Here is a 42,975-nt window from a genome sequence, read left to right on the forward strand (position 1 = left end):
ATGTCGAGGTCGTCCTCGAGCCGCAGGGTGACCGACATCGGGGCGAAGGCCTGCTCCACCGGACCGTCGGCGGTGTCGATGGCGGCGATCCGCGTCCGTAGGCCGGAGGGCAGCACCATCACCTCGTCACCGGGCTTCAGGACGCCTCCGGCGACCTGCCCGGCGTAACCGCGGTAGTCGTGGAACTCGGCGGACTTGGGCCGGATGACGTACTGGACGGGGAAGCGGACGTCGACGAGGTTGCGGTCGGAGGCGACGTGCACGTTCTCCAGGTGGTGCAGCAGGGACGGGCCGTCGTACCACGGCATGTTCTCCGACCGGCTGACGATGTTGTCGCCCTCGAGTGCGCAGATCGGGATCACCGTGAGGTCGCCGACGTCGAGCTTGGCGGCGAAGGCCGTGAACTCCTGGCGGACCTTCTCGAAGACGTTCATGTCGTAGTCGACGAGGTCCATCTTGTTGACGCACAGCACGAGGTGCGGCACGCGCAAAAGCGTGGTGAGGAATGCGTGCCGCCGGCTCTGCTCGAGCAGGCCCTTGCGTGCATCCACCAGGATGATCGCGAGGTCGGCCGTCGACGCACCGGTGACCATGTTGCGGGTGTACTGGATGTGGCCAGGGGTGTCGGCGATGATGAACTTGCGTCGTGGGGTGGCGAAGTATCGGTAGGCGACGTCGATCGTGATGCCCTGCTCACGTTCGGCCCGCAGGCCGTCGGTGAGCAGCGCGAGGTCGGTGTATTCGTCGCCGCGGTCGCGACTGGTGCGTTCCACCGAGACCAGTTGATCCTCGAAGATCGCCTTCGAGTCGTAGAGGAGCCGCCCAATGAGCGTGCTCTTGCCGTCGTCGACGGATCCCGCCGTGGCGAACCGGAGCATGTCCATGGTCAGAAGTATCCTTCTTTCTTACGGTCTTCCATCGCGGCTTCGCTCGTGCGGTCGTCGGCGCGGGTCGCGCCTCGTTCGGTGATCCGGGTGGCGGCAATCTCCGCGATGATCGCATCGACCGTGCCGGCGTCGGACTCGACGGCGCCCGTACAGGTCATGTCCCCCACTGTTCGGTAGCGGACGGTCGTTTCGTAGCGGACCTCGTCGTCCTCCGCCGGGAGGTACGGGTTGTCGGAGAGCAGCATGCCGTCGCGCTCGAAGACGGTGCGCTTGTGGGCGAAGTAGATGGAGGGGATGTCGAGGCCCTCCTTGGCGATGTAGTCCCAGACGTCGAGCTCGGTCCAGTTGGAGAGCGGGAAGACCCGGATGCTCTCCCCTGCATGGACCCGGGTGTTGTAGAGGTTCCACAGCTCCGGCCGCTGGTTCTTCGGATCCCACTGACCGAACTCGTCGCGGAAGGAGAACATCCGCTCCTTGGCCCGGGCCTTCTCCTCGTCGCGTCGGGCCCCGCCGAAGAGCGCGTCGAAGCGGTGCTTTTCCGCCGCGTCGAGCAGCGCCGTCGTCTGGAGCCGGTTGCGGCTGGCCCGCCGGCCGGTTCCTTCGACGACCCGTCCCGAGTCGATCGCCTCCTGCACCGACGCCACCACGAGCCGTACGCCGAGCTGCGCGACCCGCCGGTCCCGGAACTCGATGGTCTCGGGGAAGTTGTGGCCGGTGTCGACGTGCATCACCGGGAACGGGATGGGCGCCGGCGCGAACGCCTTCTCCGCCAGGCGCAGCATCACGATCGAGTCCTTGCCGCCCGAGAAGAGCAGCACAGGCCGCTCGAATTCGGCTGCGACCTCGCGGAACACGTGGATCGACTCGGATTCGAGGGTGTCGACCTGGGAGAGGCGGTAGTCGGTCGCGGTCTCCGTCATACGGTCATTCTCTCCTCATCGGGCGGCCAGCGCGGCCGCTATGGCATCTAGCAGCTCCGAGGCCAACTCGGCTCGGCAGACCACGAGGTCGGGAAGAAGCGGATCGGGAAGATTGTAGGCGAGCGCGGTGCCGTCGATTCGCGAGGCATACAGCCCCGCGGCATGAGCCACGGCGACCGGTGCGGCCGAGTCCCATTCGTACTGTCCGCCGGCGTGCAGATAGGCGTCGACCTCGCCGGATACCACGGCGGCGACCTTGGCGCCGGCCGATCCCATCGGCACCAGTTCGGCTCCACGCGCCGCCGCCACGGACTCGGCGACGGCCGGGGCGCGGGTGCGGCTCACCGCTATCCGCATCGGTCGATCGGGGCGCGGGGGCACCACCGGCGGCGTATCGGTGGCGAACGTCACTCCCTGCGCGGGCAGGGCCACGGCCCCGGCCGCGAGATCGCCGCCGGCCCATAGCGCGACGTGCACCGCCCAGTCGACCCGCCCGGCCTCACCGAACTCGCGGGTCCCGTCCAGCGGGTCGATGATCCACACCCGCGACGCGGACAGCCGGCGGGCGTCGTCCGCGGCCTCCTCGGACAGGACGGCGTCATCAGGACGGGCGTCGCCCAGTTGCCGGGCCAGGAGCTCGTGCGACTGCCTGTCACCCGCCGAGCCGAGGGCCCGGCCGTCCCCGAACCCGATCCGGTCCCGTACGGAGAGCAGGAGGTTCCCGGCCTCGTCGGCAAGCCGACGGGCCAGGAGGGAGTCGCTCATTCAGTAGGCTCCAGAAGATTTGACGACGGCGAAAGCGGTCCGCCACAGGATCAGCAGATCCATGGCCAATGACCAGTTCTCGACGTAACGCAGGTCGAGCCGTACCGACTCGTCCCACGACAGATCTGACCGGCCGCTGACCTGCCACAGCCCGGTGAGCCCGGGCTTGACGACGAGCCTGCGATGGACGTCATCAGCGTACTGGTCGACCTCGGAACGCAGCGGCGGTCGGGGACCGACGAGCGACATCTGGCCGCGCACGATGTTCAACAGCTGGGGCAGCTCGTCCAGTGAGTAGCGCCGCAGATGCTTGCCCAGCCGGGTGACGCGGGGGTCGTCGCGGATCTTGAACAGGACGCCGTCGTGCTCGTTGAGTCGACGCAGCTCGGCCAGCCGCGCCTCGGCGTCGGCGTACATCGACCGGAACTTGTAGACCCCGAACGTCGTGCCGTCCTTACCCACCCGCGCCTGCCGGAACAGGGCCGGGCCGGGGCTGGTGAAGCGGATGGCGAGTCCGATCGCGAGCAGCAGCGGGGAGAGCAGGATCAGCGCGGTGCCGGCGACCAGGCGGTCGAAGAGCTCCTTGACCAACCGGCGTCCACCGGAGAGCTTCGGGTGTTCGACGTGCAGTAGCGGGAGGCCGTCGACCGGCCGGATCGTCGTCCGCGGGCCGGCCACGTCCATCAGGGCGGGGGCCACGAGCAGGTCGACCTGGGTCTTCTCCAGCTGCCAGGCGAGCCGGCGCAGCGCCTCGGCGTCGAACTCGGGACAGGCGAGCACCGCCACCATGTCCGCGCCGGCCCGATCGACCGCATCGGCCACGTCGAGGAAGGTGCCATAGACGTCGATACCGACGTCGTCGATCCGGTCGTGGTAGGGACGGTGCGGCGGCAGGCACGCCCCGACGACCTGCATGCCGTGGTAGTGCTGGCGATTGAGCTGCCGGGTCATTCCGGCGATCGCGCGCTCGTACCCCACCAGCATCACCTTGCTCATGAACCGCTGCTGGGTGTGGCGGTTGTGGTGCACCCATTTGCGGGCGGCGTAACGGACAGCGAGATCGGCGACCGTCGCCGCGGGCAGGGCGACGAGGACGTAGCCGCGGGCGAGGTCGATGTGGAAGGCGTAGGAGACGACGGCCACCAACGAGGTCAACGCAAGTCCCGCGAGCAGAACCCGGTGGTATTCGTCGGATCCGACGAAGAGGAATCTGGCTTCGTACGCCCGCGCCAGACCGACGGCGGCAACCCACGCGATCGGAAGAAGCACGCTCATCAGCAGGTAGGACTGCGTCGAGTCGTCGACCGTCCCGAAACGCACGGCGAACGCGACTCCGCCGGCGACCAGCGCGACGACGGCGTCCAGCGCGACGAGCATCTGACGGTAACGCCGCTGCCATCGGCGCTCGGTGCCACGTTGCTGCGATTGTCGCCCCGACGGCGCCTCGAGCTCGAGCTCCTGTACACCATCGACGTCTAGCGCAGTCACGCGAAGTCCCCCCACCTCACCAGCAAGACCTGTGTGCCCTCTGTGTGGCTACCCGATCAGGTCCGCGGAAACATCGGCCAAACTCTATGGCTTCCCGCAGATCGGCTGCGGCCGTTTCCGGAATTGCCGGTCGATTCTCAAGTTTCACAGCCCATCGACGACGAACCGCAGTCATACCACTACTGTGTGTTTTTTACTACGCGAAGGACTACGTTACGCCGCGATTCACTCGCGAGGTACGGGTCGCGCCCGGATGGGGAGGAATAACGCTATACGCGTTATGAGCCCAATTCGAAGCGGGCTTTCGCTCTCCCTGTCACCGCGCCCCCCGCGGATCCCCCATCGACCAGGTGCGAACCGAAAGCCCCGCCCCGAATGGTGGCAACGGTGCTGTCACGCTCATTCCGTCACGCTCTGTGCACCAAGGAATCTACGGACGTCACTCGTCTGGCGCAACAACCTCGGGAGAAGTTCACCCAGTGTGGTGACGGCGGGGCCACCTCGGTGGCGGTCCGACTAGGGGTTGATCCTCTCCTGGGCGATATCGGTGCCATGGAGCAGCACCGCTTCCACCGCGTCGGCGGCCTGTTCCACATGCAGGTCGAGGTCGCGGCGCTCGGCGACCGAGAAGTCCCGCAGCACATAGTCGGCCGGGTCCTGTCTCCCGGGCGGCCGCCCGATCCCGAACCGGACCCTGGTGTAGTCCGGGCCCCCGAGCGAACGGGTGAGCGACCGGAGTCCGTTGTGTCCGTTGCTGCCGCCGCCCTGCTTGACCCGGATCGCGCCGTAGGGCAGGTCGAGCTCGTCATGGACCACCACGACCTGCTCGAGCGGAACCGAGAAGAACGTCCGGACACCGGCCACCGGGCCACCGGACTCGTTCATCGCGGCCTGCGGCTTGATCAAGACCGCCCGGACCCCGCCCAGGCGGCCGTCGAGCACCTCGGCCCGGCCGGGCGAACGATGCGCCTTCTGGGTGCGGAACCGGCCACCGATCCGCTCGGCCAGCCGGTCGGCGACCAGGTAGCCGGCGTTGTGCCGGTTACCGGCGTAGGGCCGACCCGGATTGCCGAGGCCGACGACGAGGAAGACCTCGGACATCGGGTGCGGTGGCGAAGGGACTCAGGACTCGTCCGACGCGGCGTCGCCGCCCGCGGCCTCGTCGGCCCCCGCCTCGGCAGCCTCGGCGGGCTCCTCCTCGGTCGCCTGCTCGCGCTCGACACCGGCCTCGGCCTCGGCCTCGGTGAGCTCGGCCTCCAGCGCCTCGGCGGTCGGCTGGGCGAGGATCGAAACGACGACGTGCTCGGCGTCGGTGACCAGGGTCGACCCGCTCGGGAGCGGGACGTCGCCGGCCGAGATGTGGTCGCCGACGTCGAGACCATCGATGTTGATCTCGAGGCCGGTGGGGATGTGGGTCGCCTCGGCCTCGACGGTCAGCGTGGTCAACTCGTGGTTGACCATGGTGTCCGGGGCCGCCTCTCCGTGGACGGCGACGCCGATCTCGACGGTGACCTTCTCGCCGCGACGGACGGTCAGCAGGTCGATGTGCTCGAGGAAGCCCTTGATCGGGTCGCGCTGCACGGCCTTCGGGATGGCGAGGTGGTCGCCGTCGTCGGTCACGATCGTCAGCAGGGCGTTGGGGTTCTTCAGCGCGAGCATCAGGTCGTGCCCGGGCATCGACAGATGCACCGGCGGCTCGCCGTGACCGTAGAGCACGGCCGGCACCAGGTTGGCGCGGCGGATCCGGCGCGCGGCACCCTTACCGAACTCGGAACGCTTTTCGGCGGGAATGCGAAGCTCAGGCACGGCGGGCTCTCCTCGTACGGCGGTGGGCGGTCTTGTCGGCGCGCCCGCGAAGAATTCCGCACTACCGCCGTCGATCACGGAGCCGTCGTGGACTCCCTCGCCGGGCAACCGATCAAGAGTACCCGGCGCCGCTCTTGGACGGGGCGCGGGTGCAGGGCAGGACGACCGTCAGCCGGCGGCGCCGTCGAACAGGCTGGTGACCGAGCCGTCCTCGAAGACCTCACGGATCGCGCGGGCGATCATCGGGGCGATCGACAGCACCGTCAGCTTGTCGATGCAGCGCTCCGGTGGGATCGGCAGGGTGTTGGTGATCACCACTTCGCTGATCCGGCTGTTCTTGAGGCGGTCGACCGCCGGCCCGGAGAGCACCCCGTGCGTGGATGCGGCGATCACGTCGGCGGCACCGGCGTCGAGCAGGGCGTCGGCCGCGGCGGTCGTGGTGCCGCCGGTGTCGATCATGTCGTCGACGATGATGCAGGTGCGGCCGGCGACTTCGCCGACCACCCGGTTGGCCTTCACCTCGTTGGGCACCAGCGGGTTGCGCGTCTTGTGGATGAAGGCCAGCGGGCAGCCGCCGAGCCGGTCGGTCCACCGCTCGGCGACCCGCACCCGTCCGGAGTCCGGAGCGACCACGGACAGGTCGACGCCGGCGTAGCGCCGCTGGATGTGGTCGGCGAGCAGCGGCAGCGCGAACAGGTGATCGACCGGGCCGTCGAAGAAGCCCTGGATCTGCGAGGTGTGCAGGTCGACGGTGAGGATCCGGTCGGCTCCGGCCGTCTTGTAGAGATCGGCGACCATCCGCGCGGAGATCGGCTCACGCCCGCGGTGCTTCTTGTCCTGTCGCGAGTAGGGGTAGAAGGGGACCACCACCGTGATCCGCTTGGCCGACCCGCGTTTGAGCGCGTCCACCATCACCAGCGACTCGACCAGCCACTGGTTGATCGGCGTCGTCATGCTCTGGACCACGAAGGCGTCGCAGCCGCGGACCGACTCCTCGAAGCGGACGTAGATCTCGCCGTTGGCGAAGTCGTACGCCGACGCCGGCGTGCAGGTGATACCGAGCTCACTGCCGATCTCGTCCGCCAGCTCGGGGAAGGCGCGACCGGAGAAGAGCATGAGGCTCTTGCGGCTCTGGCTCTGGATGCTGCTCATCGATCCGCCCCATCATCGGTGGAACTGCCGTCGGTGTCCGGCCGCTCCTGCTCATTGTCCCCCGTTTCGGCCCCGGCCTGGCGCGCCGCCTCGGCCGGTGGGGTGTCCGGGCGTTTGCGCTCGGTCCACCCGCTGATCGTGCGTTGCGGGCCGGCGGAAACCGCGAGCGCGCCCGGCGGGACGTCCTCGCGGATCACGGCGCCGGCCCCGGTGTAGGCGCCCGCGCCGATCCGGACCGGCGCGACGAACGTGTTGTCCGCCCCGGTCCGGGCCTGGTCGCCGACCTCCGAGCGCCGCTTGGTGACGCCGTCGTAGTTGACGAAGACCGATGAGGCGCCGATGTTGACGCCGCGGCCGATGGTGGCGTCGCCGACGTAGGTCAGGTGGGGCACCTTGCTGCCCTCGCCGACGTCGGCGTTCTTGATCTCGACGTAGGTGCCCACGTGGACGCCGCCGGCCAGTCGCGCTCCGGGGCGGAGGTAGGCGAACGGGCCGACCGTGGCGAGCTCCCCGATCTCCGCCCGGTCGCTGTGGGTGCGCACGACCGACGCGCCGGCCCCGACGATGGTGTCGCGCAGGGTGCAGTCGGGGCCGATCTCGGCGCCCTCCGCCACCTGGGTGGCACCGTGCAGCTGGACACCCGGGTGCAGCACCACGTCGCGGCTCAGCACGACGTCCACGTCGACCCAGGTGCTCGCCGGGTCGATCACGGTGACCCCGGCGCGCATCCAGGCCACGAGGGTCCGGTCGCGCAGTTCCCGTCCCGCGTCCGCGAGCTGGACCCGGTCGTTCACGCCGGCTGTCTCCGCCGCGTCGGCGAGCACCCCGGCGACACGGCGACCCTCGGCCAGCAGCGCGGGGATCACGTCCGGGAGGTACTCCTCACCCTGGGCGTTGTCGCTCGACAGCCCTGCCAGTGCGGCGCGCAGCGGCGCGGCCTCGAACGCCCAGACGCTGGTGTTGATCTCGTCGACGGCGAGCTCGGCCTCGGTCGCGTCGCGGTGCTCGACCACGCGTCGTACGGCGCCGGTGTCGTCGCGCAGCACCCGGCCGTAGCCGGTCGGGTCGGGCACCCGCGCGGTCAGCATCGTCGCGGCGGCGCCGGCCTGCTGGTGACCTTCGACCAGGCGGCGCAGCGTGTCGGTCGTGAGCAGGGGGGTGTCACCCGGCAGCACCACCACGGTGCCGTCGATGTCGCCCAGCTCCTCGAGGGCGAGCCGCACCGCGTGCCCCGTACCCCGTTGTTCGTCCTGGACGACCGGCACGGCACCCGAACCGGTCAATGCTTCGGTGACGTCGTCGCGTCGGTGACCGACCACGACCGCGAGGTGCTCGGCGGACAGCGGCGCGGCGGCGGCCAGCAGGTGGGCCAGCAGACTGCGGCCCCCGACGGTGTGCAGCACCTTGGGGACCGACGATTTCATCCGGGTCCCCTCGCCTGCCGCGAGGACGACGACCGCGGCAACGCGGGCGTCGGACACCAGCACTCCCCCTCGTCGACGGTCGGGACGTCTCATGTTACCGACAGACCAATACCAGGTGACGACGGTTGCGCCGAGTCCTCCGACGGGTGTGGCGCACCCGTCGTACCGGTGCCTGGATGTCGCTGGGGGACTCGGACTCGAACCGAGATTGCACGGCTCCAAAGGCCGGCGGGCTGCCGATTACCCCACCCCCCATCGGGGCGTGCTGCTCAGCGCTCAGCCTAAGCGACCGAAACGGCGCGTTCCCACGCGCACTCGCCGCTCCGCTCGCCGCTCCCCCGACCCGCTGACCAAAACGCACTCCGAGTGCGTTTTGGGGGCGCCGTACGGCGTGTCGCGGACCACAACGCACTCCGAGTGCGTTTTGGTCATGCAGCCGCGTCGGGGTTCACGCCGCCCGCCCTCGCGCCCCGCGTGGACAAAACCCACTACTAGTGGGTTGTGGTCCACGACACGCCGCTGGCGCCGTACAAAACCCACTAGTAGTGGGTTTTGTCCAGCAGGGGGTCCGGTCCGCGGCGCGCGTTGTTTGTCGGGTGGCGCGGTCGGGTAGCGATTACCGGGACGGGTGGAACGGGCAACGCACTTCAGGGCCCGTCCGATCTGCGGAAGAAACCGACCGTGGCGACTTGCCAAACCTACGCTTCCGTAGGTTACGGTGGCGTAGCGTCGTGACCTCAAGGCTAGGGAGATGCCGATGACCCGAGCGCAGCCCTCTGCTTTGGACTCTGCGGCCGACGTCCTCGTCACCACCCCGAAGGCAGCACAGTTCGACGGTATGGATGAGGGCTCGTCGCCGGGCACCCTTCGCACCCGGGCGAAGCAGCGATCGGGACCCAAGCCGGTCGTCACCGGTCGCCGTGGCTCGGCCGAGCAAGCGGCGCTGTACTTCTTCGTCGGTGCGCCGTTCGTGGCCCTCGTCGCCGCCATCCCCGTGCTCTGGGGCTGGGGGCTGACCTGGCCGGACCTGGTGATCTTCCTGGCGTTCTACGTCGTGTCCGGGTTCGGCATCACGATGGGCTACCACCGGCTGTTCACCCACACCTCCTTCAAGGCGAACCGGGGCCTGACGATCGCGCTCGCCGCCGGCGGCAGCCTCGCGGTCCAGGGTGAGTTGATCCGCTGGGTCGCCGACCACCGCCGCCATCACGCCTACTCCGACAAAGAGGGCGACCCGCACTCGCCGTGGCGCTACGGGCCCACCACCGGCGCGCTGCTCAAGGGCCTCTACCACGCGCACACCGGATGGCTGTTCGACCGCGAGCGCACCAACAAGGAGCGCTTCGTTCCGGACCTGATGCGCAACCGGGATCTGGCCCGCATCAACAAGCTCTTCCCGCTCTTCCTCGTATTCAGCCTGTTCGGGCCGGCGCTCATCGGCGGGCTCTGGACGATGTCGTGGGCCGGCGCGCTGACGGCATTCTTCTGGGCGGGACTGGTCCGGATCAGCGTGCTGCACCACGTCACGTGGTCGATCAACTCGATCTGCCACACGATCGGCGAACGGCCGTTCGCCTCGCGCGACAAGTCGTCGAACTTCTGGCCGCTGGCGATCCTGTCCCTGGGCGAGTCGTGGCACAACTCCCACCACGCCGACCCGACGGCGGCCCGCCACGGACTGCTCCGCGGCCAGCTCGACGCCACCGCCCGGGTGATCTGGTTCACCGAGAAGCTCGGCTGGGCGACCGACGTCCGCTGGCCGTCGAAGGAACGGATCGCCGGCAAGCTCGCCAAGCCGCCCGCACCCGCGACGGAGACGGAAACGGAGCTCGCGGCCTGATCCCGCAACCCCGTCGTACGCCGGACGGACCGGGCGGGAGGACGGGAGAACGATGAGCGAACCCAGGCGGGTCCGGGTCCGGATGACCGGCAAGGAACGCCGCCAGCAGCTCCTCGACGTCGGCCGTACCCTCTTCGCCGAACGCGGTTTCGAAGCCACCTCCATCGAGGAGGTCGCCGCCCGCGCGGGCGTGAGCAAGCCCGTGGTCTACGAACACTTCGGCGGCAAGGAAGGGCTCTACGCGGTCGTCGTGGACCGCGAGATGGGCCGGCTGCTCGACCGGTTCACCGAGTCGCTGTCCGCCGGTCCGCCGCGGGAGCTGCTGGAACAGGCGGCCCTGACCCTGCTCGGCTACATCGAGGAGGAGACCGACGGTTTCCGGATCCTCGTCCGCGATTCACCGGTCGCCAGCAGCACCGGGACCTTCTCCAGCCTGATCAGCGACATCGCGAGCCAGGTGGAATACATTCTCGCCCGCGAGTTCAAGTCACGCGGTTTCGACCCGAAGCTCGCCGGTCTCTACTCGCAGGCGCTCGTCGGCAGCGTCGCGTTGACCGGCCAGTGGTGGCTCGAAGCGCGCTCACCGAAGAAGGACCAGGTGGCGGCCCACCTGGTCAACCTGGCCTGGAACGGGCTGTCCCACCTGGAGCAGAAGCCACGCCTGCGGGTCCGAACGGGTCGCTGAGCCCGGCTAGCCGGCCGAGTCGTCGGAGAGCTCGAGCCACTCCGTCTCGGTCGTGTCGCGTTCGGTGTGGATCTCGCGCAGCTCGGCGTCGAGTTCGGCGACCCGGTCGTAGTCGGTCGCGTGCGCGGCCAGTTCCCGATGTAGCCGGGCCTCCGACCGTTCGAGGGTGGCGAGCCGGCGCTCGAGCCGGGCCAGCTCCTTGCGGGTCCCGCGTGAGTCACCGCGCCGGGTCCGGGTCCCGCCGACGGTGGCCTTCGCGACGGTACGGCGCCGGGCCAGGTAGTCCTCGACGCCGCCGGGCAGGGCCGCCAGCGATCCGTCGCCGAGCAGAGCGACCACGGTGTCGCAGACCCGCTCGACCAGATATCTGTCGTGACTCACGACGACGACCGAGCCGGGCCACGAGTCGAGCAGGTCCTCGAGCGCGGTCAGCGTGTCGATGTCGAGATCGTTGGTGGGCTCGTCGAGAAGCAGCACGTTGGGTCCGGCCATCAGCAGCCGGAGCAGCTGCAGCCGCCGCCGTTCACCGCCCGAGAGGTCGGCGACCGGGGTCCACTGCCGGTCCGCACCGAAGCCGAACCGCTCGGCCAGCTGCGAGGCGGACAGCTCGACCCCGGCCACCGTCACCGAGCGGGCCACCTCCTCCACCGCTTCCAGCAGGCGCAGCCTGGCGGGCAGCTCGGCGACCTCCTGGGAGAGGTACGCCGGATGCACCGTCTTGCCGACCACGACCCGGCCGGACTGCGGCGCGAGGTCTCCGGTGAGCAACCGCAGGAGTGTCGTCTTGCCGGACCCGTTGACCCCGACCACGCCGATCCGGTCACCGGGTCCGACCTGCCATGACACGTCGTCGAGCAGCACCCGGTCGCCGAGCCGGACCGTCACGTCCTCGAGGTCGTAGACCGTGCGGCCGAGCCGCCGCGTCGCGAAGGTCTGCAGCGCCACGGCGTCGCGGGCCGGCGGCTCGTCGGCGATCAGTTCCTGCGCGGCGGCGATCCGGAACCGCGGCTTGCTGGTCCGCGCCGGCGGCCCGCGACGCAGCCAGGCCAGTTCCTTGCGCAGCAGATTGGATCGCCGGGCCTCCGACGCCGCCTCCTGCCGGTCCCGCTCGGCGCGGGCGAGCACGTATGCCGCGTAGCCGCCGTCGTACGGGTGGACGGCGCCATCGGCGACCTCCCACGTGGCGGTGCACACCTCGTCCAGGAACCAGCGGTCGTGCGTGACGACGAGCAGCGCGCCGGGCCGGGACTTCAGGTGCCCGGCGAGCCACGACACGCCTTCCACGTCGAGGTGGTTGGTCGGCTCATCGAGCACGAGCAGGTCGCTGTCGTGCACCAGCCGGGCGGCCAGGGCGACCCGGCGCCGCTCACCACCCGACATCGCCGATACGTCCGAGTCGAGGCCCAGGCCGGGCAGCCCCAGCCCGTCGAGCACCGCACGGACGCCCGCGTCGCCGGCCCACTCGTGCTCGGCGGCGAACGCGTCGGCGTGCAGCACGACCTCGCGCACCGTGCCGCTCTCCGGCAGGGCCGGGCCCTGCGGCAGTACGCCGAGCCGCAGGCCACGGGCGTGGGTCACCCGGCCGCGGTCCGGCGACTCGCGTCGGGTGATCACCTCGAGCAGGGTGGTCTTGCCGCCACCGTTGCGGCCGACGACTCCGATCCGCTCGCCCGTCGCGACGCCGAGGGAGACGTCGGTGAGCACCGGCGCTGCACCGAACGCCTTGCCGACCGATTCGAGATTGACCAGGTTGGCCGGCACCGGCTAGCCGCCCTCGCCGACCAGCCGGGCACCGGAGACCGGGCCGTGCGCGGTCCGCACGGTGCGGCACACCCCGGTCCCGGACAGGGCCGCGGCCAGCCGGATCGCCGCATCCGCCGACCGCACCAGGAAGGCGCAGGTCGGCCCGGACCCACAGACGACCCCGCCGAGCGCGCCGAGCTCATCGCCGGCCCGCAGCGTACGAGCCAGCGAAGGCCGCAGCGAGCGGGCCGCGGCCGCCATGTCGTTGGCCAGCAGCTGCCCGAGGCGGGCCGGGTCGCGGGTGCGCAGCGCGTTGATGAGTCCGTCCGGTGCGCCGATCCGTTCGGCGTTCCGCTTCTCGCGGAGCCGATCGAGCTCGGCGTAGACCGCGGGGGTGGACAGGCCGCCGTCGGCGATCCCGAGCACCCAGTGCCAGCGACCGGCGGCCAATACCGGGGTCAGCTGGTCACCCCGGCCGGTGCCCAGGGCGGTCCCGCCGGTCAGGGCGAACGCGACATCGCTGCCCAGCTCCGCGGCGAGCTCGAGCAGCTCCGCGCGGGCCAGCCCGGTCCCCCAGAGCGCGTCGCAGGCGACGAGGGTCGCCGCCGCGTCGGCGCTCCCCCCGGCCAGCCCGCCGGCGACCGGGATCCCCTTCGACAGCTCGAGACGCACGGCCGGATCGACGCCGGTACGCCGGGCCAGCAGCGCGGCCGCCCTCCACGCGAGGTTGTCCGCGTCGTCGGGCAGCTCGGCGGCGCCCTCGCCGTGCACGGTCAGGGTGAGGTCGTGGGCCGGGGTCGCGGTCACCTCGTCGTAGAGCGAGATGGCGTGGAAGACGGTGACCAGGTCGTGGTAGCCGTCGGGCCGCGGCTCGCCCACGGCGAGGTGGAGATTGACCTTGGCGGGGACCCGGACGGTGACCGGCTCGGGCACACCGACCAGACGCGTCACGATCTGCGAGTCCTCCTTGCACGGATACCGGTCGGCTGAGCGCCTGCGCCCGATGCTAGCTCCCGGACGGGGGCGGCCCTACGGCGGCAATGCGGGCGAAGGCCGCGATGTCGAGCGCTTCGCCGCGCAGACCCGGATCGATCCCGGCGCTGTGTAGCGCCGCCTCGGCGCGGGCGGGCGACCCGGCCCAACCGGCCAGGGCCGAGCGAAGGGTCTTGCGCCGCTGGGCGAACGCCGCGTCGATCACCGCGAACGTCGCCACCCGGTCCGCATCGGCGGGCGGATCACGGCGGAGGAAGGACACCAGGCCGGAGTCGACGTTGGGGGCGGGCCAGAAGACGGTGCGCGGCACCGCTCCGGCGCGGGCGACCTCGGCGTACCAAGCCGTCTTTGCCGACGGCACGCCGTAGGTGCGCGATCCCGGCGACGCTGCGAGCCGTGCGGCGACCTCGGCCTGCACCATCACCAGGCCCCGGCGCAGTGACGGCATCAGTTCCAGCAGATGCAGCAGCACCGGTACGGCGACGTTGTAGGGCAGGTTGGCGACCAGCGCCGTCGGCTCGTCCGGCACGGACTGCAGCGTCAACGCATCGGCGGTGATCACGGTGAGCCGGTCGCCGTACGCCGGAAGCCGTTCGTCCACAGTGGACTGCAGCGCGCCGGCGAGGACCGGGTCGATCTCCACACCGATCACCGCTGCGGCGGCGGGCAGCAGCCCCAGCGTGAGCGATCCGAGACCCGGACCGATCTCGAGGACGACGTCGTCGGGGCGCAGTGCGGCGGTGCGCACGATCCGGCGCACGGTGTTGGCGTCGTGCACGAAGTTCTGGCCCAGCACCTTGGTCGGCGAGCGGCCGAGGCCCGCGGCCAGGCGCCGGACGTCCGTCGGCCCCAGCAACCCGTCATCCACCCGTCTAGGTCTACAGGTCGGCCGCGCCCCGACGTCAGGTCGGTACGCTGCCGCCACATGAATGCCGCGAGTTCGCCGCTGGTCGTCGGGATCGATGCCTCGACGACCGCGGTCAAGGCGGTGGTCTACACCGCCACCGGTCGGTCCGTCGCGGTCGGCCGGCGCAGCCTGCCGATGGCGATGCCCCACCCCGGCTGGCACGAGCAGGATCCGCGGGACTGGTGGAGCGCCACCCTGGCCGCACTCGGCGACGCCGTCGAGCAGGTCGACCGCACCCGGATCGGGGCGATCGGCGTCACCCACCAGCGGGAATCCTTCGCCTGCCTCGACGACGCCGGCGACCCGATCAGGCCCGCCCTGTTGTGGGTCGACGGCCGGGCGGGTGCGGAGATCGCCGACTACGGCACGGAGGCGGTGCACGCCCTGTCCGGGAAGCCGCCGGACGTGACGCCCGCCCTCTACAAGCTCGCCTGGCTGCGCCGGCACGAACCCGAGACGCTGCCCCGCAGCCACCGCGTCGTCGACACCGGTGGTTATCTGCTGTGGCGATTCACCGACCGCTACGCGACCAGCGTCGCGTCCGCCGACCCGCTGGGGCTGCTCGACATGCGCACCCGCCGGTGGGCACCCGAACTGCTGGAGATCGCCGGTGTCGACGCCGGCCAGCTCCCCGCGCTGGTGGCTCCCGGCGACATCGTCGGGACACTGCACCCACGGCTCGCCGACGAGCTCTCCCTGCCGGCGAGGATCCCCGTCGTCGCCGGTGCCGGGGACGGGCAGTGCGCCGGGCTCGGTGCCGCCGTCACCGGACCCGGGCCGGCATACCTCAACCTCGGTACGGCGATGGCCACCGGAATCCACCTGGCCGACTACGGGTGGGGCCGCCAGTTCCGCACCCTGATCAACCCGCTCCCGACGGCGTACACCGGCGAGATGCTGCTGTCGTCGTGCACCTATCTCGTGCGGTGGCTCGAGGAGAAGTTCGGCGGCGGCTCCGACGACGGGGTCCCGGACGCCGAAACGGCGCGGGCCGCGGCCGACGTACCGCCCGGGTCGGACGGTCTGCTGACCCTGCCCTACTGGAACAGCGCCCAGACGCCGTACTGGGATCCGCTGGCGCGCGGGGCGGTGGTGGGATGGCGCGGCAGTCACGGCCGCCCGCATCTCTACCGGTCGATCCTCGAGTCGACAGCGCTCGAGCTGCGGCTGCAGATCGACGGTCTCGAGTCGTGGCACGACGGCGAGGCAGGACCGATCACCGAGTTCCGCGCAATGGGCGGGGGGAGCCGGAGCGACCTGTGGCTGCAGATCGTCGCCGACGTCACACGGCGACCCGTGCAGGTCTGCGCGGAGGAGGAGGTGAGCGCGTTGGGCGCCGCGATGCTCGCCGCCGCCGCGATCGGGCTGCACGGGGAGGCGGACATCGGCGCCGCGGCTGCGGCCATGGCGTCGTTCACCGGAGTCGTCGAACCGGCCGACGCCGAGGAAGCCTACGAGCCGCTGTATGCGGCCTACCGCCGCCTGTATCCGCAACTCGCGGAGATCTTCCCGCTGCTGGAGAAGGCGACGTCGACCGCGAAGGGAACCGCATGAGTCACACCGTCACGATCCTCGGGGCCGGGGCCATGGGCACCGCTCTCACCACCCCCGCCCTCGCGGGTGGCCACCGGGTCCGGCTCTGGGGGACCTCGCTGGACACCGACATCCTGGCCGTCATCAGGCGGGATGAGCAGCATCCGCGGCTCGGCCTGCGGGTGGATCGCGCGGTCGCCACCTACTCCGCCGAGGACCTGCCGGACGCGCTCGAGGGCGCCGACCTCGTCGTACTGGCGATCTCCTCCGACGGTGCGTTGGACATCGCCGGGCAGGCCGCCGACCACCTGCGCGCCGGCACGCCCGTGCTCGTGACGACGAAGGGCTTCGGCCGTGACGGCGACGGCGCCGTGGCGCTCTTCCCCCCGCTGCTGCGGGAGGTCATCGGAGCCGACATCCCGTTGATCGTCGCCGGCGGACCCTGCAAGGCCAACGAGGTCGCGGCCGGTGACCCGACCGCGACCACCTATGCGAGCGACGAATCCGCCGCGCTACGGCGGGTCGCCTCGATGCTGGCCACCGACAGCTATCGCATCGAACCCTCCTCCGACGTCGTCGGTGTCGAGATCACCGCGGCGATGAAGAACGTCTACGCGATCGCCCTCGGCATCTGCGACGGGCTCGGCGACGCGGCCGGATCGCCGCGGCACAACCTCAAGTCCGCCGTGTTCGCCCGGGCACTCCGCGAGATGCGGTCCTTGAGCGACGCGCTCGGCGGCGACCCGGCGACCGTCTACGGCCTGCCCGGCGCGGGAGACCTCGAGGTGACCGGGCTGTCCGGCCGCAACAAGGTGTACGGCGCCCGCATCGGCGCCGGAGAACGGCCGCGCGCCGCGCTCACCGTCATGCACCGCGCGGGCCAGACCGTCGAGGGAGCGGCGGCCCTCCCCCTCGCCGCCGAACTGGGCACCGCACTGCAGGCCACGGACCGGCTTGCCCCCGACGCGCTGCCGCTGCTGGCGGCGCTGGGCCGGATCCTCGACGACGGAGTGGATCCGCAGCACACACTCGCCGAGGCGAGCCTGCCCGGCCGGTCACAGGTGTCCGCGCCGGCGTAGCGAACGCAGCGACGCCCAGCCGATCGGCAGCGGCAGCCACACCGTCACCAGCCGGAACAGCAGGACCGCCGGTACGGCGATCGCCGAGGCCAGCCCGGCCGCGGTGAGCCCGGCGATCAGCGACGATTCGACGGCGCCGATCCCGCCGGGGGTCGGGACGATCGAGCCGACCGCGGACCCGGTCAGGAACACCACGGCGACCGTGAGCAGGCTGACGTTCCCGCCGAACGAGTGGACGCTCGCCTCCAGCGCGCCGACGAGAGCGACCGTGAGCAGGAGCGAGCCGCCCAGCCCGATCGCGACCATCAGCGGCCGCCGCCGGGCGTGCTCGACCAGCATCGCTAGGCTGGCCCGAGGTCCGTCGAGCAGCGCGCCGACCCGCGGCACCCGCCGGCCCACCACGACGAGCGCGCCGGCGAGCAGCACGAGCCCGCCGAGGACCGCGGCCACGACCGGAACATGGCTGCCGAGGCCGGTGCCCGAGCCGGTGGCCAGCCCGATCAGCGCGACCAGCACGATCGTCATCGCGAACTGGCCCAGCTGCGCGATCGCCACGCACGCCACGGCCAGCGGGGTCGGGGTGCCGTGGCGCCGCAGGTACTGCGCATTGACCACGTTGCCGCCCATGCCCGACGGGGTGAGCACCCGGGTGAACGACGCCGCCGTCTGGACCGCCACGGTCCGGCGGACCGGGAGTCTGGTCGGGGTGAAGCCGATGAGGTTGTACGCGGCGCCCAGCAGGGACAGCACCATCGCGGCCACCACGAGCGCGACCCACCCGGCACGCATCGACCCGAGCGTCGAGAGGTCGACGGTGTGCAACTGCCAGCCGAGGAGCCCGCAGGTCGCGGCGCCGCCGACCCACAGGAGCGCCGTACGGATCTGCTTGCCACCCGATCGCGATGGTGGTGCAGAGACGGCGTCCCGGACCGGGTCCGGGACGCCGCCCCGCTCGCAGGTGATGGTCATCGTGTTGCCCCCACCGGAACGACGGCGCGCCGCGCCGGCTCGGGCTGGGCTGCGGGCACCGCCGGGAAGGTGTGCCGCGCGAGGGTGATCACGCCGGTCACCACCATTGCGGCGGCCAGCGCGGTGATCGCGGGCATCGTGAACCGGACGGGCTGGCCGAGCGCGCCGGCGCCGATCCCGATCGCCACCAGGGGGTCGATCACCGTCATCACCGCGACGGTGACCGCGAGTCGCCCGGACTTGTACGCCGTCTGCTCCAGCGAGGTTCCGGCGATCGCGCAGCCGGCGAGCAGCGGCGTACCCCACGCGACGATCGTCGCCCACGACAGGTCGGAGGCCAGCAGCGTGCGGGCCAGCGCCGAGCCGAGACCCAACAGCGCCGCGGCCGCACCGGCGAGGAGAACGGTGCGCGCAGAGCCGGAGACCCGTGCGGCCACCAGCAGGATCAAGGTGACGCAGGTGGCGACGACGACGGCGGCAAGTGCGACCGAACCCCCCGCCGGCCGGGGAACCTCCGCAGTCGTCCGTACCGTCGTCACGACGATCGCAAGCCCCGCCGCCACGGCGATCGCGGCGACCATCTCGGTCTTGGTCGGTCGGCGGCGGCGCAGGGCCGCACCCAGCGGTACGGCGAACACCACCGTCAGGACGACGATCGGCTGGACGAGTGCGAGCGGCGCGAGGGCGACGGCCAGCAGGTGCAGCCCGGCGCCGAGACCGCCGATGCCGAATCCGAGCAGCCAGCGGCGCTGGTGCATCAGTCGCCAGAGCAGGAATGAGCGGACGACGTCGCGGCCCCGGTCGGCCTCGGCCTGGATCTGCTCGAGAGCCGCAGCGACCGCGTAACAGAGCGCCGCCGCGACCGCCGCGACGAGAGCAAGTGCGGTCATCGCGCACCCGCCCGTCCTGCGCCGTACTCCGCCATCGCCGCCGCCCTCTCTCGATCGCCTGACCACTTCAGGCTTCCGGTCAAGGCGGCCGATGACGATGGGGCTGATATCCGGAACCGGGGTGGGGAAAACCCCACCTCCTGCGCTACATGCATGGCCGCCTCCCTTCCTCGTTGATGCTCTCGACGAGGAAGGGGGCGGCACATCGGGGATCGCCCCGAACGCAACCCTGAGATCCGGCCGGAGTCCGCCTAGGCCCTTCCATTCGGCTTGAACGTCACGTTCAAGCGCTCTAGCCGCATCAACGTCACGTTCACGCGGAATGAGATTGGTGCGGACGCAACTACGCCGTACGCCGCGTACGTCGCAGGTGCCGGTCGACATCGTGCGTCCTACTCGCCGATCTGCCCCGTGGATGCGAGTACGGCGCACGATGTCGCCGCTCACCAACCGGCGGCCGCCTCAGCTCCGGCTGACGCCGGCCCCCATTCGGAGAGCCGCCCCGGCGCCCATTCCGCTTGAACGTCACGTTCAAGCGCTCTAGCCGCATCAACGTCACGTCGACGCGGAATGGGACGCGGGAATGAGTTCGGTGCGGACCCAACGACGAGTGCGGGGCGTCAGGACGAGGACTGCGCCGCCTCGGGCAACGTCGGTTCGAACAGCTCGACGGGGTTGCCGGACGGGTCGTCGAGCAGGATCTGGTTACCGCCGACGCCGGTCACGATGTCGTTGCGGAAGTGCACCCCGGCCCGGCGCAGTGCGTCGACCTGCGCCGCGAGGTCGGACACCTCGAGCGAGATCCGGTTCCACCCACCCGGCTCCGGACGCGTCCCGTCGGGCATCGCCTGGGACCCACCGCCGGGCCCACCCGGAACACCCGGCGAACTGAGCAGGAGACGCAGGTCACCCCGCACGAGCATGGCGAAGGCCGGAGCTGGGTGCATCACCTCGCGGAAACCGAGCCGCTCGCAGTAGAACGCGATCGCGGCATCGATGTCGTGAACGATGTAGCGGACGCTGACGGCGGCCACGAGATTCCTCCTCGTCCTGCGCTCCCAAGCTACCTCAGAAGGGGCCGAAAAGAGCCTCGGCCGTACGGATCATCGTCGCGCAGAGCTCGGCCAGCGGCCTGCCTGTCACTTCGGCGAGCACGCCGATCGTGAGCGGCAGAAGATACGGAGCATTGGGCCGTCCGCGGTAGGGCATCGGGGTGAGAAACGGTGCGTCGGTCTCCGCGAGCAGCTGCCCCGGCGGGACCACCGCCGCCGCCTCCCGCAGCGCGGGTGCGTTCTTGAACGTCACCGTGCCGGCGAAGCTGAGCACGTAACCGGCGTCGACACAACGTTGCGCCAGCGCGCGGTCCCCGGAGAAACAGTGCATGACCGTCGCGCGCGGTGCGCCCTCTTCGTCGAGGATCGCCAGTACGTCGTCGTGCGCGTCGCGGTCGTGGATCACCAGCGGCTTGCCGACGTCCTTCGCCAGCGCGATGTGCCGCCGGAAGGCCGCCTTCTGCTCCGCGGGGTCGACTCGTCCCCAGTAGTAGTCGAGCCCGGTTTCCCCCACGGCGCGAACCTGCGGAAGCGCTGCCAGCCGGGCCAACTCGGCGTAGCCGTCCTCGGTCAGCTCCCCGACCTCATTGGGGTGCACGGCGACCGCGGCGTGGACGTCGGGATGACCGGCCGCCGTTTCCGCGCACCAGCGTGAGCTGGCTATGGTGTCGCCGACGGTCACCACCCGTCGAATCCCCACCGCCTGCGCCGCCGCGACCACGCGGGCCACGTCGGCGTCGTCCCGGCAGCCCATCGCGTCGAGGTGGCAGTGCGAGTCGACCGCGTCGGCGGGCAACGGCTGCGGCGCCGGCGGCGGCACCCCCCGCTCCCGCGAACCACTCACCGGTGATCAGGCACGGTCGGTGAGCCGGGCGAGCTCCTCGTCGACGATCGACGGATCGAGCTTGGTGAAGACAGGTGTCGGCGGCCGCAACGGCGTTCCCGGACGGATCGGTGTCGACTCCCATCGCGCCTCGGTGTCGTAGTCACCGGTGAGGATGCTGTAACGCCGGCCGCCCTCCTCGTCGACCTCACGCAGCTCCGGACTGCTCGTCCACCGGCCGGTGTTGCCGAGCAGCTCGTGCACCCGCTGCGCCGAGTGTGGGAGAAACGGCGTGAGCATCACCTTGCAGTCGTCGACGAGTTGCAGCGCGACGTGCAGCACCGACTCCATCCGGGCCGGGTCGGACGTGCGCAGCTTCCAGGGCGCCTGGTCCGAGAGGTACTTGTTGGCGTCGCCGACCACCCGCATCACCTCGGTGATGGCCGCCTTCTGCCGCGACTTCGCGAGCAGACCACCGACGGTGTCGAAGGAGTGCCGCGACGCAGCGAGGATTTCTCTGTCCACATCGGACAGTTCGCCGGGCTCCGGCACACTGCCGATGTTCTTGGCCGCCATCGACACCGAGCGGTTGACGAGGTTGCCCCACCCGGCGACGAGTTCGTCGTTGTTGCGACGCAGGAATTCCGACCAGGTGAAGTCCGTGTCATGCGTCTCGGGTCCCGCGACCGCGAGGTAATAGCGCAACGCGTCGGGGTCGTAGCGGGAGAGGAAGTCGCGCACCAGGATGCCCACGCCGCGCGACGACGAGAACTTCCTGGCCTCCATGGTGAGGAACTCGCTCGAGATGATTTCGTCGGGCAGGCTGAGGCGGCCGAGGGATCCCGGCGTACCGCCCCGGGCGCCTTCACCGTCGTAGCCGAGCAGCTGCGCCGGCCAGATCTCGGCGTGGAAGACGATGTTGTCCTTGCCCATGAAGTAGTAGGACCGCGCGTCGGGGTTTTGCCACCAGGCCCGCCAGGCATCGGGATCGCCGCTGCGCCGGGCCCATTCGATCGACGCCGACAGGTAGCCGACCACGGCGTCGAACCAGACGTAGATGCGCTTGTCCGGGCGGTCCCGCCAGCCGTCCAGCGGCACCCGCACGCCCCAGTCCAGGTCGCGGGTGTAGGCGCGGGGCTTGAGGTCGGCGAGCAGATTGAGCGAGAACTTCAGCACGTTGGGCCGCCAGCCCTGCCGCGACCGCAGCCACTCCTCGAGAGCGTCGGCGAACGCCGGCAGATCGAGGAAGAAATGCTCGGTCTCGACGAAAGTCGGCTCCTCGCCGTTGATCCGCGATCTCGGGTTGATGAGGTCGATCGGATCGAGCTGGTTGCCGCAGTTGTCGCACTGGTCGCCGCGGGCGTCGGGGTAGCCGCAGATCGGGCAGGTCCCCTCGATGTAACGGTCCGGCAGGGTGCGCCCCGTCGACGGGGAGATCGCGCCCATCGTGGTCTTCGGGAAGACGTAGCCGTTCTTGTAGAGGCCGAGGAAGATCTCCTGCGCCACCGCCTCGTGATTACGAGTCGTCGTGCGGGTGAACAGGTCGTAGGACAGCCCGAGCGACTGCAGATCTTCGGCGATGAGCCGGTTGTAGCGGTCGGCGAGCTCCTGCGGCGGCACGCCCTCCTTGTCGGCGGCGACGAGGATCGGCGTTCCGTGCTCATCGGTCCCGCTGACCATGAGGACGCGGTTGCCGGCCATCCGCTGGTAGCGGCTGAAGACGTCGGACGGGACCCCGAAGCCCGCGACGTGCCCGATGTGGCGCGGTCCGCTGGCGTAGGGCCAGGCGACGGCCGTGAGAATGTGCCTCCCGCTGGTCATGCGACCCAGCGTAGTGATCGGCCGCGTACGCTCTCCGCTCGCCGTACGCCGCCGGACGCAAACACCCGACAAAGGGTGCTTTGGCCCGATCAAGATCACCGGCCGCCAATGCCCGCGACGTCATCACGTGTAGGATTCGGAAGGTTCACGGGCGGAACGAGCGCGAGGAGGTGGTGGCACGTGAGTACCGGTGACCATCCGAGTCCCGTGCGCACCCCGTCCCCTCGCCGCACCGTCTGAGAGCCCCGCTCCCAGAGCAGTCCGTCGGCGTAGCTTCGCAAATTTGCCGGGAACGGCGTGCGCGTTCGCCCTTTGTCGAGCGGAGGCGTCCCATGAGCAGCCCCCTGAAGATCACCCGGCGGCCGATCGGCCGTCGGCATCCCACCTCGCGCGGCACCGTGGTCGCGGCCGCCGACGTCCGTGAGTGCGTCGTCGACTGCGGCCTCTACGTCGACGGGCAGCGGGCGCCGCTCACCGGCGGCTACGCCGAAGCCGCCCGGACCGCGCGGGAGAAGGACGGTTTCGTCTGGCTCGGCCTGCACGAGCCGACCGCGGAGCAGTTCGCCGGCATCGCCGCCGAGTTCGACCTGCACCCGCTCGCCGTCGAGGACGCCGTCAACGCCCATCAGCGGCCGAAGCTCGAGCGCTACGACGACACGTTGTTCGTCGTCTTCGTCACGGTCGAGTACGTCGAGCACGAGGCCCTGACCGCCACCAGCGAGATCGTCAACACCGGCCAGGTCATGGTCTTCACCGGACCGAACTTCGCGATCACCGTGCGGCACGGGCAGCACAGCGCCCTCGGCGCGGTCCGGCACCGCCTCGACACCGATCCGGGTCTGCTCGAGCACGGTCCGACGGCCGTGCTCTACGCCGTCGCCGACCACGTCGTGGACGACTACCTCGCGGTCGCCGCCGACGTCGAGGTCGACGTGGACGAGATCGAGACGTCGGTCTTCTCACCGCAGCGGTCGCAGGACGTCGAGCGGATCTACCAGCTCAAGCGCGAGGTGCTCGAACTCCGGCGCGCCGTGCTTCCGCTGACCGGGCCGCTGCGGATGCTCGCCGAGCGCCACCTGTCCGGCGTACCGGACGACATCCGTGAGTACTTCCGGGACGTCGAGGACCACCTCACCCGGGTGCGCGACCAGATCAGCGGTTTCGACGAGCTGCTTTCCTCGATTCTGCAGGCCTGCCTCGCCCGGGTCACGATGGCCGAGAACGAGGACATGCGGCGGATCTCGGCGTGGGTGGCGATTGCCGCCGTCCCGACCGCGATCTGCGCCATCTACGGGATGAACTTCCGGTACATGCCGGAGTTGCACTGGAGATTCGGCTATCCGATGGTTCTCGTCCTGATCGCGGCGATCTGCCTGCTGCTCTACCGCGGCTTCCGCCGCAACGGCTGGCTGTAACCGGCCGTCAGTCCGGCGCCGGCCCGCGATCCTCGGTGAGCAGGGCGTCGTAGACGACCCGGCGGGGTACGCCGGCCGAGCGGGCGACCGCTGACATCGCGTCGCGGCGGGGTACGCCGTCGGCGATCTGGTCGCGCACCAGTGCGGCGAGCACCGCCGGGTCGTCCTGCGGCGGCGGAGCCGGCGCCCCGCCGATCACGACGGTGACTTCGCCGCGGACCCCTGCCTGTGCCCACCCGGCGAGTTCGACGAGTCCGCCGCGGCGCACCTCCTCGTGAGTCTTGGTGAGCTCCCGGCACACCGCGGCGGGACGGTCGCCGAACGCCTCGGCCGCGTCCGCCAGCATCGCCGCCAGGCGGTGCGGCGCCTCGAAGACGACCAACGTCCGCCGCTCGGCGCTTAGCCCCTGCAGGGCCTGCCGCCGCCGACCGGGGCGGCGGGGCAGGAAGCCCTCGAAGCAGAACCGGTCGCTCGGCAGCCCGGACACCGCCAGCGCCGTCGTCACCGCCGACGGGCCGGGCAGGCAGGTCACCCGCGCGCCGGCGTCGGTCGCGGCGCTCACCAACCGGTATCCCGGGTCGGAGACCGAGGGCATTCCCGCATCGGTGATCAGCAGCACGTCCCGGCCGGCGCGCAGTTGATCGACGAGCTCCGGGGTACGGGACTCTTCGTTCCCGTCGAAGTAGGAGACGACCCGGGCGGGCCGCGCGATGCCGAGGTCGGCGACCAGCCGCATCAACCGGCGGGTGTCCTCGGCCGCGACCAGATCGGCCCCGTCCAGTGCGTCCCGCAGCCGTGGGCTGACGTCGCGGACGTCCCCGAGCGGTGCGCCGGCCAGTATCAACGTGCCCGGGTCCACGCGGTCAGAGTACGGGTGCCGGCTGCCGGCCGCGCCGGGCGAGGATTGCACCGGGCCTGGCACCTACCATCTCCCCATGGCGGTCACGGCATCCGACGCGGAGATCGACTCCGCCGCAGATCCCGGTGCCCCGCCGGTCGCGCCGTTGTCCGCGCCCGACCGCCTGCGCCCGCCGCCGCTCCCCCGGTCCGGCCTCGGCTGGGCCGTGACGCTGGCGGTGGGGGCCGTCGCGGCCGTTCTGCGGCTGTGGTCGGTCGGCTTCCCCGGCATGAAGGTCTTCGACGAGATCTACTACACGACCAACGCCGTCGAACTGCTGCGGCAAGGCTATGAGAACAATCCGGCGCGGCTCTTCGTCGTCCATCCGCCGCTGGGGAAGTGGTGCATCGCGGTCGGTGTCGCGATCTTCGGCAACAATGCCTACGGCTGGCGTATCCCGTCCGCGGTCGCCGGAACCGTCGCCGTCGTGATCCTGATCCGGGTCGTCCGTCGGATGACCCGGTCGACCCTGCTCGCCGGCGCCGCCGGGCTGCTCCTCACGCTCGACGGCTTGTCGCTCGTCCAGAGCCGTACCGCGCTGCTCGACATCTACCTGCAGGTCTTCATCCTCGCCGGGTTCGCCTGCCTGGTCATCGACCGGGACCAGGTGCGCGAACGACTCGCCGCGGCCGTGCCCGCCGGCGGCGTCGCCGGATTCGGGCCGTGGCTCGGCCCGCGGCCGTGGCGGCTGGCCGGCGGGGTGCTCCTCGGCGCGTCGTGCGGCGTGAAGTGGAGCGGGGTCTGGTTCCTCGCCGGTTTCGCGGTGCTCTCGGTGTTCTGGGATCGCGGCGCGCGTAAGTCGGCGGGGGCGCGTCACCCGAACGCGGCGACGGCGATGCGCGACCTGCCCGGCGCGGTCCTCTCCCTCGTTGTGGCCCCGGTGGTCACCTACCTGCTGACCTGGACCGGCTGGTTCCTGGGCGAGAACGGCTACGACCGGCACTGGGCGGACGGGCGGGCGACGCATTGGGGCTTCGTGCCCGGCGTAGTGCGGTCGTTGTGGCACTACCACTCCGAGATGCTCAACTTCCACGAAGGGCTCTCGAGCTTCCACCCGTACCGCTCGCTGCCCTACAGCTGGCTCGTCGACGGCCGGCCGGTCGACTACTACTACCCGCAGCACGTCACCGGGTGCGGGTCGAAGAGTTGCGTCCGCGAGGTCCTGTCGATCGGTACGCCGGCCCTGTGGTGGGCTTTTCTGCCCGCGCTGGTGTGGATGGTGTGGCTGCTGGTCGCCCGTCGCGACTGGCGGGCGGGCGCCGTACTGATGGCGTTCGCCGCGGGCTGGGGTTCGTGGCTGGAGAACACCGAGCGCACGATGTTCCTGTTCTACATGACGCCGCTCGTGCCGTTCCTGATCATCGGGATCACCTTGATGCTCGGCGCGGCACTCGGCCCGCCCGACGCCGGTCCGACGCGGCGCAAGGTGGGGCTGCTCGTGCTGTGCGCCTATCTCGCGGTGGTGGTGGTCAACTTCGCCTGGCTCTGGCCGATCCTCACCGGCCAGAAGATCACCTACGCCGACTGGCAGGCCAGGATGTGGTTCTCCTCCTGGATCTGACCGGCGGCTCACTCAGGTGTGGGGCGGTCGCCTTCTGCGAGTGAGGCGAGGTAGCGGTTGTAGGCGTCGAGTTCCTCGTCCGGCTCCTCGTCGGCCGACGGGGGCGGCGCCGGCGGAGCGGGCGGGCGGCGGGCCTTCTTCGGTGCCGGCTCGCGGCGCCGCCGAGCCTCCTCCGGCATCGGCGGGCGCCGCTCGAAGTGCAGCATCTTCCACCACATGAACATGACGAACAGCGCGAAGAGCGGCCACTCGAAGGTATAGCCGTAGCTGAGCACATTGCCCGATTCAGCGCGGGTCCACTGCCACCAACCGAGCCGCAGGAAGGTGATGACCAACGCCACGGCGATGACGTGGCGCACCAACCAGCGAGGAGTCAGCAACAGGCGCCGCACCCGGTCAGGCTACCTCCGGCCCACGGCCCGGCCCGCGTCCGGCGCCGGGAACGCCCCGTCGGAACGCCATAGCGCGGGTAGGGTCGCCAACGTGGCCAGTCTGACGGTCCGCCGAGCGAGGCAGCCCCGGGGACCCCATCGTGCGTGAGGTCCTGGCCGACGTACTCAACTGGTGCCGCAGCGGTCGCGGCTGTGCGACCGCGACCGTCGTCGCCACGTTCCGCAGCGCGCCGCGGCTGCCCGGCGCCGCGATGGCCGTGTCGGCAGACGGTGTGGCGGTCGGCAGCGTGTCCGGCGGCTGCGTCGAGGGTGCGGTCTACGAACTTGCCCAGGAGGTCATCGGCAGCGGCGTTCCGGTGCTCGAGCGCTACGGCGTGAGTGACGATGACGCCTTCGCAGTGGGGCTGACCTGCGGCGGGATCATCGACGTCCTCGTCGAACCGGTCCCCGCCGGCCGGCTCGCCGAACTCGAGGCGATCAACGAGGCGGTCGCCGGCCAGCGGCCGGTCGCCAGCGCCACGATCATCTCCGGGCCGCGGCCGATCGGCACGCGGATCCTGATCGGACCGGACACGGTCACCGGATCGCTGGGCTCGATCGGTCTCGACGTGGCCGTCATCGATGACGCGCGGGGCATGCTCGAGCAAGGCATGACCGACGTACGACGATACGGGGCCGACGGCGAGCGTCGCCGCGACGACCTGGCCGTCTTCGTACAGTCCTTCGCGCCCCCGCCCAGGCTGCTCGTCTTCGGCGCCATCGACTTCGCCGCCGCCGTCGCCTCGATCGGAACCTTTCTCGGCTACCAGGTCACCGTCTGCGACGCGCGTCCCGTATTCGCCACCAGCAAACGCCTTCCGCACGCGGCCGAGGTGGTCGTGGCCTGGCCGCACACCTACCTCGCCGCCGAGGTCTCGGCCGGGCGGATCGACGACCGGACGGTCGTCTGCGTCCTCACCCACGACCCGAAATTCGACGTACCGCTGCTGGAGGTGGCGTTGCGTACACCGGCCGCCTACATCGGTGCAATGGGCAGCCGGCGGACCCATGACGACCGGCTCGCGAAGCTGCGCGAACTCGGCCTGGCCGAGGCCGAACTCGACCGCCTCGCGTCACCGATCGGCCTCGACCTCGGGGCCCGGACCCCCGCGGAAACGGCCGTGTCGGTCGCGGCGGAGATCATCGCGCTGCGTCGGGGCGGCTCGGGACGGCGACTGGCCGACGCGCAAGGGCGGATCCATGGCGCGCCGGCCCGTGAGAGCGTCGGTTGAGCGGGCCGGCCGGTCTGGTTCTCGCGGCCGGCGCCGGCCGCCGGTTCGGTTCGGCCAAGGCGCTGGCGACGTATCAGGGCGAGCGGCTCGTCGATCGCGCCATCCGGCTGCTCCGCGACGGCGGCTGCCGGCCGGTCATCGTCGTCGCGGGCGCCGCAGCACTCGACGTCGACGGCGCCGATGTCGTCGACAATCCGGATTGGTCCACCGGAATGGGCTCCTCGTTGCGGTGCGGACTCGCCGCGGTCACGGCGGATGCCGTGGTGGTGGTCCCGGTCGACACGCCCTGGCTCGGCGCGGAGTCGGTGCGGCGGGTGATCGGCGCCTACGACGCCGGCGCCGCTCTCGTCACCGCGACCTACGACGGCGCACAACGGCACCCCGTGCTGCTCACCCAAAAGCACTTTGCCGACATCACCCGGCTGGCGGTAGGCGACCGTGGCGCCCGGCCGTATCTGCGCGCCCATTCCGACGAGGTGGTCGAGGTGCGCTGTGACGACACCGGGTCACCGGACGACGTGGACACCCCGGCGGATCTCCGCCCGTGTTAGGGCGCATCATTGCCAGCCCTCAGCAACGCGGTCATGATTGGTGCATCATCCCGGACGCGTAGTTGCGTCCTGCCTGGATGGAGGGGGCCCCATGCAGGTGCCCGCACGGTTCGAGTACGAACGCGCCACCAGCGTCGATCATGCGCTGTCACTGCTCGAGCGGGCCGGACCTGACTCGTTCCTGATCGCCGGCGGGCACAGTTTGATCCCGATGATGCGGCTCCGGCTGGCCCAGCCCGAGTCGGTGATCGACATCAACGACCTCACCGAGCTGTCCTACATCAGGGTCGACGACGGCCACCTGTGCATCGGCGCGCTGACCAGACATGCCGAATTGCTCGCGTCACCGCTGGCTCATGAGCACTTCCCCATCTTCACCGACGCCGAGCGGGTGATCGCCGACCCGATTGTGCGCAACCGCGGCACGATCGGCGGCTCGCTGTGCCAAGCCGACCCGGCGGAGGATCTATCCGCGGCGTTCGCGGCCGTGCACGCGACCGCGGTGATCCGCGGATCGTCGCAGCAGCGGGAGGTGCCGGTGCGCGAGCTGCACACCGGACCCTACGAGACCGTCGTCGGCGACGCGGAGATGCTGACCGAGCTGCGCGTGCTGATCCGCCCGGGCGGCGGCAGTGCCTACGAGAAGGTCGAGCGTCGGGTCGGCGACTGGCCGGTCGCAGCGGCCGGAGCCGCGGTGTGGCTGGACGGCGACGTGGTCGCCGATGTCGGCATCGGACTCACCGCCGTCGGTGCCGCACACTACTTCGCCCCCGAGGCGGAGGAATTCCTGCGCGGGCAACCGGCCACCGACGACAGCTTCGTCGAGGCTGGCCGTATCGCGGGGGAACACTCCAATCCGACGGCCGACCAACGCGGTCCGGTCGACTACAAGCGGCACCTTGCCGACGAGCTCACCACCCGCGCGCTGCGCCGCGCGACGGCCCGCGCACTGGGGCAGGAGGCCTGACATGCAGATCACCGTGACGGTCAATGGCGAGGAGCACACCGACGAGGTCGAGCCGCGCCTGCTGCTGGTGCACTACCTGCGCGACCACCTGCGACTGACCGGCACCCACTGGGGCTGCGACACGTCCAACTGCGGAACCTGCGTGGTGTGGCTGGACGGAACGCCGGCGAAGTCCTGCACCGTCCTTGCGGCGATGGCCGACGGGCGCGCGGTGCGGACGGTAGAAGGCCTCGCCGACGGAGCAACGCTCGATCCCGTGCAGCAGGGCTTCGTCGAGTGTCACGGTCTGCAGTGCGGCTTCTGTACGCCGGGGATGTTGCTCACCGCACGCTGGCTGCTCGACCACAACCCCGACCCGTCCGAAGGTGAGATCCGGGAGGCGATCTCGGGCCAGTCGTGTCGCTGCACCGGATACGAGAACATCGTCCGGTCCGTCCGGTGGGCCGCCGAGCACGAGCGCACCACGGAGGTATCGGCATGACCGACGTCGCGGAACGGCCGATCGGTTACGGCCGGATGACCCGGAAGGAAGACCCCCGGTTCATCCGCGGCCACGGCAACTACATCGACGACATCACCCTGCCGGGCATGCTGCACGCAGCGATCCTGCGCAGCCCCTACGCGCACGCGCGCATCGTGTCGATCGACACCAGCGCCGCCGAGGCCGACCCGCACGTCAAGGCGGTCATCACCGGCGAGACGCTCGCCGGTCTCAACCTCGCGTGGATGCCCACACTGTCCAACGACGTGCAAGCCGTGCTGGCCACCGACAAAGTGCGCTTCCAGGGTCAGGAAGTGGCGTTCGTGGTCGCCGACGATCGCTACGCCGCCCGCGACGCCGTGGAATTGATCGACGTCGATTACGAGCCCCTGCCACCGGTCGTCGACGCCCGGCACGCGCTCGACGCGGACGCCCCGGTGATCCGCGACGACGTGGAGGGCAGGTCGGACAACCACATCTTCGACTGGGACGCCGGTGACAAGGTCCGCACCGACGCGGTCTTCGCCGACGCCGAGGTGGTCGTCTCGCAGGACATCCTCTATCCACGGGTGCACCCCGCGCCGCTGGAGACCTGCGGGTCGATCGCCGACCTGGACCCCATCACCGGGAAGCTCACCGTCTGGACGACGACGCAGGCGCCGCATGCGCACCGCACGATCTACGCACTCGTCGCCGGACTGCCGGAGCAGAAGATCCGCATCATCTCCCCCGACATCGGTGGCGGCTTCGGCAACAAGGTCGGCATTTATCCCGGATACGTATGCGCGGTGGTCGGTTCGATCGTCACCGGCAAGCCGGTGAAGTGGGTGGAGGACCGGTCGGAAAACCTGGTCAGTACGTCGTTCGCCCGCGACTACCACATGCGCGGCGAGATCGCGGCGACCAAGGACGGCACGATCCGCGCGCTACGGGTCAACGTGCTCGCCGACCACGGGGCGTTCAACGGCACCGCGCAGCCGACCAAGTTCCCGGCCGGCTTCTTCCACATATTCACCGGCTCCTACGACCTCGAGACGGCGTACTGCGCCGTCACCGGCGTCTACACCAATAAAGCGCCCGGCGGCGTCGCCTACGCGTGTTCGTTCCGGATCACCGAGGCGGCCTACCTCGTCGAGCGGATGGTCGACGTACTCGCGCAGGAGCTGAAGATGGATCCCGCCGAGCTCCGGCTGAAAAACCTGCTCCGGCCCGAGCAGTTCCCCTATACGTGCGCGACCGGCTGGGTCTACGACTCGGGCGACTACGCGCACACGCTGAGGGAGGCGATGCGGATCGCCGGGTACGACGACCTGCGCCGTGAACAGGCGGAGAAGCGCGAGCGGGGCGAGCTGATGGGAATCGGGATCAGCTTCTTCACCGAGGCGGTCGGCGCCGGCCCGCGCAAGGACATGGACATCCTGGGCCTCGGCATGGCCGACGGCGCGGAGCTCCGGGTACACCCGACCGGCAAGGCGGTGCTGCGGCTCTCGGTGCAGACACAGGGACAGGGCCACGAGACGACGTTCGCGCAGATCGTCGCCGAGGAGATCGGCATTCCGCCGGACGACATCGAGGTCGTCCACGGCGACACCGACCAGACGCCCTTCGGCCTGGGCACCTACGGCTCCAGGTCGACGCCGGTCTCTGGTGCGGCGACGGCCGTGGTGGCACGCAAAGTCCGGGACCGGGCCCGCATCGTCGCCTCCGCCATGCTCGAGGTGGCGCCCGACGATCTGGAGTGGGAGAAGGGCCGATTCTTCGTCCACGGCGACCCGGACCAGGGCAAGACGATCCAGGAGATCGCGCTCGCGGCGCATTCCAGCCTCGAGCTGCCCGAGGGCGTCGAGGGGCAACTCGACGCCACCTGCGTCTACAACCCCCCCAACCTGACCTATCCCTTCGGTGCCTACATCTGTGTCGTGGACGTCGATCGCGGCACGGGTGCGGTGAAGGTCCGGCGGTTCATCGCCGTCGACGACTGCGGAGTGCGGATCAACCCGATGATCGTCGAGGGCCAGGTGCACGGCGGGCTCGCCGACGGGGTGGGCATGGCGCTGATGCAGGTGATCGCCTTCGACGCCGACGGCAACTGTCTCGGCGGGTCGTTCATGGACTACCTGCTACCAACCTCGATGGAATGCCCGTCGTGGGAGCTCGGTGAAACAGTGACACCGTCGCCGCACCATCCGATCGGCGCCAAGGGCGTCGGGGAGTCGGCCACGGTCGGCTCCCCCGCCGCCGTGGTCAATGCGGTGGTGGACGCGATCTCGCCGCTCGGCGTACGGCATGCGGACATGCCGCTCACCCCCGCCAACGTCTGGGCGGCTATGCAGGGCCGGCCGGTGCGCACCGACCTGGCCATCACCTAGATCGGTGAACCCGGTGGCCCGAACCGACCCGGACGCCCGCGCGGAGGAGTTGCACGCGGCCCGTCGGCCGTTCGTCCGGGCCGTGGTCGTGCGGGTCGAGCGGCCGACGAGCGCCAAGCCGGGCGACCGCGCCCTCATCCTCCCCGACGGCACCATCGAGGGGTTCGTCGGCGGCGTCTGCGCTGAGTCCACCGTGCGGCTGCAGGCACTCGACCTCCTGGAGTCCGGGGAGTCGACGCTGTTGCGCATCACGCCCGCCGCCGCTGAGACCGTGAAATCCCACGAGGGGCTGACCGAGGTGGCCAACCCGTGCCTGTCCGGCGGCACGGTCGAGATCTTCCTGGAGGCCGTCATCCCGGCACCGCTGCTGCACGTCCTCGGTGACACCCCCGTGGCTCGTGCGCTGGCCCGGATCGGGGCCGCGCTCGACTACGACGTAAGGCCGACCACCGAACCCGACGCACCGATCGCGCCGGACGCCGCGGCGGTGGTGGCCGCCTCACACGGGCGGGCCGAGGAGGCGGTGCTGGCGGCGGCGTTGCGGGCCGGCGTGCCCTACGTCGGGCTGGTCGCCAGCCGCCGCCGCGGCCCGGCCGTGGTCGCCGCACTCGACGCGTCCGAGAGCGACAAGGCACGCTTGCACACGCCGGCGGGGCTCGACATCGGCGCCGCAGGACCGGCGGAGATCGCGTTGTCGATCCTCGCCGAGATCATCGAATCGCGGCCGCGCCATCGGGCGGCGAAGGACACGCCTCGCAAGGACACGCCTCGCGCGGCCACCGACCCGGTCTGCGGGATGTCGGTCGCCGTCTCGGCGGCCAGCCTGCACCTCGAGCACGCGGGTACGACCTGGTATTTCTGCAACCCGACCTGCCGGCAGAGCTTCGCCGAGGAACCCGGACGCTTCCTCGCATGAGCGGTACGGGGAGCGACGAGCTCAGCGGGCGGCTGCCGGACGTCGCCGCGGTGGTCGCCGGGCTGGACCGCACCGACTACCTCGCCGAGGTCGGGCTCGCGACCGCGCTCTTCCTCGCCGTACGGATGGGCCAGCCGATCCTGCTCGAAGGCGAACCCGGAGTGGGGAAGACCGAGGCTGCCAAGGCGCTGGCCACCGTCCTGGACACACCGCTGATCCGCCTGCAGTGCTACGAGGGCCTCACGGCCGCGGAGGCGCTGTACGAGTGGAACTATCCGCGGCAGCTGCTCGGCATCCGGTTGGCCGAGGCGCGCGGCGACGTGCCCCGCGAGGTCGACCTGTTCAGCGCCGAATACCTGTTGGCCAGGCCACTGCTCGCCGCGCTCGACCATCCCGGCCCGCGGCCGGCGGTGTTGCTGATCGACGAGGTCGACCGGGCCGACGACGAGTTCGAGGCGTTTCTGTTCGAACTGTTGGCCGAGTCGGCCGTGACGATCCCGGAGCTCGGTACGCGGCGCGCGGCGGTTCCGCCGGTGGCGGTGCTCACTTCCAATCGCACCCGCGACCTACACGATGCGCTGAAGCGGCGCTGTCTCTACCACTGGATCGGCTACCCGGACGTCGAGCGGATCGCGGCGATCGTCCGGCGCCGGGTGCCCGGCGCCGCCGAACCTATCGCCGGTCAAGTGGCCGGGTCGGTCGCGCGGCTGCGGGGACTGGGACTCACCAAGCCGCCCGGTGTCGCGGAAGCGATCGACTGGGCGGACGCGCTGCGGGTGCTCGGTGTCGGGGAGCTCGACGTCGACTCGGCCGGCCGGACCATGAGCGCCGTACTGAAGTACCCCGAGGACGAGGAGACGACCCGCCGGGCCGGATTCGCCGAGGTGGTCGTCGGTCATGGGTGACATCGACCTCGCCACCGGCGTCGCCCGGTTCGGCGCCGCGCTGCGGGCCGCCGGCCTCCCGGTCGGCCCGGACCGCTCGGCGCGCTTCGCCCGGGCCATCGCCGTCGCCCGGCCCCGCACCACCACCGCACTGCACCAATGCGGGCTGGCCACGCTGGTCTCTGACCCCGACCACATCGCGACCTTCGACGCCGTGTTCGCCGCGGTATTCGGTGGCGCCACCGATCCAGCCGAGCACCGCGGCGACCCGACCGCGCCGCGCCCGACCTCGGCGCCATCCGCCGCGACCCAGCCGGCGCCGGCACCGGGCGGTTCGGCGGAGATCAGGTCCGCTTCGACCGGCGACGACGGCACCACCCGGCCGGTACCGCTGCGGGCATACGCGAGCGGCGACGAGCGCCTCTCCGGGCGCGACTTCGCTGACCTGTCCCCCGACGAGCTCGCTGTGCTGGCCCGACTCATGCGCGATCTGAAGCTGGCCACCCCGCCACGCCAATCTGCCCGGTACCGGCGTACCGCCCGGGGCCACCGCATCGACCTGCGGACCACCCTGCGACAGGCTCGTCGTACCGGTGGCGACCCCCTGCGCATCTCCCGGCGGACGCATCGGCAGCGGCCGCGCCGGATGGTGGTGCTGTGCGACATCTCGGCGTCGATGGAGGCCTACTCCCGCGCGATGCTGCAGCTGCTCTACTGCGCCGCCGGCGGCGCACACGCTGAGGTGTTCACGTTTGCGACGAGGTTGACCCGGCTGACCCGGGAGCTCCACTCAGGGCGTCCGGGCACGGCCTTGGAACGGGCTGGGCGGGCCGCGCCGGATTGGTCCGGAGGTACCCGCATCGGGGCGGCACTGGCGGACTTCAACGACCGTTACGGCTGCCGCGGCATGGCCCGCGGTGCCGTCGTCCTGATCGTCTCCGACGGGTGGGAGACCGGCGACCCGGCCCAACTCGGCCGCGAGATGGCGCGGTTGTCCCGGGTCGCCTACCGGATCGTCTGGGCCAACCCGCGCACGCAGAGCCCGCGCTACCGGCCATTGGTCGGAGGCATGGCGGCGGCCTGGCCATACTGTGATGCCGTAGTCAGCGCGCACAGCCTCTCCGCACTGACCGACCTCATCGAGGCGCTCGCCGACCCTGTCCACTCCCGGAGAGGAACGCCGCCATGCAGCTAGTCAACGAGTTCACGGTCTCCCAGCCGATCGACGACTCCTGGGCGCTGCTGACCGACGTCGAACGTATCGCCCCCTGCATGCCGGGCGCGCAACTGACCGAGGTCGAGGGCGACGTCTACCGCGGAAAGGTCACCGTGAAGGTCGGCCCGATGCTCGCCCGGTTCGCCGGGCAGGCCGAGTTCCGTGAGCTCGACCGCGACGCACAACGGGTCGTGCTCGAGGCGCGCGGAAAGGAATCCGGGGGCAAGGGGATGGCCAATGCGGTCATCACCGCCCAGCTCACCGAGCAGGGAACGTCGACGCTGGTGCAGGTCACCACCGACCTGACGATCTCCGGCCGGCTCGCGCAGTTCGGGCAGGGCGCGCTGGGCGACATCAGCAACAAGCTGCTCGGCCAGTTCGTCGACTGCCTCGAGCATCGCCTCGCCGGTGACGAGCCGGCCGAGCCGCAGCGGCCCGCCCCGCGCGCGCCGGACGCCGCCGCGACCTCCGACACGGGTGGAGCCGCCGCCGAATCCGAACGGCCGGGACCGCCCGAGGAGAAGCGTCTCATCCAGAGCCCGGATGCGTTGCCGGTCAACCTGCTGCAGACCGCCGGCGTACCGATCGTCAAGCGGCTCGCTCCCCCGCTCGCACTGGTCGCCGTCCTCGTCGGCCTGGTCATGCTGGCACGGCGCCGGCGACGGTGACCGACGATGACGCCGGCCCGGGCGGACGAGAGCTACCTGCTGAGCGACGACATCACCGCGATGATCTTCGGTGTCGACGGCGTCGTACTCGACACGCTGCGCGTCTCGGCCGAGACCTGGCGGTCGGTACTCGACCCGTTCCTGCGCTCGTACGTCGAACTTCATGACACGGTGCTCCGGCCGTTCAGGGTGCCGGCCGATTACCTGCGTTATTTCTACGGCCGGCCCCGCACGGACGGCCTCGCGGACTTTCTCGCCTCCCGCCTGATCACGCTGCCCTTCGACGACCTGCGCGGCTTGGCGGTGCGCCAGGAGGAGCTGTTCCTCTCCGAGGCCCGCCGCCTTGGCACCCCGCCGTACCAGTCGACGGTTGGGTTGGTCCGGACCGCCCGGCAGCGGAAGCTGGCCACCGCCGCGGTCTCGGCGGAGAGCTACGCCGCCGAGCTGTTGGAACTGGCGGGCGCCGCGGCCCTGTTCGACGTCCGGCTCGACGCCACCGATGCGACGGGCGTGTGGCGTCCCGGCGATCCCGAACAGATCCTCTTCCTCGAGGTGGCCAGGCGTACGACCACACCGCCGGAGCGCACTGCGGTCGTCGAGAGCCGCATGGACGGGGTGGCCGCGGCGAAGGGCGGCGGTTTCGGGGTGGTGATCGGCGTCGACCGGGCCGGGCGGCCGGATGCGCTCCGCGAACGGGGCGCGAACGCCGTACTCAGCGACCTGTCCGGACTCCGGTTCGCAGGGCCCCCGCCGAGCGATGATCGCCCCTCGCCTTCTGCATGATCGTGATCGGAAATAGCCGCGAAACGCCGTATTGATCCGATCACGATCATGGATCGGAGCGGCTGATGGTGCGTTCACCCCGACCGGATGATGCCGCGGTACGGCGGGAGGGGCTCCAGTGAGGACGACGGCCACGAGCCTTCGAGGTCGCAGAAGCGCTGGTGGACGGGGAGTCCGATGTCCTTCATATGGTGGGTAATCTGCGCGATCGTGTGGGTGGCGATAGCGTTCTGGCCGGCCCGCGTCGCAGGTCGTAAGGGGCACAGCTTCATCGGGTTCTTCATCTTCAGCCTGATCTTCTTTCCGCTCGCGCTCATCGTCGCCTATCTCTCGGGCGATCGGCGGGTCGCGGTCGGCTGACGCCCGTTGCCTAGTCGATGAGTAGGGCGATCTTGCCTCTGACGTGCCCGGTCTCCAGGTGTTCGTGCGAGCGGGCTGCGTCGGCGAGCGGGTAGGTGGCCTCGATCGGCAGGGTGAGCCCGCCGTCGGCGTAGAGGGTGGCCAGTTCGCGCAGCGCGGCTGTGGATCGCATACCCACACGTTGGATGCCGTATGTGCGCGCGGCCTGGGCGTCGACGGTGGTGGCGATTCGGTGTGGGTCGGCAACCAGGCGGAGCGAGACGGTGATGGCGTCACCGCCGACAAGGTCCAGCGCCGCGTCGACGCCGTGCGGAGCGAGCCCGGCGACGCGTTCGGAAAGCCCGGCGCCGTAGGTGACCGGAGTCACGCCCAGCCCGCGCAGGTAGTCGTGATTTGCCTGACTGGCCGTACCTATGACGGTTGCGCCGCGGTGCCGCGCGAGTTGTACGGCGACGGTGCCCACCCCGCCGGCGGCGGCGTGGACCAGCAGCGTGTCGCCGCGCCGTACGTCGAGCGCGTCCAGCGCGGTGTAGGCGGTCTGGCCGACGGCGGGAAGGGTTCCCGCAACCTCCCAGGGAATCTCGGGTGGTTTGCCGACCACCTCTGCGGCGTCGACCACGACACTCTCGGCGTAGCACTGCGCGGTCGCGGAGCCGAACACTTCATCACCGACCGCGAGCCCGGTGACGCCAATCCCGAGCGCCGTGACGACGCCGGCGTATTCGTTGCCGAGCCGCTGCGGAAAATGCGCCGGTACGACGGCGGCGAAGTCGCCGCGACGTTGCTTGGCGTCGACCGGGTTCACGCCGGCGGTCCGGACCCGGATCTGCACCTCGCTTGCGTCGGGGATCGGGTCCTCGACCTCGACGAGATGCAGTACCTCGGGACCGCCGTAACGGTCATACACGATCGCGCGCATGCAAGCCCTACCGATCGAACCCGGTCAAACCTGGCTGGACATGGTCAGCTGCCGTGTGCCTCACTTGATCAGCCGGAGACGGTTGTTTTCCCCGACGAGGAGGCGCCCGAGAGCAGAATCACCAAGGGTTGCAGTGTTCGCGCATTCGTTGACACGCCGACACGGTAGTCCCGTCGGACTCCGTGTTCGGCCTCTCGCTATGCGGGGACGCGTTCTGCAGCGGCGAGATGCGCCGTGAGGAGCTGTCCGGCTCTGTCCAGCGCCGCGGTCGCTTCGTCGAGCATCGGGTAATAGGCCTGGAAGACGTGCGGCACCCCGGGGGTGATGTCGAGTGTTACCTCGACGTCGGCGTTGGCGGCTTGTTGCGCGAGGCGGACGGCGTCGTCAAGGAGGACCTCGTGGCTTCCGGCCTGGATGACCAGGGGCGGCAGGCCGGACAGGTCGGCGAATATCGGGCTGATGAGGCCAAGAGCGGCGTCCTGTCCCGACGTGTAGTCGGTGACGCGGGGTTGGAGGCCTGCTCGGCTCATCAGCGGGTCGACCTCGCTCTTGGTGTCCATGCTCGTCCCGGCCAGGGTGAGGTCGGCGTACGGCGACATCGCCAAGGCCGCGGCCGGCAAGGGCAGTCCGTGGTCTCTGGCATTGACCATGGTGATCACGGCGAGGCCGCCGCCGGCGGACTCTCCCGCGAGGACGATGTCCGAAGGAGCGGTGCCGTTCTGCAGGAGAGCTTCGTAGGCGGCAAGAGCGTCGTCGACGGCCGCCGGATACGGATGCTCGGGCGCGAGCCGGTAGTCGACGGAGATGACCTTGGCGCGCGTCCGCCGGCCGACCTGAGAGGCCAGGTCGGCGGCGAGGAAGGCGTCCCCCATGGCGTACACGCCGGCGTGGAAGTAGAGAACAACGTGGCGAGGTTCGACTCCCTCGACGGTGATCTCGGCGGTGGGCACGCCGCCCAGTTCGGCTGCGGTCACGGTGATCTCGGCGGGCAGGGGCTGTGCCGACAGCAGGTCTCGGAGCAGTCGCCGTTGCTCGGTGACATCGATGTCCGCGGGGAAGGCTGACTGTCGCAGGATTGCGTCGAGGTTCGCTCGCTGCTCGGTGCTCACGGAGGATCTCCCTCGGTCGGGGGTCGTATGGCCGCGCTCGTTACGAGGCTCGCCGCCGGGCAGGTGAGGACGCGTCACCCGATCACGGTGATTCGCGGAACGGTCCGGCTCTGCCGACCCGAGTTAGTCAGCCCTAGCCCCGGGCAAGTTCACATTGCCGATGTTCGTACGGACACAATTGATGTACGTTAGGCGCTATGGAAGCGGCGGAGCGGGTTAGCCGGCTGGTTGAGACATTGCGGCGGGAGGGTCGCGTCGAGGTCGCCGGCGCAGCGGCTGAATTCGGCACCGCGGAGATGACGATTCGACGGGACCTCGACCAGCTGGTTGAGCGTGGGGTGGCCCGCCGAGTGCGTGGTGGCGCGGTGAACCTGTTGATGCGCGGGGAAGAACTGCCGTTCGCGATGCGGGAGATCGAGGCCGTGGACGCCAAGCGACGAATCGCGGCGGTCGTCGCCGATCTGCTCGGCGACGGCGAGGCGGTCGGTTTGGACAGCGGCACCACCGTCGTCGAGACGGCGCGGGCCCTGATCGGGCGACGAATGACGGTGCTGCCGCTGTCACTACATGCCGCGATGGCGCTGGCGGCGTCGCCCTCGGTGCGGTTGATGATGCCCGGCGGTGCAATCCGACCCGGGGAGCTGGCGATGGTCGGGCCGTTGGCGCTGGCGAGCATCACCGCGCTGCGGTTCGACACGGTGGTATTGGGCTGCTGCGGCGTATCCCCGGAAGGTCACGTGATGGCCCATGACGTCGACGAGGCCGCGGTGAAGCAGGCCCTGATCGCTTCAGGGGGTCGCAGTGTGCTCGCCATCGACGGGGCGAAGTTCGGGCGGGCCGCTTTGGCCGTGGTGTGTGAGCTGTCCGCGTTCGACGTGGTCGTCACGGACGTCACCGCACCCGATGCCGCCGTCGCAGCGCTGCAAGCGAGTGGCGTGGAGGTGCACCGTGCCTGACATCGCCCTACCGGACGCGCTGCTGGCATCGACGCGCCCGGCGGAGAGTCGCTGGCCGCGGATCGCGGTAACCGTCGTGTTTGTTGTGCACGGTCTGCTTTTCGCGTCGTGGACTGCGCACATCCCGGACGTGGAGGCCCATCTTGGGCTCACCTACGGGACGCTGGGGTTCGCGCTGCTGGGGGCGCCGGTCGGATCGGTGACCGCAATGGCCGGCTCGGCCTACTTGCTCCCGCGGCTCGGTAGTCGCCGCATCGTGCAACTCGCGCTGGTCGGCTACTGCGCCGCCGGTCCGCTCGTCGGGCTCACCGGCACCGTGCCGGCACTGTTCGGTGCGCTGTTCGTGTGGGGCGCGTTCCAGGGCACCCTCGACGTGGCCATGAACACGCAGGCCATCGCCGTCGAACGTGGCAGGCAGCAGGTTCTCATGTCCGGGCTCCACGGCAGCTGGAGCATCGGCTCCTTCGCCGGAGCCGGCATCGGCGCGCTCGCCGTGGGCGCCGGGGTCACTCTCACCACCCAGCTTCTCGTCCTCGGCACGCTCGCGTTGCTGACTGCTGGGCTGCTCACCACCCGGATGCTGCCCGACGCCAGAGACCCGCACGGCTCGGCCGCCGACTCCCGCGCTGCGGATCAATCGTCGACGACGGCATCTCGGTGGTCGGGTGGGATGGTGTTGCTCGGCACGATCGCGTTCGCGAGCATGCTGTGCGAGGGCGCCACCGCCAACTGGGCCTCGGCGTATCTGGCCGGCCCTCTACACACCACCGGTATCGTTCCCGGCCTCGGCTACGCCGCATTCGCCCTGGCCATGGTGACCGTCCGGCTTGCAGGCAACCGGCTGCGGACCCGCTACCGGATCGACCGGCTCCTCCCTGCACTCGCCGTCGTGGCCACGATCGGATTCACCGCGGGGTTGTTGGTCGGCCGGCCCGGCGCTGCGCTGGGCGGGTTCGTGTGCTTGGGGATCGGGCTGGCGTCGGTCGTGCCGGCCGTGTTCAGCGCAGCCGGACGCATCCCCGGTCTGCACCCGGGTACCGCCCTCGCCACCGCCGCGGCCTGCGGCTGGGCCGGCTTCGTCTGCGGGCCACCACTGATCGGCCGACTCGCTTCTCTGACCTCCCTGCCCGCCGCCCTGGGACTGCTACCGGTGCTCACCGCGTTCATCGTCGCCGGCACGGCGCTGGCCCCCGCTCTCAAGGCCCAGCCGCGACACAACACGCGACCCGCCCTCGCAAATGCGGCTCGTTGACGGCGTAGCGCAAGTCGTCGAAGGAATTCCGGGTCGCGGTGTCGGATCCCGGTGCTGGTGTTCGTAGCAGGGGTGAGGCAGCCCACCAGGGGCGACGCCACTGCCAAAGGAACCGCAACAATGAAGCTGACAACCCTGACCAAGGTCACCATCGATGGCGTGATGCAGGGCGACGGCCACGCGTCGGAGGAGGACCGCAGGAACGGATTCGACCGTGGCGGGTGGGCCCGGGGCAAGGGCGACCACGACACCCACGCATTCATCAACCAGACCTACCAGCGCGCCGACGCGTTCCTGTTCGGCCGACGCACCTACGACCTGTTCGCCGGCTCGTGGGGGTCCTGGACGGAACAGGATGTCCCCGGCTGGGAGCCCGTCCTGCGCGCGTTGAACACCCAACCCAAGTACGTCGCGTCGACCACGCTCACCGATCCGGCGTGGTCGGGCACCACCGTCCCGACCGCAGACGTCGCGGCCGCAGTCGGAGAGCTGAAGGCCAAATCGGGCGGCGAACTGCAGGTGCACGGCAGCGGCGCCCTGACCCGGTGGCTGCTGGCGAACGATCTGGTCGATGAGATGACGCTGATCGTGGTCCCGGTGATTCTCGGCCAGGGCGAGCGACTGCTCCCGGCGACCGGCCCGGACCTTGCCCTCGACCTGATCGAGTCCCGAGTCGACTCCAAGGGCGTCACGATCCAGATCTACCGGCCGGCCGGGCGCCCGTGAAGATTTTTGCGGGCAGCCTGTCGGATCTGGAGCACGGCGTTCGTAGAACAGGTGAGAGGCTGCCGAGGAGGCCGCCGGGACAAGGAGGAAACATGACCGAGTACCTCATCTACTTCAACCAGCAGTGGGTGGGCGACCACACCGAGGACTGGTTCCGCGGGCGCGGACCGCTCGCCATGGCGGTCGTGAACGAGATGAAGGCTGCGGGCGTCTACGTGTTCGCCGGAGGGTTGGAGGAAGAAGACGGCCCGGTCTACAGCGCCGACCCCAGCAGTAGCACCGTGCTGATCACCGACGGACCATACGTCGAGACCAAGGAGTTCCTGGGCGGCTTCGCCGTGGTGGACGTGGCCGATGACGAGGCCGCCAAGACGTGGGCCGGCAAGATGGCGGAAGCCTGCGGCTGGCCTCAAGAGGTTCGACGATTCAAGCCGCAACCCAGCTGACCCAGGCGGTGCCGAGGTATGGGCCAGCTGCCGGGTTGTAGGGGCGGGAGGTCGTGGT

General features: G+C 70.5%; 41 protein-coding genes and 1 tRNA gene. 21 read left to right on the top strand and 21 right to left on the bottom strand.

The window, feature by feature from the left end; translation table 11 throughout:
- From VGH85_01205 to VGH85_01245, 9 genes are all read right to left on the bottom strand, one after another.
- Nucleotides 1-884, bottom strand: an 884-nt coding sequence (locus VGH85_01205; GenBank protein ID HEY2172407.1) for a GTP-binding protein, incomplete at its 3' end; no start/stop codon positions are given.
- 2 nt (nt 885-886) lie between these two features.
- Complete coding sequence (gene cysD / locus VGH85_01210) at nt 887-1,807, bottom strand: sulfate adenylyltransferase subunit CysD (protein ID HEY2172408.1); 921 nt, start codon at nt 1,805-1,807, stop codon at nt 887-889.
- A 15-nt stretch (nt 1,808-1,822) separates the two neighbouring features.
- Entirely contained in the window at nt 1,823-2,572 is a 750-nt protein-coding gene (locus tag VGH85_01215; GenBank protein ID HEY2172409.1) for a 3'(2'),5'-bisphosphate nucleotidase CysQ, read from the bottom strand.
- A complete protein-coding gene (locus VGH85_01220) occupies nt 2,573-4,060 on the bottom strand; it encodes a sugar transferase (GenBank protein ID HEY2172410.1) in 1,488 nt (495 codons plus the stop codon).
- A gap of 516 nt (nt 4,061-4,576) precedes the next feature.
- Nucleotides 4,577-5,161 (bottom strand): aminoacyl-tRNA hydrolase, encoded by a 585-nt coding sequence (pth, locus tag VGH85_01225; GenBank protein HEY2172411.1) that lies wholly within the window; start codon nt 5,159-5,161, stop codon nt 4,577-4,579.
- Nucleotides 5,162-5,182: 21 nt separating this feature from the next.
- Entirely contained in the window at nt 5,183-5,866 is a 684-nt protein-coding gene (locus VGH85_01230; GenBank protein ID HEY2172412.1) for a 50S ribosomal protein L25/general stress protein Ctc, read from the bottom strand.
- A gap of 168 nt (nt 5,867-6,034) precedes the next feature.
- Nucleotides 6,035-7,018: a ribose-phosphate diphosphokinase gene (locus tag VGH85_01235; GenBank protein ID HEY2172413.1), complete on the bottom strand. Its 984-nt coding sequence runs from the start codon at nt 7,016-7,018 to the stop codon at nt 6,035-6,037.
- Complete coding sequence (gene glmU / locus VGH85_01240) at nt 7,015-8,535, bottom strand: bifunctional UDP-N-acetylglucosamine diphosphorylase/glucosamine-1-phosphate N-acetyltransferase GlmU (GenBank protein HEY2172414.1); 1,521 nt, start codon at nt 8,533-8,535, stop codon at nt 7,015-7,017. Before glmU ends, VGH85_01235 begins: the two co-directional genes overlap by 4 nt.
- A gap of 89 nt (nt 8,536-8,624) precedes the next feature.
- A tRNA-Gln gene (locus tag VGH85_01245) sits at nt 8,625-8,697 on the bottom strand.
- 502 nt (nt 8,698-9,199) lie between these two features.
- On the opposite strand from VGH85_01245, the gene VGH85_01250 reads away from it, so the two are divergent.
- Together VGH85_01250 and VGH85_01255 are read left to right on the top strand one after the other, a co-directional pair.
- On the top strand, nt 9,200-10,282 hold the full coding sequence (locus VGH85_01250) for an acyl-CoA desaturase (GenBank protein HEY2172415.1): 1,083 nt from the start codon (nt 9,200-9,202) through the stop codon (nt 10,280-10,282).
- A gap of 52 nt (nt 10,283-10,334) precedes the next feature.
- Entirely contained in the window at nt 10,335-10,967 is a 633-nt protein-coding gene (locus tag VGH85_01255; GenBank protein ID HEY2172416.1) for a TetR/AcrR family transcriptional regulator, read from the top strand.
- Between the two features lie 6 nt (nt 10,968-10,973).
- Here the strand turns inward: VGH85_01255 and VGH85_01260 are convergent, their stop codons facing one another.
- From VGH85_01260 to rsmA, 3 genes are read right to left on the bottom strand one after another with little or no spacing between them, the layout of a single operon-like run.
- Nucleotides 10,974-12,728 (bottom strand): ABC-F family ATP-binding cassette domain-containing protein, encoded by a 1,755-nt coding sequence (locus tag VGH85_01260; protein HEY2172417.1) that lies wholly within the window; start codon nt 12,726-12,728, stop codon nt 10,974-10,976.
- A gap of 3 nt (nt 12,729-12,731) precedes the next feature.
- Entirely contained in the window at nt 12,732-13,661 is a 930-nt protein-coding gene (locus tag VGH85_01265; protein HEY2172418.1) for a 4-(cytidine 5'-diphospho)-2-C-methyl-D-erythritol kinase, read from the bottom strand.
- A gap of 55 nt (nt 13,662-13,716) precedes the next feature.
- Nucleotides 13,717-14,571 carry a 16S rRNA (adenine(1518)-N(6)/adenine(1519)-N(6))-dimethyltransferase RsmA gene (gene rsmA / locus VGH85_01270; protein HEY2172419.1) on the bottom strand — a complete coding sequence of 285 codons (855 nt, stop codon included), beginning with the start codon at nt 14,569-14,571 and terminating at the stop codon, nt 13,717-13,719.
- Between the two features lie 57 nt (nt 14,572-14,628).
- Between rsmA and VGH85_01275 the strand changes: the two genes are divergently transcribed.
- Together VGH85_01275 and VGH85_01280 are read left to right on the top strand one after the other, a co-directional pair.
- Nucleotides 14,629-16,164, top strand: coding sequence for an FGGY family carbohydrate kinase (locus VGH85_01275; GenBank protein ID HEY2172420.1), 1,536 nt, complete (start codon nt 14,629-14,631; stop codon nt 16,162-16,164).
- Nucleotides 16,161-17,222: a hypothetical protein gene (locus VGH85_01280; GenBank protein HEY2172421.1), complete on the top strand. Its 1,062-nt coding sequence runs from the start codon at nt 16,161-16,163 to the stop codon at nt 17,220-17,222. The genes VGH85_01275 and VGH85_01280 overlap by 4 nt, the downstream gene beginning before the upstream one ends.
- Here the strand turns inward: VGH85_01280 and VGH85_01285 are convergent.
- From VGH85_01285 to metG, 5 genes are all read right to left on the bottom strand, one after another.
- Nucleotides 17,199-18,191, bottom strand: coding sequence for a lysylphosphatidylglycerol synthase transmembrane domain-containing protein (locus VGH85_01285; GenBank protein ID HEY2172422.1), 993 nt, complete (start codon nt 18,189-18,191; stop codon nt 17,199-17,201). The genes VGH85_01280 and VGH85_01285 overlap by 24 nt on opposite strands.
- Nucleotides 18,188-19,081 (bottom strand): DMT family transporter, encoded by an 894-nt coding sequence (locus tag VGH85_01290; GenBank protein HEY2172423.1) that lies wholly within the window; start codon nt 19,079-19,081, stop codon nt 18,188-18,190. Before VGH85_01290 ends, VGH85_01285 begins: the two co-directional genes overlap by 4 nt.
- Nucleotides 19,082-19,701: 620 nt before the next feature.
- The gene (locus VGH85_01295; protein ID HEY2172424.1) at nt 19,702-20,115 is read right to left on the bottom strand and encodes a VOC family protein; all 414 of its coding nucleotides are present in this window, start codon (nt 20,113-20,115) and stop codon (nt 19,702-19,704) included.
- A gap of 34 nt (nt 20,116-20,149) precedes the next feature.
- Complete coding sequence (locus tag VGH85_01300) at nt 20,150-20,953, bottom strand: TatD family hydrolase (protein ID HEY2172425.1); 804 nt, start codon at nt 20,951-20,953, stop codon at nt 20,150-20,152.
- Nucleotides 20,954-20,983: 30 nt separating this feature from the next.
- A complete protein-coding gene (gene metG / locus VGH85_01305) occupies nt 20,984-22,777 on the bottom strand; it encodes a methionine--tRNA ligase (GenBank protein ID HEY2172426.1) in 1,794 nt (597 codons plus the stop codon).
- Nucleotides 22,778-23,109: 332 nt separating this feature from the next.
- On the opposite strand from metG, the gene corA reads away from it, so the two are divergent.
- Nucleotides 23,110-24,192: a magnesium/cobalt transporter CorA gene (corA, locus tag VGH85_01310; protein ID HEY2172427.1), complete on the top strand. Its 1,083-nt coding sequence runs from the start codon at nt 23,110-23,112 to the stop codon at nt 24,190-24,192.
- Between the two features lie 7 nt (nt 24,193-24,199).
- Here the strand turns inward: corA and rsmI are convergent, their stop codons facing one another.
- A complete protein-coding gene (gene rsmI, locus VGH85_01315; GenBank protein HEY2172428.1) occupies nt 24,200-25,051 on the bottom strand; it encodes a 16S rRNA (cytidine(1402)-2'-O)-methyltransferase in 852 nt (283 codons plus the stop codon).
- A gap of 76 nt (nt 25,052-25,127) precedes the next feature.
- Here rsmI and VGH85_01320 point away from each other — a divergent pair, with 76 nt between their 5' ends.
- Entirely contained in the window at nt 25,128-26,651 is a 1,524-nt protein-coding gene (locus VGH85_01320; GenBank protein ID HEY2172429.1) for a phospholipid carrier-dependent glycosyltransferase, read from the top strand.
- An 8-nt stretch (nt 26,652-26,659) separates the two neighbouring features.
- Here VGH85_01320 and VGH85_01325 read toward each other — a convergent pair whose 3' ends face one another.
- The gene (locus VGH85_01325; protein ID HEY2172430.1) at nt 26,660-27,043 is read right to left on the bottom strand and encodes a hypothetical protein; all 384 of its coding nucleotides are present in this window, start codon (nt 27,041-27,043) and stop codon (nt 26,660-26,662) included.
- A 140-nt stretch (nt 27,044-27,183) separates the two neighbouring features.
- Here VGH85_01325 and VGH85_01330 point away from each other — a divergent pair, with 140 nt between their 5' ends.
- From VGH85_01330 to VGH85_01380, 11 genes are all read left to right on the top strand, one after another.
- A complete protein-coding gene (locus tag VGH85_01330; GenBank protein HEY2172431.1) occupies nt 27,184-28,314 on the top strand; it encodes an XdhC family protein in 1,131 nt (376 codons plus the stop codon).
- Nucleotides 28,311-28,865, top strand: a complete 555-nt coding sequence (locus tag VGH85_01335) for a nucleotidyltransferase family protein (protein HEY2172432.1) — start codon at nt 28,311-28,313, stop codon at nt 28,863-28,865. Before VGH85_01330 ends, VGH85_01335 begins: the two co-directional genes overlap by 4 nt.
- 91 nt (nt 28,866-28,956) lie before the next feature.
- Nucleotides 28,957-29,832, top strand: a complete 876-nt coding sequence (locus VGH85_01340) for a xanthine dehydrogenase family protein subunit M (protein HEY2172433.1) — start codon at nt 28,957-28,959, stop codon at nt 29,830-29,832.
- Between the two features lies 1 nt (nt 29,833).
- The gene (locus VGH85_01345) at nt 29,834-30,313 is read left to right on the top strand and encodes a (2Fe-2S)-binding protein (GenBank protein HEY2172434.1); all 480 of its coding nucleotides are present in this window, start codon (nt 29,834-29,836) and stop codon (nt 30,311-30,313) included.
- Complete coding sequence (locus VGH85_01350; protein ID HEY2172435.1) at nt 30,310-32,682, top strand: aerobic carbon-monoxide dehydrogenase large subunit; 2,373 nt, start codon at nt 30,310-30,312, stop codon at nt 32,680-32,682. The genes VGH85_01345 and VGH85_01350 overlap by 4 nt, the downstream gene beginning before the upstream one ends.
- A 13-nt stretch (nt 32,683-32,695) precedes the next feature.
- Entirely contained in the window at nt 32,696-33,598 is a 903-nt protein-coding gene (locus VGH85_01355) for an XdhC family protein (GenBank protein ID HEY2172436.1), read from the top strand.
- Entirely contained in the window at nt 33,595-34,503 is a 909-nt protein-coding gene (locus VGH85_01360) for a MoxR family ATPase (protein ID HEY2172437.1), read from the top strand. The genes VGH85_01355 and VGH85_01360 overlap by 4 nt, the downstream gene beginning before the upstream one ends.
- Nucleotides 34,496-35,677: a VWA domain-containing protein gene (locus VGH85_01365; protein HEY2172438.1), complete on the top strand. Its 1,182-nt coding sequence runs from the start codon at nt 34,496-34,498 to the stop codon at nt 35,675-35,677. Before VGH85_01360 ends, VGH85_01365 begins: the two co-directional genes overlap by 8 nt.
- A complete protein-coding gene (locus VGH85_01370; protein HEY2172439.1) occupies nt 35,668-36,366 on the top strand; it encodes an SRPBCC family protein in 699 nt (232 codons plus the stop codon). The genes VGH85_01365 and VGH85_01370 overlap by 10 nt, the downstream gene beginning before the upstream one ends.
- 6 nt (nt 36,367-36,372) lie before the next feature.
- Nucleotides 36,373-37,149, top strand: a complete 777-nt coding sequence (locus VGH85_01375) for an HAD family hydrolase (GenBank protein HEY2172440.1) — start codon at nt 36,373-36,375, stop codon at nt 37,147-37,149.
- Between the two features lie 177 nt (nt 37,150-37,326).
- The gene (locus VGH85_01380) at nt 37,327-37,509 is read left to right on the top strand and encodes a hypothetical protein (protein ID HEY2172441.1); all 183 of its coding nucleotides are present in this window, start codon (nt 37,327-37,329) and stop codon (nt 37,507-37,509) included.
- 10 nt (nt 37,510-37,519) lie between these two features.
- On the opposite strand, the gene VGH85_01385 is transcribed toward VGH85_01380, so the two are convergent.
- Nucleotides 37,520-38,428 carry an NADP-dependent oxidoreductase gene (locus VGH85_01385; GenBank protein HEY2172442.1) on the bottom strand — a complete coding sequence of 303 codons (909 nt, stop codon included), beginning with the start codon at nt 38,426-38,428 and terminating at the stop codon, nt 37,520-37,522.
- A gap of 197 nt (nt 38,429-38,625) precedes the next feature.
- Nucleotides 38,626-39,537 carry an alpha/beta hydrolase gene (locus tag VGH85_01390; GenBank protein ID HEY2172443.1) on the bottom strand — a complete coding sequence of 304 codons (912 nt, stop codon included), beginning with the start codon at nt 39,535-39,537 and terminating at the stop codon, nt 38,626-38,628.
- A 197-nt stretch (nt 39,538-39,734) separates the two neighbouring features.
- On the opposite strand from VGH85_01390, the gene VGH85_01395 reads away from it, so the two are divergent.
- The 4 genes from VGH85_01395 to VGH85_01410 all read left to right on the top strand — a co-directional run bounded on the left by VGH85_01395 (nt 39,735) and on the right by VGH85_01410 (nt 42,917).
- On the top strand, nt 39,735-40,493 hold the full coding sequence (locus tag VGH85_01395; GenBank protein HEY2172444.1) for a DeoR/GlpR family DNA-binding transcription regulator: 759 nt from the start codon (nt 39,735-39,737) through the stop codon (nt 40,491-40,493).
- Entirely contained in the window at nt 40,486-41,745 is a 1,260-nt protein-coding gene (locus tag VGH85_01400; protein HEY2172445.1) for an MFS transporter, read from the top strand. The genes VGH85_01395 and VGH85_01400 overlap by 8 nt, the downstream gene beginning before the upstream one ends.
- Nucleotides 41,746-41,865: 120 nt before the next feature.
- A complete protein-coding gene (locus tag VGH85_01405; GenBank protein ID HEY2172446.1) occupies nt 41,866-42,471 on the top strand; it encodes a dihydrofolate reductase family protein in 606 nt (201 codons plus the stop codon).
- A 92-nt stretch (nt 42,472-42,563) separates the two neighbouring features.
- Nucleotides 42,564-42,917, top strand: a complete 354-nt coding sequence (locus tag VGH85_01410) for a YciI family protein (protein HEY2172447.1) — start codon at nt 42,564-42,566, stop codon at nt 42,915-42,917.
- Nucleotides 42,918-42,975: the final 58 nt, after the last annotated feature.

The sequence above is a fragment of the Mycobacteriales bacterium genome (genome assembly GCA_036497565.1).
Lineage (GTDB): Bacteria > Actinomycetota > Actinomycetes > Mycobacteriales > QHCD01 > DASXJE01.

What these genes read in the sequence shown, in the direction of transcription:
- VGH85_01340 (HEY2172433.1), top strand. Translation starts at nt 28,957, where the DNA reads ATGCAGGTGCCCGCACGGTTCGAGTACGAACGCGCCACCAGCGTCGAT.
- VGH85_01395 (HEY2172444.1), top strand. Translation starts at nt 39,735, where the DNA reads ATGGAAGCGGCGGAGCGGGTTAGCCGGCTGGTTGAGACATTGCGGCGG.
- VGH85_01250 (HEY2172415.1), top strand. Translation starts at nt 9,200, where the DNA reads ATGACCCGAGCGCAGCCCTCTGCTTTGGACTCTGCGGCCGACGTCCTC.
- VGH85_01290 (HEY2172423.1), bottom strand. Translation starts at nt 19,081, where the DNA reads ATGACCGCACTTGCTCTCGTCGCGGCGGTCGCGGCGGCGCTCTGTTAC.
- VGH85_01385 (HEY2172442.1), bottom strand. Translation starts at nt 38,428, where the DNA reads ATGCGCGCGATCGTGTATGACCGTTACGGCGGTCCCGAGGTACTGCAT.
- VGH85_01360 (HEY2172437.1), top strand. Translation starts at nt 33,595, where the DNA reads ATGAGCGGTACGGGGAGCGACGAGCTCAGCGGGCGGCTGCCGGACGTC.
- VGH85_01215 (HEY2172409.1), bottom strand. Translation starts at nt 2,572, where the DNA reads ATGAGCGACTCCCTCCTGGCCCGTCGGCTTGCCGACGAGGCCGGGAAC.
- VGH85_01320 (HEY2172429.1), top strand. Translation starts at nt 25,128, where the DNA reads ATGGCGGTCACGGCATCCGACGCGGAGATCGACTCCGCCGCAGATCCC.
- VGH85_01375 (HEY2172440.1), top strand. Translation starts at nt 36,373, where the DNA reads ATGACGCCGGCCCGGGCGGACGAGAGCTACCTGCTGAGCGACGACATC.
- VGH85_01255 (HEY2172416.1), top strand. Translation starts at nt 10,335, where the DNA reads ATGAGCGAACCCAGGCGGGTCCGGGTCCGGATGACCGGCAAGGAACGC.
- pth (HEY2172411.1), bottom strand. Translation starts at nt 5,161, where the DNA reads ATGTCCGAGGTCTTCCTCGTCGTCGGCCTCGGCAATCCGGGTCGGCCC.
- VGH85_01285 (HEY2172422.1), bottom strand. Translation starts at nt 18,191, where the DNA reads ATGACCATCACCTGCGAGCGGGGCGGCGTCCCGGACCCGGTCCGGGAC.
- cysD (HEY2172408.1), bottom strand. Translation starts at nt 1,807, where the DNA reads ATGACGGAGACCGCGACCGACTACCGCCTCTCCCAGGTCGACACCCTC.
- VGH85_01280 (HEY2172421.1), top strand. Translation starts at nt 16,161, where the DNA reads ATGAGTCACACCGTCACGATCCTCGGGGCCGGGGCCATGGGCACCGCT.
- VGH85_01275 (HEY2172420.1), top strand. Translation starts at nt 14,629, where the DNA reads ATGAATGCCGCGAGTTCGCCGCTGGTCGTCGGGATCGATGCCTCGACG.
- VGH85_01370 (HEY2172439.1), top strand. Translation starts at nt 35,668, where the DNA reads ATGCAGCTAGTCAACGAGTTCACGGTCTCCCAGCCGATCGACGACTCC.
- VGH85_01365 (HEY2172438.1), top strand. Translation starts at nt 34,496, where the DNA reads ATGGGTGACATCGACCTCGCCACCGGCGTCGCCCGGTTCGGCGCCGCG.
- glmU (HEY2172414.1), bottom strand. Translation starts at nt 8,535, where the DNA reads ATGAGACGTCCCGACCGTCGACGAGGGGGAGTGCTGGTGTCCGACGCC.
- VGH85_01380 (HEY2172441.1), top strand. Translation starts at nt 37,327, where the DNA reads ATGTCCTTCATATGGTGGGTAATCTGCGCGATCGTGTGGGTGGCGATA.
- VGH85_01235 (HEY2172413.1), bottom strand. Translation starts at nt 7,018, where the DNA reads ATGAGCAGCATCCAGAGCCAGAGCCGCAAGAGCCTCATGCTCTTCTCC.
- VGH85_01405 (HEY2172446.1), top strand. Translation starts at nt 41,866, where the DNA reads ATGAAGCTGACAACCCTGACCAAGGTCACCATCGATGGCGTGATGCAG.
- VGH85_01345 (HEY2172434.1), top strand. Translation starts at nt 29,834, where the DNA reads ATGCAGATCACCGTGACGGTCAATGGCGAGGAGCACACCGACGAGGTC.
- corA (HEY2172427.1), top strand. Translation starts at nt 23,110, where the DNA reads ATGAGCAGCCCCCTGAAGATCACCCGGCGGCCGATCGGCCGTCGGCAT.
- VGH85_01410 (HEY2172447.1), top strand. Translation starts at nt 42,564, where the DNA reads ATGACCGAGTACCTCATCTACTTCAACCAGCAGTGGGTGGGCGACCAC.
- VGH85_01350 (HEY2172435.1), top strand. Translation starts at nt 30,310, where the DNA reads ATGACCGACGTCGCGGAACGGCCGATCGGTTACGGCCGGATGACCCGG.
- metG (HEY2172426.1), bottom strand. Translation starts at nt 22,777, where the DNA reads ATGACCAGCGGGAGGCACATTCTCACGGCCGTCGCCTGGCCCTACGCC.